Here is a 42533-nt window from a genome sequence, read left to right on the forward strand (position 1 = left end):
TGTGGGAACCGTATCATCCGGACTGGTATCTGATAAGATTTTCAAGGGCAACCGTTATTTGCCAGCCGTTATCTTCGGCTTACTGAATGCGTTGGCGCTCTGTCTGTTCCTGCTGATTCCGGGCCATCATCTCTGGGTTGATGCTACGGCGATGGTACTGTTCGGTTTGAGCATCGGCGTGTTGCTTTGCTTCCTCGGTGGTTTGATGGCGGTAGATATTGCGCCTAAGAATGCATCGGGTGCTGCTCTTGGCGTTGTCGGCGTAGCGAGTTATGTGGGTGCCGGCATCCAGGACATCATGAGCGGTCTGCTCATTGAGGGCAACAAGCATCTGGTAAATGGCGTAGAAACTTACGACTTTACCTACATCAATTATTTCTGGATTGGAGCAGCCCTGATGTCTGTCTTAATGACTTGCATCGTCTGGAAGGCGAAACCAAAGACTGTTTAAGAAATAAACGAAGCTATCATCAAAATACTCTTCACTCTTCACCTTTCGGCCGGAAACCCCTGTGTTTATCGGCATTCCGAGGGGTGAAGAGTTGTTTTTATCTCTTCACCCACTCTTCACCACTCTTCACCTTCAGAAACGGGAACAGAGGCGAAAGACTGATAGGTGGATTGCAAATCAGCCAGAACTGAAGGGTGAAGAGTGGTGAAGAGTAGGTGAAGAGTGCCCGAATACTCTTCACCCCTCGGAATGCCGATAAACACAGGGGATTCGGGGCTTTTGGTGAAGAGTGAAGAGTATTTGGCAGGAAGCCTATACGAAAATAAAATAAAGGAGGTTTCGATAACTGTTCCAGTAAAACAGCCGACTAGCGCAAGAGTCGCTAGTCGGCTGTTTGCAGTTTGCCAGTTGGCTGTTTATATTTTGCCAGTTGGCTATTTCCGGTTCTCGCATCAATCATCGCAAGTACCTGCATCAATCATCGTAAATACTTGCATCTATCATCGTAAGTACTTGCATCTGCCATCGTAAGCACTTGCATCTATCATCGTAAGTACCTGCATCAATCATCGTAAACAATTATTTAAACAAATCATCCATTGTAACGACACTTTGTACCCGACCGGCATATTCGTTGAACTTAAGCCCATAAGTAGTAACCAATGTAAGATGCAAGGAACTCCTGCATTTCGTTTCTTCAGCAAACGTACTCAGTTTATGGCGCAGATTCTTGTCATAAGCAGCATTAATGGAGAAATCATCCTCACAGAATTTCATTTCACAAACATTGATGATACGGTCGGCTCTGTCAATAATCATATCTATCTGCGCACCATCTTTCTCTTTTCTGCTTTTCCAGGGACTCGCCTCTGTCTGCACTCCACTAATACCGAGTGCCTGCTTGATTTGTGGCAGATGATAATAGCAAAGCGATTCAAAGGTAAAACCTCGCCATGCTGTCAGCTCAGGTGTCAGCAGGTTGTCTTGCCAGAAATGCGGATTGGTCGTCTTTCTGCCATCAATAAATGACAAATAGAATTTGCTGTAGAAATCTGTCAGACGGAAATATACCTCACGCTTGGGATAATCATACTTAACATACGATGTTATGAAATCACTCACTTCGAGTGATTTTAATGTAGCAGAAAGCCCCCCGCCATTAGGTATTTTTGTAAGCGAAACGATTTCTTTTCGCGTATATCCCTGTCTTTTTTGAGCCAGAAGACGCACGATAGTCATGCAATCCTCCGCATTAGTAAAGAGAGAAGAATAGAGGCGGTCGAACTCTAAACCGAGTTTGGCTGCAGGTTCGAAGAAAAGCCTGTCCATATTCTGAGCCAGACTTTTGCCTTTCTGCAGCATGGAAATATAATAAGGAATGCCACCTGTAGCCATATAACATTGTATCTGGTCGAACTTAGACATCACGATGTTGTTAGCCTGATAGTATTCTTCGCATTCGCCCAACGTAAACGGGCGCAACTTGATTTCATCAGTTGTGCGATCAAACAAACCGCCTTTGTTGTTTAATAGCTTGTCTGAAATCCATGACGTGGCAGAGCCGCAGACGATAAGCATGATATTCTGCTTTCCTGCAGCCCATCCATTCCAAAAATGCTCTAATGCTGTAACAAATCCCGAGCGGGGAGTGTCAAGCCATGGCAATTCATCTATGAATATCACCTGACGCTTGTCTGCATCTTGCTCTTCCAAGAGATTGATGAGTGCATCAAAAGCTTCGAGCCAAGAGGATGGCACCTTCTTACCCTTGCTGCCATAGCGAACAAGACTGGAGTAAAAGCTAGTCAACTGTTGCTCCATTATTTTTTGACCACTCAACTCGTAAGGAGATAAACCCGTATGGTAAAAGCTCATTTTATCCTGAAACAATTCTCTTACGAGAAAGGTTTTTCCGACCCTTCTTCTACCATATATTACTGCAAAAACAGGTTTATTTTCCTTGTAAAGATCCAGGAGTTCCTTAATCTCCTGCTTTCTTCCGATAATTTTCTGTGCCATAATCCTTTCGTTTATTTTGCTGCAAATATACAAAAAATATCGTTTCGAGCAAAATAAACGCACGCTATTTTGCTCGAAATGGGGTAAAAATACCATTTCGAGCAGAATTTACTTAGCATTTACGAACCGATACTTCACTTTCGCCATGGGACAAATATAGCTAAATTGATATTAGAGAACCAACAAATGGTAAAAGAATTGAGTTTCATTAGACGCAATGTCGAATTTGAACCTCATTCATGCTACGTATTGGTAGGTCTTCGCCGGGCAGGTAAGTCATATATGCTATATCAACGCATACATGACCTATTACAGCAAGGCCATTCCATTGAAGAAATTCTCTACTTCAACTTTGAAGATGACCGTTTAGCAGACATCCAACTCAGCGACCTCGACCTCATCAAACAAGCATACGAAGAATTATTTGCCCATAAGCCAATCTTCATGCTTGACGAGATTCAATTAGTGGATGGTTGGGAAAAATTTGCACGCCGACTTGCAGACCATAAATACCTTGTTTATATTACTGGAAGCAATGCAAAGATGTTGAGCAAAGAAATTTCCACAACTCTTGACGGACGTTATATAGTTCAAAATGTATTTCCATTTTCCTTCATGGAATTCCTCCAATCCAAGAACATCCAATTAGAAAAGCAGTGGGAATACCTTGACAACGCTCCTATCAAACGAACTTTCAATGAATATTTCCACTTTGGAGGATTACCAGAGTTAGTCATCCGAGAAGAATCATTCAAGCGTCAATGGTTAGGCAATCTATACAATAAGATATATTTTGGCGACTTAATCAGTAGATACAATATACGTAACACTACAGGATTAAAAGTATTAGTCAGGAAATTAGCTGAGAGCATCAAACAGCCACAAAGCTACAATCGTCTTGCAAATATCGTATCTACAGTAGCAGGAAAGGTCAAGCAAGAAACTATCGTAGATTACCTTGAATACATCAAGGAAACTTGCATGATTTTTTCTATAGAAAACATTGAAGCAAAATTGCAAGACAAGATTTCTAACAAGAAATACTATTTCATCGATAATGGAATTCTGAACCTCTTCCTGCTTGATCCTGAAACATCCCTATTGGAAAATATGGTTGCCATTTATCTCTATGAGACGTATGGTGAAGACCTATATTATTACAATGACAATATAGAAGTTGACTTTTGTCTATTTGAGCATGGTAAAGCCATCCAAGTATCCTATAGCATACAGGATGATAAGACTTATGAGCGAGAAACAAAAGCCCTCCTGGCTTACGCCAAACGCTTCGATTGCAAGGAGTTATTTATCATCACGATGGATGAAGAAAAAGAGATTAACCTCGATGGCAATATCATCCAAATTATACCACTTTGGAAGATGCTATTGAAAGGGGTATAAGGTATCCTCGTAAGCAGAATTTGAGCTTACGAGGATTTTTTATATAGAAAAGGCTTCTTTACTTGAAGTTGATATTACGCATCTCAATATAGTATTTATCCTCAAAAGGAATCTTGATATAGCTGAAGCCTGTAACATTAGCAGGAACATTCTGTATTGTAAAGGTTGCTTTTACTGGAATCTCAGGTTGAAGAGTTCGTGCTGCCAATTTCACTTCTGGAGTATAAGAATTTCCTTCCGCATCATAAGCTATATGGTTTCCGTATTCTATGTCTAGTCCTTTAGCTGAACTTGATAGATTTTTAAAAGCCATATTAACCGTTACGGTATTACCTATCCGAGTACAATTATTGTATTGAACATACAATGTAGGAAGCGAACAGTAAATGTTGCTAAGATTCGTATTCTGTGCAAAAGTAACAGGAAGATTTCTCACTTCCAATCTGAGCGACTTATTAATATCTGAAGAACCTTGACCATGTTCATCATTGCACGTAAACTTTAAAGACTGGATTGATGTATATTTCTTATCATAATCCTTAACCAACACATAGCCCTTAACAGGAATGCCTACAGGCAGACTCTTCACGAAATCAGCATTTTCACCATTAATATAACCCTCTATCTCGTGATTTTTTCCGTCAGGACTATAAGCTACACGATAGCTTTCCATATGTGGTCCAGTAGAACCAATGCCAAACTTCACATCAGAAGAAGTATTGTTAGTCAACAACAATCTTACGACAACATCATCTCCCCAATGTTCACAGCCTGTTACCTTCAAGTCAACTCCATAAACAGTAAAGCTAGCACCTATACCCGTCTTGTTACCAAGAGAATTATTAGATGAAGAACCAGATAAACTACTAGAGCTGCTATTCGTTGAACTATTACTTGTGTCAGTTGTCAACACTTTCTCTGCTACCTTTCCTAATGTTTTCCAAAAGCTCTGAGCAGCAACATCTTGAACACTCACAAGAGCCAAAACCATAGTTATGGCTACCACATTTTTCTTATTCATATTTTATTTTTTATTGATTAAACAATTTAAAATAGAGGCAGGTTTACTTCTTCTCCAGCATACCCTTAGTAACATAAGCCGTAAAGATGGTACCACCTCATTTACTACTTTTGCAAAGGCAAGAACATGGACTCCATATTTCTGTTTTTAATATCGCCCTTGCCACCAAGTGCAAGATTTTCCTTCTCCTCATTTTGCTCTGCATTCTGAACCACTCTATCAGCAAAAAGGGTATCTGCCACTTGCACACTGTCATTTGTAGCCAGTCCATCCACCTTATTACCAGTTTCCTTGCAAGCTACAACTGACATGAATGCAACAAAAATTATCAAACAATATAACTTTCTCATAATTACAAATTATTAATTTAAACTATTACCATACTACGATTTTCTTTCCTAAGATAATATACAAACCTGGGGCAATTGGAACTTTCTGCTCACCAGCATCCACCAAAACCTCTTTCATCTTTTGACCACCCAAATTATAAATGGTCATTTTTCTTTCTCGATCAGAAATAATTTTCAAACATCCTTTTCCTCCTAACACTTGAAAGTTTTCACTATGTGGCATCGAAATCATCGTAGAAGTTCCACCTACATACACAGGCAATTCATTACCAGACATACGATAAGCTAAAGAACTCCCCACAACATAAAGCTTATATTTCTCAACATCAGAACTTAATTTAACCCCTGCCACAGAACTAATGGTGATAGCTCCTATTATAAAACGACTGCCAACTTCATCAGGACTAACCTCTACTGTACAATTTTCTGTAGAATTAGCCTCCATCCATATTGTCTTTTCTACCTGTTTGCAACGATTATTTGGCTTACCCGTCATTGACACAACATATTTAAAACGAGCCTTAGAACCCTTATTTTTGAGAACAAAGTTAAACACAGCCTTATTATCTTGTGCTAAAGGAGCCTTAACTAACCCTTTACCTTCAACATAGCAAGCATGCTCTACATCATAAGCTCCCGGGGTCGCATTACTATAAGCATCTATTAAAACAATCGAAGGATTTTCATAAGCAACTGTTGGGATACATTTACCACACACAAGTTCTTCTCCTTCCTCATCTACCAACCAAAAATATACATTTTCAGAATTTGTCCTCAATTTAAACGCTCTCGTAATATCCCCTAACGCTGGCACAGACAGATTAAAATGTTCCTTTGGTGAATCAGGTTTTACATCGTTATCACTAACATACATATCAATCTTACCCATGTATTCCTCAAACATTTTGTTATGAAGTGAGAATTGAAAAACATTCTCATCTCCTTGGATAACTTCATCATTGGCAACAATATCTGCTGTCAAATCAAGACATTTCGAAACTCGAATATTCTGCTCTGTGGCTTTTACGTAAACTACTCCTCTACGCCACAAATCACTCATATGAAACACACCCTCATTCCATTTTCGACCATCATAACTATAAAAAACTGACAATTTAGAAACGCCAACAGGGAAAGCATACTCAAATGGAAGTTCAAAATCCCAACCTGAATAGCTAGAAGGCTTCCTTTTATTCAAATGAAGTTTCTTTTTATCCGAAACAATTATAACATTCCCATTACCTTGAGTAACTCCGACTGCCACATATCCATCAAAGTCTTTGTCTGATAAGTTACCAAATTCAAATGTCATCGTACCTTTGAAATTATCAGAACTACTCGTGCGAGTATCTTTTTGCCAAATTACTTTTGATGTTATCATTAAATTAATATGAGAAGTTGCATGTTCAAAAAGAGGACTATCTTTTACACCATTGTCAGGAGCAATTCCAATCAATATTCCTAAATCTTTTGTATAACCATCTTTTGAAGATACAGAGGCTGCGCCTTCATAATCTGGATTTAAGACCATCAGGTCAAAATAGCCGTTACGAGAACCATTCCATCCCCAATTTATATGATACAAACCAGATTCATCGACACCATCACAGACAAATTCATGCCCACCTGTTGAATCAAATCCACTAAAAATAATAGGACGTTCTGCTTGTAATTCTCTATTAATAAGCTCTACCCATTGAGATAATGTTACTTCACTACGATATACTTTATTCAGTAAGTCTGCATCATAACCAAAAAACTTAGCCAACTGGGATGGTTCTAAATTACCACCTGACAAAGGACCATATTGAACCTGAATAGCTGCCCCACAATGAAATAATAATTTTGCCACGGCATCTGCATTTGTATCCGTATAAGACACGTTATAATAAGTAGGCAGAATGTTAGCCCAATCATAAGCCTCTCCCTTTGATATAGAAGAAGTCATCTGACCCTTTCTGTAATCATAGCCAGGAATATCTGCCTGAAGTGTTTTTGGATACCTATAATACGCCATCACTTGCGCCATTGCCACAGGAACACATCCAGTAACAGCATGTAAAGAACCTCCATCATAAAGGGGGCACATCTTATTATAAGGATTATCCTGACCAAAAGCTATGTTTCCTAAAAGTGGTTCCACCTTTATCGCATTCAAACTTGAACGAATATTTTTTTCTACCTCCAAATTACGAATAGTCGTTTCATCATTCCCTAACACTTTATCTACAGTCGCTTGGTATGATTTCATAAAATACGTGAGGCCATCAGGAAGTTCATTTTCATTAAAAGTTCCCTCATCAGAATATCCTATAATTTCTGGAAATCTGTCATCTCCAGAAACGATAACAAATCCTTTGTCTTCACTATTAGCAAAAACATAGCAACTAACCGTCTGTGAATTTGTCTCGCCCCCAAAACTCTTAGCCTTGCAGGCTGGAGAACTATTTTCATCAATTTGTATTCCCAACTTAGCCGCTTGCTTTTCCGCAATAGCCTTTGCTTGAGCATAACTTCTTGGCCCTGCCAAGGAACTTATACACACAAAAGAGGAAAGCAATATAAGCAATATACTTTTGTTAATTCGAGTATAATTCTTCATAATTACATTTTTAATAATAAGAAATTATCCTATTTAAAACATTTATTAAACCAACATTACCAATTACCTTTCAGCTTCCAGGAATTTTGGCGCATCTAATGCCTTTACGATTTTAATTCTTGTAACCTTATCCATCTTTTTACAAAACTCTATATTCTTTTGAGTAGCACCATCTGGGTCTTTTAGTACACTTATTGGGGTTTTATAAGGGACAGCTATTTCCACATAACAAGACTGAAATCCAAAATTAGGCAACAAAACACATTCTTTACCATACAGACATTTACCATTTGCATCAAAAAACAAAATCCAAGGCATAAATTCTTTCTCATTTGCTCGCCCAAGATGAATAGTAAATTTAAAAGTTATATTAAAGAAAACATCAGCACCTATTATTGACACACGCTGGTTTTCTATAGGAAGTCCCAAGTCATTAATAATATGAAATCTCTTAATATCTGACATTTTCTGGATTTCCTTTACCCAACTTTCAAGATTATCCTTACCATAAGTTTCAACAATTTCCTCTGAAATAGAGTTAAGATAATCATTAAACTCTTGTCCTTTCACCACCTCTTCCTTATCTTTCGGATCATCAGAAGCTAACTTTGGATATTTCTCATTCATTTTATCCATTGCAGGTTTTACAATACTGGACATTCGCGCGGACATTTGTGGCAAAGCACCAAACACTCCTTCTCCATTAAAATCTGTCTCAGAATAAGTTGTACCCTTCTCTCCACATGAACAGAATGTCAACACAAACATCACCAACAAAAAAATATACTTTCTCATGAATCAAAATTTTATTATACAACAACATTTGAAAGTTACTCATGCAAGCAAAGGATAACACTCTCCAGCACAGCATTTGGTAGCACATCTTTAGGACTCAAATCAAGATATTCAAAACAACCATAAAGTTCTTCTATACGCTCTAAAGCTTCTCGTTTCAAGGTTTCTTCATCTGCAGGATATCCACCATATAGACCAAAATGAATAAATGGACCTATTTCTTCTGGAGTCCACGAAGCCTTAAAATCATCGCCAAATGTCTGAGCAACTTCGACCAACTTCATACCAGCCCTCAATGTCTTACCATTATCAAATTTCACATTTATCTTTGGAGAGCAAACAAATATTTTATAAATTTCCGCAGAACTTAAATCTGACTCAACATGCACAACAGTATCGGTTCCATTAAAGAATGTAAAATTCTTCGTATGAGAGAGTTTATCTATATTCCATCTATAATGAGTATAGAACCCCTTACATTTCGAAGGAAATTGATTTACCTTTTTCCCTAATACAATAGGTTCGCAACCTTTTTCAGAGAATTCTACTTTTGACAAATCATTGTCTTTCGCCTCCTCGTTTAAAGCCTTTTCTTCAGCCTCTCGCATTTTCGCTTGTGTTTTTTCAAAAGTCTCTTCATCCATTGCTACAATCTTAACAAAACGGTCTAAAATATGATTTCTTTGGAGCATTTCTTTGTAATTCTTATCATATTTTAAAGGATAAGAATAAGCACCAACAATACTCCCAAGATGCAACCAAAAACGACCAAGCGACTCATGGAAATTAAGAATATTACCATCCTTATCTACAGGCACACAAGCTTCTATACCTTTTTCACTCCATCCTGCATCATATCCAGCTGGTCCTTCAATACGTATTTTCATACAAGGCAGATAACCTCCCACAGATTTAACAACCTTGAATTTAAATCCTTTAATTTCTTCTATCTTACCACCTGTACTAATCTCAAAAGGCACTTCCTTACCATCAAGTTCTTCTGCGATTTTTTCAATATCAAATTCATTTTCTTTCGCAAAGTTCCTCTTTTCTAACACCCCCGCACCATTCAGATTTCGTTCTAAATTAGCTCGCTCCGAATCATAGTGAGCCATCATATAAGGAAAATTGCCCAAAAGACCATTACCAGTAAACTCTACTCCATCTATTTCTTGTGGAGTAGTTTGGGAATTGTCGCAAGATACCAACAACATTGTCACTGCTGCCAATATCACAAAAAAATAGTTTTTAATCATATAGAATTAAGTTTAATGATTGTTTATAGCGCAATAACTTTTAAAGGGCAATTGCATCTGAAAGATGTAAATCTATTGCCCTTAATTATTATTTTGCAGGATAATAAGTAATGGTTCTTGTCTCTACCCAAGAAGAGCCATTAGTTCTTCTGGCAAGTCTTTTTGTCCAATTACCTTTAGCATCCTTAGCTTGAACAGTATAAGAAACCTTTACCGTAGAAGTCTTCTCCGTATTATAGTCCTCTATCTTAGAAATCGTCGAACTTACATTACCATCAGTCCCATAAGCAAACGTTGTCACAATCGACATTCCAGCATCCTCATAAGTATGTTTTGTCAACTTATCTTTAGCGTTGTAAGTAAATGTATCTTCACCACTACCAGGATTATAATAAGCCGTGTAAAGTTCGCCACTTGTAATACGTCCCTTAGCATCCCTTGAACATTCGGAATAAAGAGCATCACCACCCATTTTGACAAAGGTTCCTCCATTCCACTTCAAACAACGACCGTTCTGAGCAAAAAGAAGCACTTCTTTATTGGCATCTTTCGAAAAGCCCTTATAAATGCAACCAGCCTTGTGGTTCACCCAGGTACACTGCTTTACTTTTCCTTTCAAATCAAAGGCTGCCAAATCTCCTTGCGCCTTCACCAAACTTGGCATCAACATAAAAATCAATGCCAACATTACATAAACAATACGTTTCATAAAACTAACTATTTAAAATGTTTATCAGAAAGCCCCCACGCCAATAGACGTAGGGGAACTATATTATTTTCTAAATTTAATTGTCTGAGACGAAGACTTCAGAACAAAGACACCAGAAGGCAATGTAGATAACAAATTACTCCATAAATCTGGCGAAGCTGCTAAAGTCCTAACAAGAATACCATTCATATCATATACCCTTACAGTCTCACCTTGTTTGAAGATGGAGCTGAAAGTTGAGATTTTGGCTATGCTTGTCGTACCATCATTAACCAATTCAAATTCAGCTATAGACTTATCTGAATTCAAAACATAAGAATATTCATTCCTACTCCAACCCCAATTATGATTAGCATAAAGGACACAAACACTATACTTGGAATTATCCGTAAGTTGAGGAGTTAGAGTATATGAGCATATCAATTTATTTGCAATAATCACATTAGTAACAGAATCCACAACAACTTCCTTAGATTTCTTATCAAAAAACAAAGCTTTGACAACAGCATATTTTGTTATAACAGCTCCCTTATCATAACTATCTAAAGAAATTCTTAAACCCAATTGTACCGAGGTGGTAAATTGACCAGTTCCTGCCATACGTTCTGACGCGGTACTAGTCTTTTTACTCCAAGAAACCAATTCGCAAGGATAAGAAACACCTTCTACATTATTTTCTATGTTATAATTATGATAAGGCTCCCGCTCATAATTTTCCGTTGGCATGAGGCTTGCACGTTCACCATCAGGAGTCAAATATTTGCACTTAAATTCGTAATTACCACTTAAAGGATAAGGCATTAATCCCAAAGGTCTTGTTTGTCCAGGAGTCCAATCCTTTAGAGAAGCCACTAAACGTTCCGCTCCATTATCCCTATTAATCATATAAACATTCACCGTTACAGGTTCCTTTACTTTATTAGCATACTGGAACTCCGGACGGACAGTTTCCAAGCATTCTGTATTCTCTAATGGGCTATAACCTAACGAGTACGTTTCGTCAGGATTATATCCAAAAAAATGACACCATGCCAAATCTATTCCATCCAAAATCGGATAACTTGGTTTTTCCTTCACGTCAATGTAGAAATCTTTGGCAAGAGAAATTCTTGTTTCTTCTTCAGGCAACATAACCAAATATCTACCTGCTGGCATCGTAAAACTATTCTCCACATTGATAGGAGAAAGCCCAACAGCTTTAACTGATGTATAATTATCATAGAGATGTTTAAATGAGAAAGAGCTCGTATTTGAAGTGCCATACACCTTACCTGTTTCTACATTTTTAAACTGCAAATACGAGTTGTTAGTAGATCCTTTAGCCTTGAGATAAAGATAGAACTTCGTACCAGCAAAAATTTCACTTGCAGGTTGAATATCCTCAATTGTCAGAGTTTTCACCAAGTCTTCACCTTCCAAACCATGAATAATCATACCAGTTCCTTTATTGACAATTTCCATGGTAGGAATAATCTGTTTTGGAGCAGGACATAATTGAATTCTGCCGTCAGCATCTTTGTAAGCCGTACGTATCTCATACACTCCATCCGCCACCTCTGTTGGTACTTTATTAAATCCTTGCGACAAGTTCCAACGATTGATACTTGGCCATCCGTTAAGCGTCTCGTTATAGTAACCACCAGGCAAATTCTTGACGATTTTACCATCCTTAGCTAAAACCGTCGTAAATTCAAACTTTTTATTTTCGTATGTACTACTAATCAACTGGAAAATCATTTTTTCCTTAGATGTAACAATACTCGAAACAGACCGTGTAGAAATACTTGATTTTTGCTTACTCTTTACAGCATCACCCCTTCCTGTCTGCCAGTCACATACAACAAAAGGTTGGCAAACTTCATCCGAATAGTAAGCGGTAGCACGAGGTTTGATGCCAATAATCATACTATGGTCACAACGATAACCTTGCTCATAATTAAAATTACCGCCTGGATTAAGAACTGCTACATCATAATAACCGTCAGCAATGCCCGTCCATCCCCAATTGACATGAACATAATTTTGAGAATCAATGCCATCTATCACAAAACAATGATTTGCAGCAGGCTTAACATACATACCAGAGCCACCAGGTAAATCGCTAGCGGAATAGATAATAGGACGACCTGCAGTCAACTCCTCCTGAATCATACTCATCCACTTATCCGTAGAAATATGGTAATCGCTTGAATATCCCCAACCTATAGAATAATGGCTTTCACGAGCTACATACATACACTCGTAGTTATAATATTTATTGAGGGCAACAAACGGCATATTGGCACTAGTTGAGGTATAGTCAAAATCAGCTTTACATGCAATACCACACTCCAACATCAATTTTCCTACTGCATCTTTCTGAGTCTGTGTAATATCAGGTTTGATATATGAATTAAGCATATTCTTCCAATCATAAGTAGTAGAAGAATAATCTATCTCATATTCTGTTTCAGAATCTACATGCGCATACTTTAGGCTACCTCCTCCTTTTTGATTTTGATGATAGTAGTTCAATACTTGTGCCAAAGCTACTGGTACACAACCAACTATAGCCGTTTGCTTTCCATCAGAAGGACATTTACAGTTATAAGGAGCACTCTGGCCCCATTGCGTTTTTATCAATGGAGCTACAGGAGTTACCGACGGTCCTTCCCAACCAGGCTCTTTTGTTGCCAAAGAACTTGAAGCCATGACTGCCTGATAACCAGTTAGCCAAGTTTTCATTGCCTCAGGCACATTGTCCACATCAAGACTCCCCGAGTCTGAATATCCTGCAACGGCAGTGTTTCCATTTCCTGTGCAAACCAAGGCAAAACCACCACCTTGCACATTAAAGGCGTAGACCTCACCAGTACTTTTCGTACTAGAACTTCCAACACTTTTTGCATTCGCTGAAGTTGTCCCTACATCAAGTTTCGATGAAGACAATTCCAACTTGGCATTTCCTTTCTTCTGCTTTAAGAAATCTAAAGCCGCATTTTTAGCATCTTCTTCCGTTTGCGCTATCGCTGGAAGAGAAGCAAGGAACATTCCCAACAAAAAAGTTAATTTAATTTTTCCCATAAGATTACAATTTATTTTGATTTTCATTAATATTCCAAACAAGAGCAAAACTGTCATTTATATTTTTTTCAACATACACTTAGGAATATAGGCTGTAAAGATGGTACCCACCCCATTTACAACTATGCCAATTCTTGACTGTCCTTTGATTCGGCATACATAACCTTCTAAGCCTGCAAACTTACCATCCACGATCTTTACGACATCGTTCTTGGCAAACTTTATTTTATCATCGGCAACAAAAAGTTTATTATCATCACTAATCTCATTCCACCTGATAAAACTTTCCATCTGACACGTTGGAATAACCAAGGGTTTTATGCCGTTCTTGCCTAAAGGCCGCCCTCTGTCATCCTTATGTGGAACATAATAATGATGGAAGAAATCAAGTTCTCCTTTCCCGATATACTGCTTCATCTCTTCCTCACTACTCTTCACAAACAAGAAATTGGGAATCAATGACACTTGGCGATGTTTCTTCTTACCTTTATATATATAGGTTTGTGTCTGCAAAGGCAAGAATGTTTTAATCCCTTTAGCCTCCAAAAAGTCTTTCGCTTTCTTTTCTTTCCCATAAGCAGCACGCATTAAAAACCAAACCGCCTCTTCCACATTTGCTGTAGAAGAGGCGGTTGGATTATTTTTATTAAGAATAGAATCTGTAGAGTTATCAGCACATGACTTAGATACATAGTCGGGGGACACTCCATTTTGTACACTACGGAGAGACATAATGTTTTTCAAAACACTACTGGAAGGAGAAGATTCTCCTGGACTTTGTCCTTTACTCAAAGAGACAGATTCGTTTTTATTAAGCATGAAGCACTCATGTTGTTAGACTATAAAAAAGAAAAAGCGGGGATCATGCCCGTCACCCGTTCCACAAACTGAGGCCCTGAGATTGCCCTTCCCCGTTGAACGAGCAACCACAGACCCCACGCCGATATGATTAATATACTAAATGATATTATCATACAACGTGGCATCTACCAGTTGCCATGTTCTTGACAGGGAATTGAAATTTCTCAGGTTTCAGTTTGTCATGAACAAGCGCTTAGCAAACGCCATTCCCAATTTACAGAATGTCCCACTTCCCTACTCGCCACAATCAGCACATTAGAATGCCTCTTACAGCCATCGGCATGGGATACATTTGCAAAAATATAATAAATTATCGGAACCACAAAATTTTTCATGTTATTTTTCTAAAAAACTTCATAATTCTTCTTATTATCAAGAAAAAGTACTAACTTTGCAAGCAGCTATATATAATAAGGAGAAAAAGTCAACAACATATTGCCCAAATTGTAGCTATCCGTTTGGGCACTCGTTGACCATCACGTGAGCAACGGTTGCCCGTCTCTTGTTCACCAGTTCCCCATCACGTGATCCCCGAGGGACCGCTTGAAGAGCATAGCTGGTATTGTAGTTTTCCTATATTTAGTTGACTACATACTGATTTCAGTAGACACTTTTTTACTTTATAAACTAAAAAGGTAGACACTATCAATTTCATAAAACTGAAATAGTAGACACTCTGACTTTTCCTGACAATTGATTGGAGCGAAGTAGAATAAACATAATATTTCCCTTATAAAGGAAAGATTTTATATAAAAGTTTCCTTTATAGAGGAAACTTTTTGGTATTTTTTCCCCTTATAAAGGAAATTTTGTATATTTGCACCCATATTTCAGACAGCAGATGAATATCAATTTCTAATCATAAATTATTTATCCAACACACTTAAATTCTGATAGAACCAGACGTTCATCTGATTGGCTCCACGATGATTCCAAGCATAGTAAGGAATCAGAGTCAACACATTGTTCTTGACAGACACGCCATTGGCACCCTCTTCCAGAATCTGGGCATCAGCCTTGATGGCCTTGACAGAGAAGGCTGGAGCACCCTTGGTCTCGGTGTTCTGAATGCTGTAGTTATCCACCACAGAGAAGGCAGGTTTCTTGGCCATGACGGCACGGAGCACTGGCTCGTTCTGATTATCCACAGCCTCAGCGCAATATACCAATGGTCCACGCTCTACGGCCACCTTGCCCTTATCATCAGCCACCTTACCGTTAGCTACAACTGTACGGATAGGCATATCAAAATGGATGCGGATTACATCGCCCTTCTTGATATTCTTGACAGGGAGATAACCCTTGTTGGCATCGAGATCAGCCTCTACAGCCTTGCCGTTTACGGTTACTGTGTAAGCAGGCTTCTCTGCATCGCTATACTTGTAAAGGTCGCTAGGTACTACCTGGTTGCGAACCCATCCAGGTATACGGACCAGGAGGTTGGCATTCTTCACACCGCTCTTCTTCACAGCAATCTTGATGTCGCCGTTCCAAGGATACTCGGTAGTCTCCTCCAGAACCACATCCTTGCCATTCACCTTGATGGTAGATGTATTACCGGCAAAGAGGTTTACATAGATGTTGTTATCCTTCACACCATAGAGATAACCCGGCACAGAAGGGATGAAGCGGCTCAGGTTACTTGGGCAGCAGGCACATCCGAACCAAGGCTGGCGGGTGGTGTTGCCATCGGCATTGAAGGCATACTTGCCGTCGCTTGACAATGGGTTAGGATAGAAGAAACGACCGCCATCCATGCTCATACCCGAGATGACACCATTATATAAGGTACGCTCCATACAGTCGATATACTTGCTCTCGCCGTGAAGGAGGAACATGCGTTCAAAGAGGTAAACCATAGAGATGGCTGCACAGGTTTCATTATAGGCAGTCATGTTTGGCAACTCATAGTTCTCGCCGAAAGCTTCACCTGCATGACGGGCACCTACACCACCTGTAAGGTAATACTTCTTGCCAACGATGTTCTCGAAAATACGGTCGATGACCTTCATATAGGCAGAATCCTTGGTCAGGGCAGCCACATCGGCAATACCGGCATACATATAGCCGGCACGAACCGCATGACCTACCGCCTCTTTCTGCTCCAGGATAGGAGCCTGACTCTGAGAATAAGGGTTGCGAATATGAGTCTTGCCACGATAGTCGAGCAGATACTTAGCCTCATCCAGATACTTCTTCTCACCGGTCAAGGTATAGAGACGAGCCAAAGCCATCTCTGCAATCTGATGTCCCGGAACGATGGTAGCCTGTCCTGGTTTAGGTCCCACCTCCTTTACCACGCAATCAGCATAACGCTTGGCGATATTCAGGAACTTGGTGCTACCCGTAGCCTGATAGTGAGCGCAGGCTGCATCTACCATGTGACCGAGGTTGTAAAGCTCGTGGCTCGCCTCCTCGTCCTTGACCCAACGCTTATTTCCCGACCACTGGTGTGGATGCTTTGGATTGATGGTACGGGCGGTATAGAGATAGCCATCTGGCTCCTGTGCCGCAGCTACCACATCGAGCACGCTGTCGATGTAAGCCTTCAACTTCTTGTTCGGATAAGTCTGGAGGATGTAGCTGGCACCTTCGATGGTCTTATAAACATCGGTATCATCGAAAGAGAATCCCATGAACTTGCTCACATCCCACTCCTTGGTATCCAAGCCCGGGTGGTTAGGATGCTGCAGGGTATAGGCAGCCATATCGAAATTCTTGTAACGGTGCTCGCTCTCGCACTTGCTGAAAGCCAATGGCACGGTTACTTCTCGGGCAGCCTTCAGTCGGGCACCCCAGAAAGTATTCTGTGAAATTTTCACACTGGTGAATGGTACTTGAGTAAATGGATAACCATTGCCCAATGTCTTTGCATTCTTCGCCATGGTTGGCACAACTACGGCTGCCGAAAGCAATACTGCTGAAATTAATCTCTTCATTTTCAAATAGGTTTTATTAATTTTATATTATTGTTTGTTATTTCGGTTGCAAAGATAAGAAAACTTTCCGACTATAGTGTATAATAAACAATAAAAAGCAGGTAATTATCAGTCAAACACCTATATTTATATCATATTTAACTCTTTTTTTTGTTACAATCGTTTTTTTATCTTACCTTTGCAGTCAAATTAGAAATACAATAATATATCAAATATGAATCATCTTCCATACCGTGCCATCGCCCTTGATCTGGATGGCACCCTGACCAACCACGACAAGGTGGTTACCCCGAAAACCCGCGAAGCGCTGCTCCAGGCAGAAGCCGAGGGTGTTGTTATCATCCTTGCTTCAGGCAGACCGACCTACGGCATCGAACCGGTGGCGGAATGTCTGGAACTGGATAAGCGAGGCGGATACATCCTATCTTATAATGGCGGCAACATCGTGAATGCCAAGACTGGCGAAAAACTCTTCGCCCAGTTCCTGCCTGATGAAGTGATACCTATATTATATAGGTACGCGAAGGAGAAGAATCATGCCCTGCTGGGATATGCCGGCAACGAGATTATCACCGAGATGCCCGACGACCAGTATGTGAAGGAAGAATCGCGTATCAACAAGATGAACATCCGAAAGGTAGAAAACCTGTTCGAAGCCCTGGAGCCTCACCCTACCAAGCTCCTCATGACAGGCGACCCGGCAGATATGCTCAAGGCAGAAAACGAGCTTTCAGAGATTCTGGGCGACAGGATGGACATCTTCCGCTCAGCCCCATTCTTCCTGGAACTGGTTCCTAAAGGCATCGACAAGGCTAAGTCCCTGCTCCGCCTTCTGTCGAAAATCAATCTCACCCCAGCCGATATGATTGCTTTCGGAGATGGTTACAACGACCTGAGCATGCTGAAACTGTCAGGCATGGGTGTAGCCATGCAGAATGCAGCACCAGAGGTTAGAGCCGAAGCCGACTACATCACGCTTTCCAACGAAGAAGATGGCGTAGCTGCTGCTTTGGAACATTTCTGTAAAAAGGATTTTTAAAAGTAAAAAGGTAAAAAAGTAAAAAGGTAAAAAGGCTTTTTAAAAGTAAAAAGGTAAAAAAGTAAAAAGGTAAAAAGAAACTAGGGAGATTATACCCCGCTAGGCTTTTTTTACCTTTTTACTTTTTTACCCTTTTACTTTTCAACAATCAGTCCACCCTTAGGCTGCATGACTACCTTCAGGTTTCCCTTCTTATCCACCTTTACGGTCTTCATCTGAGAAACAGGCCAGAGAGCCTTCTTGTCCTTGCTGGCAGTTTCATGATAATAGGTAACGCTCTTGCCGGCAAGCATTGGCAGATTCAGGGTGAGCTTCATCACCTGGTCGGTTCCGTTCAAACCAGCCACATACCATTTATCACCATGGCGACGGGCAACAACGGCATATTTTCCAGGATAACCGGCGATGAACTTGGTCTCATCCCAGGTAGTAGGAACGCTCTTCAGGAAATCAATCTCGTGCTGAGGAAGCTCAGAGAGATTGTTCGGATAGATGGCGATGCACTGGATAGCCGCCTGGTTCATGATAGCCGAAGCCATCTCGAAAACATCGGTGGTATAACGGCGATGACGACTCTTGTTATCCTTAGAGAGATACTTGTTCATGATGGTACCACCCCAATCCATCGCAGCCACGGCGTTGCGGCAGAATGGATGCATGGTCAGTTCGAAAGCCTCCTGCTTGGCATGATACTCAGAGAAGAATACATTCTCCGAAGCCAGTACAGCCTCGCTCGATACATAGTTAGGATACATGCGCTCCCAACCTCTTGGCAGGGTGCAACCATGGAAGATAACCTGAATGCCATAATCGTTGGCATCGCTCAGGATGTCTTCATACTGCTGCATGGTATGCTGCTTGTCGCCACCAAAGAAATCTACCTTGATACCCTTGATGCCGATGCTCTTCATCCAGGCCATCTCCTTCTTGCGGGCCACGATGTTATCCATGATGCCACGAGGACCCTGAGGTGCATCGTTGGCCACACCATTGGAATTATACCAGAGCATCAGACTCACATTCTTGCTCTGCGCATACTTGCTCAACTCTGCTATCTTGTTTCTACCAATCTGGGTATCCCAGAGCGCATCAACCAGCACATATTCATATCCCATGGTAGCAGCCAGGTCGATGAACTGCTTCTGGTCGTTATAGTTGCAGGATTCATCCTGCCAGATGAGCCAGCTCCAGGTATACTTGCCTGTTCCGTATTTCTGGGAAGCCTCGAATCTTGGCTCCACTACATCGTATGGAATGGTGGTCTCTACCAGAGGCTTCAAATCAGAACCCACGGTGATGGTGCGCCAAGGAGTGGAACCCGGAAGAATGAAAGCTGCCGATGTAGAACCGATGCCATCAGCCTCCTTCTCCATAGGGAAGGCTACCTGATAACCCTTTGCAGCATCATAATCGCTGATGTGACAACCCGGATAGTTGCCGTGAGTACCGGTCTCGCTGACCAAAACCCAGCCATCGCCGCCTACCTTGAAGAGGCATGGGAAGGTATAGCCATGACCATAACCCGACTTGGCTGTAAGAGGCTGATCCACCTTATAATCTTCTTCATAACTTGGTTTGGTTCGGGCAAAACCGATGAGCGGATCCGACTGTGGACAAAGGTAAGTGGTGGTTACCTTAGGAAGATTGAAGGCAGTCTTCTCCTCGTTTACGATGAGATGCTGAGCCTTCAGTTGATCAAAAGTATAACGGAAAGCCACATCGTTGTTGCTTACATTGAAAGTAACCGTCATTGGCTGCTTCTTACCGTTGATGTATGTCACGTTGAGCTGGTTGGCATGATAATCTACATGCGAAAACTTGGCGGTGCGGAGGTCATAGCTCTTCTCCACCTTTATCTCATTCTTGCCCTGATAGGTCAAGCCCTGACTGAAATCGCCTACATTGGCAAGGAGTCCGAGCTGTGATTCCTCCATCATTCGCTTGCCAGCATAGTCGATGGAATAATAGAGTTTGCCACCGCGGTCTTCTACCACGACATTCAACTTACCATCAGGAGAACTGACAGTATTCTTCTCTGCATATGCACCGATGCTTGCCATCAATGCCAGCGCTACTGCTAAAACATTTTTCTTCATTTCCAGATAAAAGTAATTAGTTTATTTGTTACTATGTTTTTATGCTTAATTCCACCGGCAAAATTACAAAAAAAAGAGAAGAATGACTGCATCTCTTTGTGATAATTTGTTCACGAATCATGAAAATGGAACAAAAGCCAAAGAAAATGTAACACAAAACAAAGAAATATTGCCCCCTAAAAGGTAGAAAATATATTATTATATGTTGCATTTAAAGGTTTTCGAATACGATTTATAGAAAATCGAATGCCAGGAAACGATAAAAAACTTATCTTTGCGGCGAAAAGTATTTAATACAGCGTTTTGCATCAAGTAGAAGATGATATCCCCATAATATGATACGGGGAGATTAGATGATATTAGGCAATCCATTTCATATGCGGAAGCCACTGAACTTACTTGGCGGGACTAGGTTTCATGAAAATGAATCTACTGGTAGTCACTCGGTGAAACACCGAACTGCTTCTTGAAAGCAACAGAGAAATGAGCTGCAGTACTGAAACCAGTCAACACAGCTACCTCTGAAATGCTATACTGACCATCATGCAGCATCTGAGCTGCCTTGTTGAGTTTGTATTTACGGAAGAAGATGCCAGGTGTCTCGCCAGTAAGTTCTTTAATCTTATAATTAAACTTCGACGGACTGATGAACATGTCGCGGCACATGCTGTTCACATTCAGGTCTTGCTGAGCCAAGAGCTTCTCCATCATTTCATATACCTCATCCATAAACTTTCTATCCTGCGGAGAAAGCGTATCAGCTACGTTTTCTGCCAACGAATCAGTCTTCGTACTCTCGCCGAGACGCTGACGGAGCGTCTGCATGTTCTGCAACTGCGACTTGACGAGCGCTTTCAGATAAGCCGGATCAAAAGGTTTGGTGATATAAGCCACAGCCCCCAGTTTCAAGCCATCAATCTGGTTGTGCATGCTCGCCATTGCTGTAATCAGGATTACCGGGATATGACTGAACGAAAGATTCCCCTTCAGCACCTTACAGAATTCAAATCCCGACATTTTTCCCATGATAATATCGCTCAGGATGATATCTGGCTTCACCTCTTCCAAATCAGCCAAAGCCTCTTCGGCAGAATAGCGGTTCACCACTTCGTAATCAGGTGCGAAGAGATGGTGGAGGTAATCAGCTACATCCACATCATCATCTACAATCAGGATTCTAGGCAGATTCTTACCGGAAGGAGAAGGATTTCCAGCAGAATCATCCTTTCCAGCAAGAGAATTCTTCACTCTTCCCTCTTCACTCTTCACTTCAAGAGCTCTTCCCTCTTCGTTATTCACTTCCAATGGAATCAGCATCACACGCTTCTCCTGAGCAACAATCTCCACCTTATTATATATAGACTTATCGGTAGGAAGACTGAAACAGAACTCCACACCATTCCTTAGCGAAGCCTCAGAAGAAGTCTCGCTGACCGCAGCAATATTTTTCACATAAATCTCTCCATGATGAAGTTCTACCAGGCGCTTCACATAATAGAGACCGATTCCGGTACCCCAGCCATACTGATGGGAATTCTGAGAATCAGACAGCTGGTAATAGCGCTTGAAAACATTCTGCATCTTATCTTCTTCCATCGGCTGCCCACTATTGAAGACCGAAACCTCCAACCTCTCTTCATCTGCCGAAGCCTGGATGCAGATGATGCCACCCGGAGCCGTATACTTGAGGGCATTGGTGAAAAGATTGCTCATGATTTTTTCCAGTTTGTCACAATCCAGCCATACATGGTAGTTGCCATTCTTTATAGTCAGTTCCAGTTTGATGCCTTTCACTCTGGCAGATTCTTTAAAAGAAGCCACCTGCTGGCGCAACTCTTCAGCAGCATCCACTTCCGAAACTCTCAGGCGCAGTTCATCGGTCTCCAGCTGGTTGAAGTCGAGCATCTGGTCTATCAGCCTCAACATTCTGTTCACACTCATACAAACATGAGTCAGGATGCGGTGTACCGACTCTGGCAATGCCTTATCAGCATTCAGCGACATCAGCGGTCCGGCTATGATGGTAAGCGGATTGCGGAATTCGTGAGCTATGTTGGCGAAGAATCGCATATTCATCTCCTTAGCCTGCTTTTCGCGTTCCAGTTCGCGCTGCTCCTGCAAAAGCAGAAGATGATTGGTGCGAGCCCTGAGATAGAACGTGTTGAGATAAAAGAGAATACCAAGAACGATGCTGAAATAGAGCAGCCATGCTGCTGATGACCACCAGGGAGCGTGCATAATCCTAATCTCTACCTTGCGCTCAGCCAAAGCCGGCTTGTCGGGAGATGATATGAGGCGCAGACGGAATGTATACGTTCCAGCCGGAAGATGGGCATAACGGGCCTCGCGACCATATGTAGGAACCTGCCAGTCTCTATCATAACCTTCCAACTTGTACTGGCACATCAATGCCGAGCGACGGCTGAAGTTGGGATAATAGAAATTGAACTTCAGATCGTTCTCATCGTGAGCAAAAGTATAGCTGTGCAGATGAGCCACCTCATCGGTAACGGCAAGCACCTTGCCATTATTCTTCGTCACTTCTACACCATAAACCGACAGCATCTCGCTGGCATGAATACCGGCTTGAGTGCGCAGAAAGTTGGTCTGCATAGCCTCAGGCGGCATGAACTTGCAACCATCAGAACTGCCCAGTACTACATCGCCCGAAGGTGAAATACAGGCAGAGTTGCTGAAATACTGCCAGTCGTCCTGATCCTGGCTGGCTGACAGGAGACTGTTCATCAGAAACTGTTTGCTCTCAAAGTTTTCAAAGAACACATCACGTATCGTAGTCACCCAAACCTGGCGCTTTGTATCTTCAACCAGAGCCTGAATATGTACATCATTCAGGATATTGACACGGTGCATGCGCGTTTTTTCCTTATTCATTAAATAAAGACCATCCCGTTGGGTTCCCAACCAGACATTTCCATACGAATCCTGTTTCGCAAAAGCCGGATCCAGACTGCCCTCCCGAGGCCTATCTGTTACTTTCATCTCTCGTATCTTTCCGGTATCAGGAGATAGAACCGCCAGATGCATGCCCCTCATAAAGAGCAGAATATTCCCATCGTTCAGTTTTGCCAGTTTGGTTTCATGATCAAAATATGGTCTTGGAATACGGATGAGTTCCGGTTGCGGTTTGCCAAATTCGAAACGCAAAAGGCATCCCTTCCCACTACTCACATACAGATGATTTTCCACCTTCAATCCCAGTCCCAAGCCCGACTTGAACAAAGGTGATTTTGCGAGCACTTCGATACGTTCGTTGTTAATACGGCAAGACAACACCTGCTGTTCACTCACCAGCCAGAGATGTTCATCATCATAGCCCACCATATTATTCAGGTTGATCTGACGGGGCTTTGGCAAAGAATCGAATAAATCCCTAAACAACGTCTGTTCCAACCGGCTATTCTTCTCATCATAAGCAAAAACACGAAGGGCTGTACCAGCCAGCACATGTCTGCCCACAGTAGCCATCGTGAGAATAGAGATGCCCTTGGTTTTATCAGATAAGGCATTGGCATTTGCTTTTTTATAAGCGATACGGTTTTGCGAAATAATCTGTACACCGGCGTTGCGGTAACCTACCCACAGATTGCCGCCCAAATCGCAGAATGTAGCCGTTACCACTTCCGCCGGTTTACGAAGGATGGAAAGATCGGCAGGCAGAGGAGCCTGCAGATTGTTGGGCTGGATAGAATGAGAGGAAGGCGTTATCTTTTCATCACCGCCGATGCGGTAAGTCTGATTGCCATCGCTCACCAATATCGCCAGGGAATCGTGTTTCTCAGGAGAATCTTCTATGGCGATGATGTTGTCATGATGAGCGGGAAGAGCTACACGATGAAAGCGGTAAGCCCCAACATACCGGGCAAGTCCGTTCTGCGTTCCTACCCACATTCTGCCCTTGCGGTCAAGATGAAGCACGTTGATATAATCATCGGGCAAGGCGGCAGTATCTTTCACATCATAACCAAACTGTATATAACTTTTCCCATCATATACATTAAGTCCTGCCGATGTACCGATCCACATCAGTTCCCGTCTGTCAGTGGCGATAGACGTAACGCTCTGCGAAGAGAGCATCATGTCTCTCACAGTCTGCTTACCTTTTTCCTGCAGCACCTTGAGGGTGGTTCTTCTGCCAGGGTTCAAGCAATAAATGGCAGCCAACAGGCAGAACATCGCTGCGAGTATGGTAATGACGGCTTTCTTCATGATGGGTTCTTTTGTTGATTTATATAAAGTTCATATTGCCCTTCATCAGACCAATATGTCGCAAAGATAATGCAAATGAGCGCAATGAAAGCTTGCTTTCAAATTGCCGAGTGCAGCTTATCTTATGCAAAGATAATGCAAATGAGCGCAATGAAAGCTTGCTTTCAAATTGCCGAGTGCAGCTTATCTTATGCAAAGATAAGCAATATTATCGAATAAACAAAAATTAAACCGAATTATTTTGTATTTTCTTCAAATAATCGTAACTTTGCACGAAATAAACTATACACATATCAGCAGTTATGTTACAACTTGACAATTTCTATAAGGCTCGCTTCGTGCTGAGCAAGGTAATAAGAAAGACTGAGCTGGTTCACACGCCAAGAATCAACCCAGAGAGTGATGTTTATTTGAAACCAGAGTGCCTGCAGAAGACCGGTTCGTTCAAGATTCGCGGTGCTTACTATAAGATTTCACAACTCACCGATGAAGAAAAGGCGAAGGGTGTGATAGCCTGTTCTGCGGGCAACCATGCACAGGGTGTAGCGCTGGGAGCTACAGCCATGGGCGTCAAGAGCCTCATCTGTCTGCCAGAAGGTGCTCCTATCTCTAAGGTAGAAGCAACCAAGCGACTGGGTGCTGAAGTCTGTCTGGTACCTGGCGTTTACGATGATGCCTACCAGAAGGCGCTGGAACTGAGAGATGAGCATGGCTACACCTTCGTTCATCCTTTCGATGATGAGAATGTCATCGCCGGGCAGGGCACCATCGGTCTGGAGATTCTCGACCAGTTGCCAGATGTAGAAGCTGTCGTCGTTCCTGTAGGTGGCGGCGGACTTATCTCTGGTGTAGCCTTTGCCATCAAGTCGCTGAATCCTAACGTCAAGGTATATGGCGTTCAGGCAGAAGGAGCAGCAAGTATGGTACAGAGTCTGCACGATCATAAACAGGAGAAGTTGCCTTCTGTAGCGACCGTAGCCGATGGTATTGCCGTAAAGGAACCGGGCAAGATTACCTTTGAGACTTGCTCCAACTATGTAGACGAAATCGTAACCGTGAGCGAGGATGAGATCTGTGCAGCCATCCTGAAACTCATAGAGAGTGAGAAGATGGTAGCCGAAGGTGCCGGTGCGGCCAGCGTGGCAGCAGTAATGTACAACAAGGTTCCGGTGAAGGGCAAGAAAACCATCTGCGTGGTAAGCGGCGGTAACATCGACGTAACCATTCTGAACCGCGTCATCACCCGTGGTCTTGCCAAGAGCGGCCGTCTCTGCACCATCGAGATGGAACTGGATGACAAACCGGGCGAATTGGTAGAGGTCTGCTCTGTCATCGCCGGATTGGGGGGCAACATCACCGGTGTTCACCACGACCGTTCTGCCAACCGCAACAAGGTGAATGCCTGCGTGCTCCGCCTCACCATGGAGACTCGCGACGAGGAACACGTAAAAGAAATCAAGGAGGCTTTGGAATCAAAGGGATTCCATCTCTGGATAGTATAATATTTAATGTTGAATGGTTAGTGTTCAATGTTTAGTATTAAGTGTTAAGTGTTAAATTATAAATTGTAAATTATAAATTGAAGATTATGAACGCAATTCACACAGACAATGCGCCTGCAGCTATCGGTCCATATAGCCAGGCTATCGAAGTAAATGGTTTTGTTTTTGCATCAGGTCAGATTCCTATCGACCCTGCAACAGGCAATTTCGTAGAAGGCGGCATCAAGGAGCAGACTCGCCAGAGCCTCACCAACGCCCAGAACATCCTGAAGGCAGCCGGAACAGACCTTTCTCATGTAGTTAAGACTACAGTTTATCTGAACAGCATGGACGATTTCGCAGCCATGAACGAGGTTTATGCCGAGTTCTTCAGCCAGCCATATCCAGCCCGTTCTGCCGTAGCTGTAGAGAAGTTGCCAAAGGGCGCCCTCGTAGAGGTTGAGGTTTTGGCAGCCAAGTAATTCTTCCTTTTTTCTATCAGGAAGTAAAGTTTCTAGGTGAAAATATTCTTTAGATGGTATCAAGCATTACATTAAAGAATCTGATTATAGGCTATCGTTTGAAGCACCAGCTCCGGGCGATAGCCTCACCTGTTCATGCCTCGCTCCAAGCCGGTGAACTGACCTGTCTCATCGGAGCCAACGGAGTGGGCAAATCTACCTTACTCAGAACTTTAGCCGGATTTCAGCCAGCACTTGATGGCGAAATCCTGATTCAGGACAAATCTCTTTCCGATTTCTCTGCCCAGGAACTCGCCAGAGAAATCAGCATCGTTCTCACATCGAAGACAGACCATGCCCAGCTCTCAGCAGAAGAGATTGTTGGCATAGGCCGTTCTCCCTATACCGGTTTCTGGGGCACATTATCTGCTGCCGACAAGCAGATTGTTGCTTCTGCTCTTCAGGAAACGGGCATTCAGCATCTTGCCCAGAGAAACATCAGCGAACTGAGCGATGGTGAGCGTCAGAAGGTAATGATAGCCAAAGCCTTGGCGCAGCAAACCCGCATCATCATCCTGGACGAGCCAACCGCCTTCCTAGATTTCCCCAGCAAGATAGAAACCCTACAGATGCTCCGCCGTCTGGCGCACGAACAGCATAAATCCATATTACTGTCAACCCATGATGTAGAGTTGGCGCTCCAGCTCTCCGACCGTCTCTGGCTGATGGAAGAAAGCCGTTTCTCTATCGGCACTTCTAAAGAGTTGGCTGCCGATGGTTCCTTATCCAGATTCATCAATCGTGACGGCATCCGATTCAACCAGGATTCCCTCCGCATCGAAATCAAATGAGTTTTCGTAATTGATTTTTTCTATGGTCGCACGCAAGCACATGAAGAAAAATTCTCAAGTGGCTCAGTTTGCTAACTCAAGTAGCTCAGTTTGCTAACTCAAGTAGCTCAATCTGCTAACTCAAGTAGTTCAGTCAGCGAGTTCAGACGTCTCAGTTAGTTGATGCAGACGTCTCGGTAAGCCTACGGATACGGCTCCGTTAGCCAACGCAGCCATATTCGTAACCCAACGCAGCCATATTCGTAACCCAACGCAGCCATATTCGTAACCCAACGCAGCCATATTCGTAACCCAACGCAGCCATATTCGTGAATAAGTTTTAGATAATTATCTATCATCCATCACGCTATACAGAAGAGATAATTACCTCATTATCAAACGTTTAAAGATTTAAAAAGAGAAAACGTGAGGGATGTGAGAGATAAAAAGAGGAAAAAACTATTTCCGTTTTTGCTGTTCTCTTATTATCCTAACCGTCAAATCGGCAAACTTTTTTATTGCTGCCTGAACCTGTCCTCGTCCGAAAGCCCAGAAGATGAGGGCGGCAGAGGCTGGTGCAGCATGTGTTCCTACATACTGGCGCATTTTAAGAACCGTGCAGTTTTCAATACCAAGTTCTTTCATGGCAGCGAATACTTGGGCAGCTGGTACTTCAAAATCGGCCTTAGTGCGCTGATCTCTAAGTACCAATGCGGTCTTGTTTACCTTAACTACCTTGTATTCCTTATTGGCGTTACTGCGATATGTCTTGATAGTCTTAATCTTTTGAATAAAGTTATCGAATGTCAATATATTAATATCTTCCGTCATAACTAATGGGGTTTAAATGTTGTGGTAATAAGCAAATCATTCCACCTCTTATTATAATTCTCCTCTATTATTATGCAAAAGTAAGCTTTTTCCGTGGATAAACCAAGAAAAAATGCATTTTTCTAGAGCATGTACAATATATTTTTTTTCAGGTATCTATTTACATCTTTTTAATTGCCAAAAACTTGCATGATTCAAAAATTAAGCGTATCTTTGCGGCTAAAGATAGGAATAGGAGAAATTGTTATGGCAAACAATGCATGCAGAAAGCTGCCGGTAGGCATACAGTCTTTCAATGTCATCAGAGAGGAAGGATACCTCTATGTTGACAAGACTGACATCATCTGGAATTTGGCGAACAACGGCAGGCAGTATAATTTTTTAATCCGCCCTCGCCGATTCGGAAAATCTGTGTTCGTGGATACGCTACAAAGTTACTTCGAGGGCAAGAAAGAACTCTTCGAAGGACTGAAAAATAATGGTGGTAAGAAGGCTGCCATCCAGCAGATACTGGATAACAAATACCTGGAGCCTTTCCAAGCAGACAATCGAAAGGTGATAGGCCTCGGCATAGAACTGGACGAGGAAGGAAAAGGGCTATTGGATTGGGGAATTACTGAAGAATAAAAACATAGAAGAAGAAGAGGGCGTGCAAAGACTATATCTTGCACACCCTCTTTTTTCCCCTATTCCTACAATATCTCCAACTGATCCTTTACCGCCTTATAACAGCGGCGGGAAACCGTGATTTCCTCATGGTCGAAAGGAGGAGAAAAGATGCAGCGGAGCGTATAATTCTCGATGCAGAGAAGATAATCGAGATTGATGATGCAATCCTGACGAACCTGAGCCAGAGAAGGCGACATGGAAAGGATGGTCTTTGCCGTGGCCTGCCTCTTCAATTTATAAACCTGCCCATTCGACAACTTCAACTGCCAAAGATGAGTAGCCTCATCAAAAGTGCAACTGAACACATCATCGGGCTTCAACATCAATAAACCCGAAATGGTCTGAATGGCAAGACGCTTGGCTGCTGTTCCCAGCATCCCATTCATTCCCGAAAAATCCTGAGCCTTCTGAGAAGCCAAGACTGATTCAGAAGAACAGGAAGAGGACTCTGGAACGGAAGAAGCATCTTCATCCACATCATCTCCATCTTTCATTTTCTGCCGGATTCGGTCTACCACCAGTTCAAACTCATCCTGCTGATAAGGTTTCAACAGGAAATCGAAGGCAGAGGCTCTGAGCGCATCAATCATATACTTATCGAAGGCGCTGTAAAATACTACGATAAGTTCCATCGGAATTTCATCTCTCAGAGATTGCAACACCTCAAAACCCGTCTGTCCAGGCATTTCAACATCGATGAACAGCACATCGGGCTGTATGCTCATCACCAGATTCTTTGCCGATACCGCCGAAGAGGATGTGGCAATCACCTCAAAATCTTCCAGAGTTGCCAAATCATCCTGCAACCTGTGGATGCTCTGTGGTTCATCGTCCACAATCACAACCTTAATTCTATCTTGCATGTTATTTCGTTTTAAATCCTTATGAAAAGTTTCTTACTTAAAGACATTATAATCGTAATTACATGGAACTCCGATACTTACACATATTCCTCTATTCCTGGTACCACCCTCCTCTTCTGATGCTCCTCTGTTGCTCTGCATCTTGAAAAACATCTTGCGTTCGTTGCTTGCATTAAGCATTTCGATGGTACTGTTCAGAATTCTCAATCCGGTTCCCGTACTGGCAGCACAATTTTTCTTTTTCTTGCCAACGGTACCCGAAACTCCACATCCGTTGTCTGTAACATCTATGCGGAGCATATCGTCCTCAACCCAGATGTTTACATCCAGCAAAGGCTTATCTTCCGTCTCTTTCATTCCCACAAAAGCATGTTTCAAAGCATTCTCTACAGGAATCTGGATAATCATAGACGGCAGCATGAGCTTCATATTCACATCCTTGGCAACATGGAACTGAGGCATCGGAAGGAACGGATTGGTTTCATGGCGAAGAGTAGAATAGCTCGTCACCATCTGCAGTTCCTCTTCCAAACTTACCGCCATCTTATCGCAAGAAAGCAAGTAGGCACGCAGTACCTGTATCAGGAGCTGAAGCGGTTTGACATTAACCCCCTTCGGAAGATTAGATACGAAGATATTGAGCACATTAAATACAAAATGAGGCGAGAAACGATTGCGCACATTCTCCATCTTCAGGGCCATCATCCGGTTCATCTCCTCATGATGCTGATGCTTGTTGCGCAACCATTTGTAACGGAGGAAAACGATGAGAGCCAACGCGCTCATTACCAGCAAGCCAATAATCAGGAGCAGGATGACTCTAAAGGATCTTACCTCTGCTTGCGTGGTGCTAAGGGATAAATCACGGCGAACGATGGCCGTATCCTGCTTGAATCTCAATTCATTCTCCTGAACATTCGAAACCATCGTAGCGTTACGGAGCGAATCGTCGTACTGATTCATCAGTTTCTGATATTGCAGAGCCTTGGCATATTGTCCCTTGCGCTCACAAAGAGCCGCCAGTCCCTTATGATAAAGGTAAAGATAATTAGGCGACATCTTGGAGAGATCGTATGGCTTGTTCAAAATCTCAGTAGCCTTCGCCAGACTATCCTGCTTCAGAGCCAGAGATGCATTCAACCCATCCACATAGAATTGTACATCGCTCTGCATGGAGGGCTGGGCAAAGAAGAATTTCGTGGTAAGAGTCAGATATTTCTGTGCAGAATCCAACCGGTTGAGCTCCAGATAAGTCTGTCCGAGATTAGCATCAACAATAGCCGTCGCCAGGGGCTGTTCCATCTGCCGTGTAGCCTTTTGAGCCTTCAGGAAGCATTTCAGAGCCTCAGCCGGTTTTTCCTGACTGCTGTACACATTTCCCCAACTGTTGTAAAAGAAATGAACATCTTTCGGATTCTTTGGCGGATACAGGCGTTCAGCCTTCTGGAAATAATGATGCGCCAGCTGATAGTTCTGCAAATCATTATAAACCTGTCCCAGTCCTGAGAGAATACTGTTCTGGGCTTCATGCTGATTCAGAGAATCTGCCAGGAAATAGGCACGGCGATACCAGGAAGAAGCATCCGCCAGCTTACCCATCTGTCTGGACGCATCGGCAATATTGATACATACATCAATCGCCTCGCCGCAACTGTCAAGGTTCATGATTTCATGATAAGCTTTCTCATAATAAATTAAAGCCTCCTTCCTCTTGCCGGAAACCAGCAAAAGTATGCCTTGCAGATTATCAGCATAAGAAAGAATTCTGTTGTCAGGAGTTTGTTTGCAATAAGCGTTAACCGAATCTATCAACGACTGGCATTGGGCATCAGCCCCCTTCATATAATAACATTTAGCTATTAATAATTTTTTCCATTGATCGCTTTTATCGGGATTACCTTCACATTTGAAATTTCTTATCAGCATGATCATCGAATCAGGATGACTCTGCATGAGAGATTGGTGACCGGACACAAATTCATCGATATCTTTATGCCACAACTCATCATCCTTCTGCCGATGAGAACAAGCGGCAAGCAACAGCATCAGAACGAATAGCCACAGAAGGCACAGTCCGTTCTTAATCTGCATCATCATTATCTTTCTATATACACTTACCATGATAGACTATTTAAATGAATTTATGTTTCAGTTGCGAAAGTACAACAAAAAATCCAAATAGACAAAAAAATAACTGAAAAACTCATTTTTTATATAAAATATGAACTAAAACGCGTTTAAATGTGTATCTTTGTAGCATGGAAATGCATTTATTCAAAAATATAGAACTAAATAATATACCTGAAAGGATGAACAATCCATTCAGCTACGAACCTCATCCGCTCTGCATCGAAGCATGCAGAGAGTTGCAGAATGAACTCTCACAGCGAAACGACTGGCGGGAGGAAATAGACCATGGAAAGATGTTCGGCGTACTTATCGTAGAAGCTGGGAATGGCAAGATTGGCTATCTGAGAGCTTATAGCGGACAGATTGGCGGCAGAAGCGACTGGGAAGGTTTTGTGCCAGCCGTTTTCGATTATCTTCAACCCGACGGATATTTCAAGGTACATGAGGCTGAGATTTCGGAAATGAACCAGCAAATCAGACAGTTTGAAGCCAACGAAACCCTGATAAAGGCGAAAAACCTGATTGATGATTTGCAGCAAAAGCGCCAGGAAGTTATCGCAAACTATCAGACAAAGATAAAAGAAGCAAAGGAAAAGCGAGATGCAAGGCGCCAGGAAGCCCTTTCGGCTGGAAAATCTCTGAGCCAGGAAGAGGAAGAGGCGATGAAAAAAGAGAGCCAGTTTATGAAGGCAGAACTGAAGAGGCTGAAAAAGTCGATAAACGAAAAGACGGCGTACGAAACGCTATATGAAAACTACGAAAAGGATTTGAAAAGTGCGAAACAGCTCCGCAAACAGTTATCTGAAGAACTTCAGCAATGGCTGTTTTCGAAATTCCAGATGCTGAATGCAGAAGGAGAAAGCAAGGATCTGCTGGAGATTTTCAAGGACGAGGCGGTTAAGATTCCACCTGCCGGAAGTGGAGAATGCTGCGAGCCGAAACTCCTGCAATACGCTTACCAGCATGGCTACAAGCCTCTGCAGATGGCGATGTTCTGGTGGGGAGAGAGTCCGAAAGAAGAAATCAGACATCATCTTCAGTTTTATCCTGCCTGCAACGGAAAATGCAAACCGATACTACATTGGATGCTGCCTAAAACAGTCTTTGAAACCCAACAGACCGAAACTACTATATATAATAAGGTGGAAACGCTCTACGAAGACCGTGAACTGGCAGTCATCTATAAGCCCGAAGGTTTACTCTCGGTTCCGGGGAAAGATGCAGCCCAGCCTTCCGTCTACGCTCTGATGCGCAGGAAATATCAGGAAGCTACCGGTCCGCTCATCGTCCATCGTCTGGACATGGCAACAAGCGGACTGATGATTATTGCCAAGACCGAGTTTGCCTATCATTGCCTGCAGAAGGAGTTTCTGAATCATCGGGTTCAGAAGAAGTACGTAGCCATCGTTTGCGGAAAAGACAAGGAATCGTGCAACCGGATTCTGAAAGAAGCTGAAGGCGGAAGAGGTTACATCTCGCTTCCTCTGATGGCAGATTTTCTAGACCGTCCACGACAGATGGTAAACCGCGAACAGGGCAAGGAAGCCATTACAGAATACGAGGTTCTAGAGCGTATTGACGATACCCATCTTCGCCTGGCGCTCTATCCTAAAACGGGCAGAACGCACCAGCTGAGAGTGCATTGTGCTCATCAGGAAGGTCTGAATGCCCCTATCATCGGCGATCCGCTCTACGGCAACGAGCCGGCAACAAGACTGCATCTTCATGCAGAGGAAATCACATTTGAGCACCCGATGACGGAAAAGAAGATGACTATAACAAGAAAGGCTGATTTCTAAAGTTTATACAAAGAACATCACGATAACCTGAGCTATCACCACTCTGATAAACATGCCGAGCGGATAAACCGTAGCATAACTGATACTTGGCGTATCGCCATCCAGCGTCTCGTTGGCGTAAGTAAGCGCCATCGGATTCGCCATACTTCCACAGAGGATTCCGCAGATACTGCCGAAGTCATACTTCTTGGTCTTCAGGATGATGAGACCTACGATAACCACAGGCACAACCGTGATAAGGAAACCGATGCCTACCCACATCAAACCTTCCGGACGGACTACCGTCTCGAAGAACTGTCCACCAGCCGCCAATCCCAGGCAACCGAGATAGAGGGCAAGACCCAGTTCTCGCAGCATCAGACCCGCACTTCGCGTCATGTAAGAGATGAAATGCACACGAGGCCCCAGCGCACCAATCAGAATACCCATCACGATAGGACCACCGGCAATACCCAGACGCACAGGAGCCGTCATTCCAGGAATATCCAGAGGAACGGTTCCTACGGCTAGACCGAGAATGATTCCGAGGAAGATAGCGCCGAGGTTCGGCTCGTTCAGGGTCTTTACGGCATTACCCAGAAACTGCTCTACATGGTCGATACTCGTAGGGTCGCCAACTACCGTCAGTCGGTCGCCGTACTGCAGACGGAGGTCATCTGTAGCAAGCAGACGGATATCACCACGAAGCACTCGGCTCACATTCACGCCATAGGAATTTCGCATCTGCAGACTGCCCAGGCGCTTGCCGTTCAGTCCCGGGCGGGTAACAACGATAATGCGGCTTTCTACCTTCGCATCAATCGCATTCCAGTCTACCTTATCATTATTCCACTCCTTATCCACCTTCTTTCCGAAGAGAATCTGCATCGCCGAGACCTCGTCCTTATTGGTAACCACGAGCACATTATCATTCGTATGAAGAACCGTATCAGCCTGAGGAACTATCACCTGTTCGCCTCTCCACACACGGGAGATGATGAACTTGCGATGGGTCATCATCGTAATCTCTGCGATGGTATTGCCATTCAGGGCAGGATTCACGATTACGTATTGTCCGATAGACGTATGGTCGTCATCATCATTATTGCGAATCTCCAGATCTTCCGGTTTCACAAAGAGTTTGCGCAAGAGCATCATCGCCAGGATAACGCCCACAACACCCAAAGGATAAGTAACGGCACAGCCCAGAGCCGCACCTTCGCTAGGCAAGCCCAACTGCTGCAACGCCTGCTGGGCAGCACCAAGGGCAGGCGTATTGGTTGTGGCGCCACACAGGATGCCCATCATATCAGGCAGACTGATTGGCAAAATCCAGCACAAGCCGAGCGAGAACAAGGTTCCCACCAGGATGACTGCCAGACTCCAGAGATTGAGCGAAATGCCTTCGTGACGCATCGAACCGAAGAAGTTAGGACCCACATAAAGACCCAGCACATACACAAACATGGTAAGGCCGAAGCTTTCTGCAAACTCCAGCATATTCTGGTCAATAGAGATCCCTAGATGACCCGCTATAATACCCACGAAGAATACGAAGGCTATGCCAAGGGAGATTCCTTTGACATGAATCTTGCCGAGGGCAAGACCCAAAGTACAAATCAAAGACAGGATGACGATACCTTGCACCGCCGAATGCACGTTGATTAAATTATCAAACCACATAATGTTTCTTTATATCTATTCTAGATAATATTAAAAAAATTGCTTTTTCTCGATGCAAAGGTACATTAAAATGCGAACAAAACAAAATAATTCCCATTTTTTTTTGTATTATTCTCGATTTGCAGTACCTTTGCATCCGCAAAATGTAATAAAAATGAAAGATATTTGTTGTATTGGGCACGTAACAAAGGATAAAATCGTGACCCCGAGCAGTACGGTTTACATGGCTGGTGGCACCTCTTTTTATTTTGCCTACGCCATCAACCAATTGCCAAAGGATGTAAGTTTCTCGCTCATTACGGCGATGGATCCTACCGAGAAGGAACCGGTTGAAAAGATGCTCAAGGCAGGAATAGACGTCACCTTGAACCCATCGCGCAATACGGTTTTCTTCGAGAATATTTATGGCGATAATCCTAACGACCGTAAGCAGCGTGTGCTTGCCAAGGCAGATCCTTTCACCATCCAGCAGCTGGAGCATGTAGAGGCGAAGGTCTTCCACCTGGGCAGTCTGCTGAGCGATGATTTCTCGCCAGAAGTGGTTGCCTTTCTTGCCAAGAAGGGAAAAGTTTCCATCGATGTGCAGGGATATCTGCGCGAGGTGAGAGACGAGAAAGTTTACGCCATCGACTGGAAGGACAAGCTCGATGTGCTCAAGAACACCTATTATCTGAAGGTGAATGAGACCGAAATGGAGACCATTACCGGACTGAAGGACCCGAAGGAAGCCGCCAAGCTGATTCATGCCTGGGGCGTAGCCGAGGTTATCATCACCCTGGGTAGTGAGGGTTCTCTGGTTTATGTAGATGATACGTTCTACGACATTCCAGCCTATCCTCCTCATGAAGTAGTAGATGCTACCGGATGCGGCGATACCTATTCGGCAGGCTATCTCTACAAGCGCCTGCAGGGAGCCAATCCGGTAGAAGCCGGCAAGTTTGCGGCAGCCATGTGTACCATCAAACTGGAGCACAACGGACCATTCAACCGCACCATCGAAGATGTAGAACGCGTCATGAAATAAATTTTAGATAATTTATCCTATTATCTTCTTATTTTTGCCTGAATTGGTGTAACTTTGCATCCAATTATGGAACAGATTTCACCAATTCAGGCATTATTGCAGCAACGCACCCTGCTCCAGCTGGAGTATTATACCGAGAAAGAAGCCTTCCGCAAGCTTACCGAACAGATGGGAATGCAGCGGAAGGTGAAACGAGGTGATGCCTGGTTCCCGCTACAGGTGGGAAAGAGCTTTTATAATTCGCTGAACCAGACAGCCATAGAGGTTTTCCGAACCTCTGACCAGGATATCGAGCACAATTTTGAGTTCGGTCGCCCCGTCATGTTCTTTATGGTCAAGAAGATGGGCAAGAATGAGAACCAGGGCAACACAGCCCTTCAGCAGCCAGAAAACGCTTCAGACGCTAATCATAAAGTTCAAAATTCAAATCTCAAAGGTCAAAGTATTAAATATTTCTCCTTCACCGGAACCGTGAGTTATGTGGATGGCGACAGAATGGTGGTTACCGTACCCGATTCTGCCCCTCTGCTCGAACTTCAGCAGTCAACCGATCCTATCGGCGTACAGCTATCCTTTGACGAAACCAGCTACAAACTGATGTTCGAGGCCTTAGACCGCGTGATGAAGGCGAAGAACAACCGTCTGGCTTATCTCCGCGATTTATTCTATTCCCATCAGAAGGCAGGAAGATTCTCCTTCGAACCGATGAAGTTCCCTTGGCTCAATCCTACCCAGGAAAGGGCTGTAAACGAGGTGCTTTGGGCGAAGGATGTGGCCATCGTTCACGGACCTCCGGGAACCGGAAAGACCACAACCCTGGTGGAAGCCATCAACGAAACCCTGATGCGTGAGAGCCAGGTTCTGGTGTGTGCACAGAGCAATATGGCGGTAGACTGGATTTCAGAAAAACTGGTGGATAGAGGCATCAACGTGCTCCGTATCGGAAACCCGACCCGCGTGAACGACAAGATGCTGGGCTTCACCTACGAGCGTCGTTTCGAGAGTCATGCTGATTACCCTCAACTTTGGGCGATTCGCAAGGCAATCAGGGAATTAAGAAAGAACAGGAAGAAGGGTAGCGAAAACTATCATCAGAAGATGGACAGGCTGAAGAGCCGTGCTGCCGAGATAGAACTCCGCATCAACGCAGAACTCTTTGGCGAGGCGCGTGTCATCGCCTGTACCCTCGTAGGCTCAGCCCATCATCTGCTGGAAGGCATGAAGTTCGGTACCCTCTTTATCGACGAGGCTGCGCAGGCTTTGGAAGCTGCCTGCTGGATTCCGATGAAGAGAGCCAGCCGGGTGATTCTGGCAGGCGACCATTGTCAGCTGCCGCCTACCGTAAAGAGTATTGCGGCATTAAGAGCCGGACTGGGCAAGACCCTGATGGAACGCATCGCCGAAAACAAGCCGGAAGTAGTAACCCTGCTGAAGATTCAGTACCGCATGAACGATGAAATCATGCGATTCTCCAGCGACTGGTTCTACGGGGGCAAGGTGGAGAGTGCGCCTCAGATTAAATACCGGAGCGTATTGGATTATGACCATCCGATAACGTGGATTGACACTTCGAACGAGGAGAATCAGATAACGATAGAAGGAGAAGATGCTCCTGAGGATTCTGCTTCCACATCATCTTCTGTATCTGCAGCCAATCAGAATTCTGATTTGAACTTCAAGGAACAGTTTGTGGGTGAGAGTTTCGGGCGTATCAACAAGGCAGAAGCCGAACTTACCCTGCTCACCCTGGCGGAATACTTCACCAAGATAGGCAAGCAGCGCGTTTTGGAGGAAAGAATCGATGTAGGCATCATTTCGCCTTACCGTGCCCAGGTACAATATCTCAAGAAGCTCATCAAGAAGTATGAGTTCTTCAAGCCTTACCGCCGTCTGATCAGCGTGAATACGGTGGATGGTTTCCAGGGGCAGGAAAGAGACGTGATCCTCATCTCCCTGGTACGCTCCAACGACGAGGGACAGATCGGATTCCTGAAAGACCTCCGCCGCATGAACGTGGCGATGACGAGAGCCCGAATGAAGCTCATCATCCTGAGCAACAAGGACACGATGACGAAACATCCTTTCTACAAGAAACTGTGGGAGTATGTGGAAGCAATCAATAATTATGAATAAGCTGTTGTCATGAACGTAATACGAGGAAAGTTCGTGTAAAAAAGTGTATGCATACGATGAAAGTTCGTGTAAAAAAGTGTTGTAAACATTTGGGAGATCGTGTAAAAAAGTGTATCTTTGCAACCGACAGAGCTGTTTAAACATCATAACAGCAAGTTATTAACATCATTAACAACTTCAAAATGTATGTAAGGATGAAAAGAACGATCATAGAACAATTAAAAGCATGGAAAGAGAGCCTTTACAGAAAGCCCTTAATCTTATCAGGAGCAAGACAAGTAGGCAAGACTTATATCCTCCAGGAGTTTGGGAAACAGGAATATGACCACGTTGCCTACATCAACTGTGATGGAAACTCTGAGATTGCCAACATATTTGCAGAAGATTATGATATGAAGCGAGTCCTAATGGTTATCGGAGCCATTAGCAAACAGCCTATAATCCCTGGCAAAACGCTTATTATTCTGGATGAAATACAAGAACTTCACAAGGGACTTTCCTCGCTGAAGTATTTCTGTGAAAACGCACCAGAATACCATGTGGCTGTAGCAGGTTCACTTTTAGGCGTTGCCATGCACCAAGGAGAATCCGCCCCAGTGGGAAAGGTTGATATCATTCGACTCTACCCTATGTCTTTCGAAGAGTTTCTTATGGCAAAAGACGAAGAACAGTTGCTGAACATATTGAAAAGTAAAGACTGGAAGACCATCACATTACTTCATGATAAACTCATCAAGATATTAAGAGAATATTATTTTGTAGGGGGAATGCCTGAGGCTGTGAAAACTTATCTTGCAACTAACGATGCAAATCTCGTCAGACAGGTTCAGAACAACATTCTCACCATTTATCGTAGTGACATGTCGAAGCATGTCAGCCCAAATGAAGCCACTCGCATCAGCATGGTTTGGCAATCCATCCCTTCCCAGCTTGCTAAGGAAAACAAGAAGTTCATCTATGGAGCGGTGAGAAGCGGAGCACGAGCCAAGGATTTTGAGATGGCAATACAATGGCTGGTGGATGCAGGTCTCACCTATCGCATTTCCCGAGTAAGAGAAGTTGGAATGCCTTTGAAGTTTTACGAAGACCTCAATGCCTTCAAGCTGTTTCTCCTGGATGTCGGCCTCCTGGGTGCGCTGAGCGAGATGGAACCTGCCCAAATGCTCATCTCCAACAAAGCCATGACGGAGAGCAAGGGGGCGTTCACGGAAAACTACGTCCTTACCCAGCTATTATGTCAACAGGACATTTACACCTATTATTATAGTAGGGAAGACGCTCGCTTGGAGATAGACTTCCTTGCCCAGCGCCAAGGGGTGATAACTCCGATAGAGGTAAAAGCGGAAGAGAACCTGCGTTCCAAGTCACTTCGCGCCTTCTTTGACGCCCATCCCGACTTGCGAGCCATCCGCTTCTCCATGTCGCCATACAAGGAGCAAGAGTGGATGAAGAATGTTCCATTGTACGGGGTAGAGGAGAGTTTCTAGGAACTCTTCTCACAATACTCCCTGAACTTTGCCTTAGTCATGGCAATACCAATGAGTCTATTAGATAACGCAACAATAACAACAAAATAAAAAAATATGCTACAACGTGACTACATACAGCGACTGATTCGCGAGTTTATGGCGGCACTCGAAAGAATGCTCGAAAAGAAAGAGGTGGAAGTGAGACGTGAGAAAATCAAGGAGCTCTACAATCAATACGTAGGCCCTTACGCCTTCTACAGCATCGCCACCATCGAGGACGTGATGAAGGCAATGGCAGGAATCGACGACGAGGAGAAGCGACTCTCCAAGATGGATATGCTTGCCGAACTCTACTATCACGAGGCAGATACCGTGGGGCAGCCTACAAGAGATGAACTCCTGAACAAGGCGTTCATGCTCTTCGATTATGTGGAAGCCCACGGAGATACGTTCTCTATCGAGCGCCGCAATAAAATGGCACAAATCAAACAGAAAGTGGGAAATGAACTCTACTAACGACATGACTGTAGGTTCGCCTTTGCGAGCCATCATCAAATTTGCGATTCCACTAATCCTGGGTTACATCCTTCAGCAGATGTATCTCATTATCGATGCCGCCATCGTGGGAAGATGGATTGGCGTGGGAGCTCTTGCGGCAGTTGGCGCATCCAGCTCCATCATGTTTCTCATCATGGGCTTCTGCAACGGCTCCTGTGCCGGTTTTGCCATCCCTGTCGCCCAGGCTTTCGGCGCCAGGGATTACGCCAAGATGCGGACTTACGTAAGCAACAGCATCCGCATCGCCGTGGTGTTTGCCGTGGTCATCACCTTCCTTTCCTGCATCTTCTGCGGAAAGATTCTGCACCTGGTGAATACGCCGAAGGAGGTGTTCGATGATGCCTACATCTTCCTGATGCTGCAGTTTGCGGCGATTCCTTTCACTATCGCCTACAATCTGCTCTCCGGTCAGATCCGTGCTCTGGGCAACTCGAAACAGCCTTTCTATTTCCTCATCACAGCTTCCGTTATCAACATTATTCTAGATGGCATTCTGATTCTCGGTATGGGGTTAGGTGTAGAGGGAGCAGGTATTGCCACTTGGCTTTCACAGGGAATTTCCGTGCTGCTCTGTATCTGGTTTATCAAGAAGAAGATGCAGATTCTGATTCCGAAGGGTGAGGAAAGGAAATTTGATAATAAAAAGGTAAGCATTCTGCTGAACAACGGCGTTCCGATGGGTCTGCAGTTCTCCATTACTGCCATCGGTCTCATCATGCTGCAGAGTGCCAACAACGCTCTGGGAACGGTTTATGTGGCTGCATTTACTGCCTCTATGCGCATCAAATATCTCTTTACCTGCGTTTTCGAGAACATCGGAGTGGCGATGGCTACCTATTGCGGTCAGAACCTGGGAGCCAGGAAGTTGGATAGAATCGGTCAGGGCGTAAGAGCTGCCATCAGGATGATGCTGGTTTATTTCGTCTTTACCTTCCTGCTCATCTATCCGTTTGCCGATGAGATGATGATGCTCTTCGTGGATAAGGGCGAGGCTGAGGTGGTGACTTATGCTGCCCAGTTTATGCGCATAGCCAACTATTTCTATCCTTGTCTGGGCTTGCTCACCATCCTGCGCTACAGCATCCAGGGCTTGGGCTACAGCAATCTCTCGATGCTGAGTGGCGTAATGGAAATGATAGCGAGATGCGGTGTGAGTCTCTGGCTGGTGCCTGCCATGGCGTGGACGGGAGTCTGCTTCGGCGACCCTGTAGCGTGGGTCATGGCAGATCTTTTCCTCATTCCCGCCTTCCTGTGGCTTTATAAGCATCTGAAGAAAGAGCAAGTCCATACACCTTGAAAATCTATTCATTGCAGCAGCATACCCTGAAAATCAATTCATTGCAGCAGCACGCCCTGAAAGGGCAGAAGCTCCTAGCCCAGGGCAACGCCCTGGGTTGTTAGGGTCGCAAAACTGTCGCCCTGTAAGGGCAAAAGCTTTAAAATTTGCATTAAAAAATATTCTGCTAAGGGTTAGGAAAATGAAAATTCGATTGTAATATAGGCAAAAGAAAAGAAATAAAGTAATGCAAATAAACAAAGAAACGATAGAACAGCTCTTCCGGCAGCATTATCTGAGGATGTACCAATTGGCCAGGGTACTTCTGAAGGATGATGCAGCCAGCAAAGATGTGGTAAGCGAAGTCTTTGCCGATGTGCTCGACGGAAAGACCCAACTGGGTCTTGATAACGAGACAATAGCCAGCAATTCGTCCCTGCCTTCCGCCAACGCCGGGAGCTACCTTCTGGTGTGTGTGCGCCATAAATGCCTCAACCTGTTGAGCCGACAGAAGATGA

29 protein-coding genes and 2 pseudogenes (1 of these 31 running past the window's edge) are annotated in these 42533 nt (G+C 43.6%); 14 read left to right on the forward strand and 17 right to left on the reverse strand.

Going from position 1 to position 42533, the window contains the following annotated elements; translation table 11 throughout:
* Positions 1–451, forward strand: the end of a protein-coding gene (locus tag F7D47_RS08460; protein WP_117727346.1) for an MFS transporter. It extends 890 nt beyond the left edge of the window; only the last 451 of its 1341 coding nucleotides appear in the window; its start codon lies beyond the left edge, outside the window; its stop codon occupies positions 449–451.
* Between the two features lie 97 nt (positions 452–548).
* Here the strand turns inward: F7D47_RS08460 and F7D47_RS14780 are convergent, their stop codons facing one another.
* Both F7D47_RS14780 and F7D47_RS08465 read right to left on the reverse strand, forming a co-directional pair.
* Positions 549–692, reverse strand: coding sequence for a hypothetical protein (locus F7D47_RS14780; protein WP_006848025.1), 144 nt, complete (start codon positions 690–692; stop codon positions 549–551).
* Between the two features lie 338 nt (positions 693–1030).
* A complete protein-coding gene (locus tag F7D47_RS08465) occupies positions 1031–2470 on the reverse strand; it encodes an AAA family ATPase (RefSeq protein ID WP_194252622.1) in 1440 nt (479 codons plus the stop codon).
* Positions 2471–2656: 186 nt separating this feature from the next.
* On the opposite strand from F7D47_RS08465, the gene F7D47_RS08470 reads away from it, so the two are divergent.
* Entirely contained in the window at positions 2657–3871 is a 1215-nt protein-coding gene (locus F7D47_RS08470; protein ID WP_153086218.1) for an ATP-binding protein, read from the forward strand.
* A 58-nt stretch (positions 3872–3929) separates the two neighbouring features.
* Here F7D47_RS08470 and F7D47_RS08475 read toward each other — a convergent pair whose 3' ends face one another.
* The 9 genes from F7D47_RS08475 to F7D47_RS08515 form a co-directional block, all read right to left on the reverse strand.
* Positions 3930–4892, reverse strand: a complete 963-nt coding sequence (locus tag F7D47_RS08475; protein ID WP_119229443.1) for a hypothetical protein — start codon at positions 4890–4892, stop codon at positions 3930–3932.
* Positions 4893–4996: 104 nt separating this feature from the next.
* Positions 4997–5224 carry a hypothetical protein gene (locus tag F7D47_RS08480; RefSeq protein WP_151202053.1) on the reverse strand — a complete coding sequence of 76 codons (228 nt, stop codon included), beginning with the start codon at positions 5222–5224 and terminating at the stop codon, positions 4997–4999.
* 43 nt (positions 5225–5267) lie between these two features.
* Complete coding sequence (locus F7D47_RS08485) at positions 5268–7844, reverse strand: C10 family peptidase (RefSeq protein WP_153086219.1); 2577 nt, start codon at positions 7842–7844, stop codon at positions 5268–5270.
* 63 nt (positions 7845–7907) lie between these two features.
* Positions 7908–8639, reverse strand: a complete 732-nt coding sequence (locus F7D47_RS08490; protein ID WP_153086220.1) for a hypothetical protein — start codon at positions 8637–8639, stop codon at positions 7908–7910.
* Positions 8640–8674: 35 nt separating this feature from the next.
* The gene (locus F7D47_RS08495; RefSeq protein ID WP_153086221.1) at positions 8675–9895 is read right to left on the reverse strand and encodes a hypothetical protein; all 1221 of its coding nucleotides are present in this window, start codon (positions 9893–9895) and stop codon (positions 8675–8677) included.
* An 88-nt stretch (positions 9896–9983) separates the two neighbouring features.
* Positions 9984–10604, reverse strand: a complete 621-nt coding sequence (locus F7D47_RS08500; RefSeq protein ID WP_153086222.1) for a hypothetical protein — start codon at positions 10602–10604, stop codon at positions 9984–9986.
* 63 nt (positions 10605–10667) lie between these two features.
* The gene (locus F7D47_RS08505; protein ID WP_194252623.1) at positions 10668–13667 is read right to left on the reverse strand and encodes a C10 family peptidase; all 3000 of its coding nucleotides are present in this window, start codon (positions 13665–13667) and stop codon (positions 10668–10670) included.
* Positions 13668–13724: 57 nt separating this feature from the next.
* Entirely contained in the window at positions 13725–14486 is a 762-nt protein-coding gene (locus F7D47_RS08510; RefSeq protein ID WP_153086224.1) for a UpxY family transcription antiterminator, read from the reverse strand.
* Positions 14487–15394: 908 nt separating this feature from the next.
* A complete protein-coding gene (locus F7D47_RS08515; protein WP_153086225.1) occupies positions 15395–17467 on the reverse strand; it encodes a glycoside hydrolase family 127 protein in 2073 nt (690 codons plus the stop codon).
* Between the two features lie 214 nt (positions 17468–17681).
* On the opposite strand from F7D47_RS08515, the gene F7D47_RS08520 reads away from it, so the two are divergent.
* Positions 17682–18506, forward strand: coding sequence for a Cof-type HAD-IIB family hydrolase (locus tag F7D47_RS08520; protein WP_153081796.1), 825 nt, complete (start codon positions 17682–17684; stop codon positions 18504–18506).
* A gap of 134 nt (positions 18507–18640) precedes the next feature.
* Here F7D47_RS08520 and F7D47_RS08525 read toward each other — a convergent pair whose 3' ends face one another.
* Both F7D47_RS08525 and F7D47_RS08530 read right to left on the reverse strand, forming a co-directional pair.
* The gene (locus F7D47_RS08525) at positions 18641–20602 is read right to left on the reverse strand and encodes a glycoside hydrolase family 97 protein (protein ID WP_153086226.1); all 1962 of its coding nucleotides are present in this window, start codon (positions 20600–20602) and stop codon (positions 18641–18643) included.
* 429 nt (positions 20603–21031) lie between these two features.
* Positions 21032–24829, reverse strand: coding sequence for a hybrid sensor histidine kinase/response regulator transcription factor (locus F7D47_RS08530; RefSeq protein WP_153086227.1), 3798 nt, complete (start codon positions 24827–24829; stop codon positions 21032–21034).
* Positions 24830–25131: 302 nt separating this feature from the next.
* Between F7D47_RS08530 and ilvA the strand changes: the two genes are divergently transcribed.
* The 3 genes from ilvA (at position 25132) to F7D47_RS08545 (ending at position 27622) form a co-directional block, all read left to right on the forward strand.
* Complete coding sequence (gene ilvA / locus F7D47_RS08535) at positions 25132–26331, forward strand: threonine ammonia-lyase (RefSeq protein WP_022120251.1); 1200 nt, start codon at positions 25132–25134, stop codon at positions 26329–26331.
* Positions 26332–26417: 86 nt separating this feature from the next.
* On the forward strand, positions 26418–26792 hold the full coding sequence (locus tag F7D47_RS08540; protein WP_006848032.1) for a RidA family protein: 375 nt from the start codon (positions 26418–26420) through the stop codon (positions 26790–26792).
* A 53-nt stretch (positions 26793–26845) separates the two neighbouring features.
* On the forward strand, positions 26846–27622 hold the full coding sequence (locus F7D47_RS08545; RefSeq protein WP_153086228.1) for an ABC transporter ATP-binding protein: 777 nt from the start codon (positions 26846–26848) through the stop codon (positions 27620–27622).
* Between the two features lie 438 nt (positions 27623–28060).
* On the opposite strand, the gene F7D47_RS08550 is transcribed toward F7D47_RS08545, so the two are convergent.
* Positions 28061–28432: a hypothetical protein gene (locus F7D47_RS08550; RefSeq protein WP_117587039.1), complete on the reverse strand. Its 372-nt coding sequence runs from the start codon at positions 28430–28432 to the stop codon at positions 28061–28063.
* Positions 28433–28678: 246 nt separating this feature from the next.
* Between F7D47_RS08550 and F7D47_RS14940 the strand changes: the two are divergent.
* Positions 28679–28903 (forward strand): annotated as a pseudogene (locus F7D47_RS14940) (AAA family ATPase); the annotation flags it as partial.
* Positions 28904–29124: 221 nt separating this feature from the next.
* On the opposite strand, the gene F7D47_RS08560 reads toward F7D47_RS14940, so the two are convergent.
* Together F7D47_RS08560 and F7D47_RS08565 are read right to left on the reverse strand one after the other, a co-directional pair.
* Positions 29125–29964, reverse strand: a complete 840-nt coding sequence (locus F7D47_RS08560; protein ID WP_119238193.1) for a LytR/AlgR family response regulator transcription factor — start codon at positions 29962–29964, stop codon at positions 29125–29127.
* A gap of 33 nt (positions 29965–29997) precedes the next feature.
* On the reverse strand, positions 29998–32061 hold the full coding sequence (locus F7D47_RS08565) for a tetratricopeptide repeat protein (protein WP_194252625.1): 2064 nt from the start codon (positions 32059–32061) through the stop codon (positions 29998–30000).
* Positions 32062–32273: 212 nt separating this feature from the next.
* Between F7D47_RS08565 and F7D47_RS08570 the strand changes: the two genes are divergently transcribed.
* Entirely contained in the window at positions 32274–33893 is a 1620-nt protein-coding gene (locus tag F7D47_RS08570; protein WP_228113406.1) for an RluA family pseudouridine synthase, read from the forward strand.
* A 3-nt stretch (positions 33894–33896) separates the two neighbouring features.
* Here F7D47_RS08570 and F7D47_RS08575 read toward each other — a convergent pair whose 3' ends face one another.
* Positions 33897–35555 carry a putative transporter gene (locus tag F7D47_RS08575; RefSeq protein ID WP_153086232.1) on the reverse strand — a complete coding sequence of 553 codons (1659 nt, stop codon included), beginning with the start codon at positions 35553–35555 and terminating at the stop codon, positions 33897–33899.
* 154 nt (positions 35556–35709) lie between these two features.
* Between F7D47_RS08575 and F7D47_RS08580 the strand changes: the two genes are divergently transcribed.
* From F7D47_RS08580 to F7D47_RS08605, 6 genes and pseudogenes are all read left to right on the forward strand, one after another.
* Positions 35710–36579: a PfkB family carbohydrate kinase gene (locus F7D47_RS08580; protein WP_153086233.1), complete on the forward strand. Its 870-nt coding sequence runs from the start codon at positions 35710–35712 to the stop codon at positions 36577–36579.
* Between the two features lie 66 nt (positions 36580–36645).
* Entirely contained in the window at positions 36646–38712 is a 2067-nt protein-coding gene (locus F7D47_RS08585) for an AAA domain-containing protein (protein WP_153086234.1), read from the forward strand.
* Positions 38713–38906: 194 nt separating this feature from the next.
* A complete protein-coding gene (locus F7D47_RS08590) occupies positions 38907–40199 on the forward strand; it encodes an ATP-binding protein (RefSeq protein WP_119238073.1) in 1293 nt (430 codons plus the stop codon).
* 96 nt (positions 40200–40295) lie between these two features.
* Positions 40296–40697, forward strand: coding sequence for a hypothetical protein (locus tag F7D47_RS08595; RefSeq protein ID WP_153086235.1), 402 nt, complete (start codon positions 40296–40298; stop codon positions 40695–40697).
* On the forward strand, positions 40684–42036 hold the full coding sequence (locus F7D47_RS08600) for an MATE family efflux transporter (RefSeq protein WP_153086236.1): 1353 nt from the start codon (positions 40684–40686) through the stop codon (positions 42034–42036). Before F7D47_RS08595 ends, F7D47_RS08600 begins: the two co-directional genes overlap by 14 nt.
* A 226-nt stretch (positions 42037–42262) precedes the next feature.
* Positions 42263–42533: pseudogene (locus tag F7D47_RS08605) on the forward strand (hypothetical protein); the annotation flags it as partial.

The sequence above is a fragment of the Segatella copri genome (assembly GCF_009494835.1).
GTDB lineage: Bacteria > Bacteroidota > Bacteroidia > Bacteroidales > Bacteroidaceae > Prevotella > Prevotella copri_F.

What these genes read in the sequence shown, in the direction of transcription:
- F7D47_RS08465 (WP_194252622.1), bottom strand. Translation starts at nt 2,470, where the DNA reads ATGGCACAGAAAATTATCGGAAGAAAGCAGGAGATTAAGGAACTCCTG.
- F7D47_RS08470 (WP_153086218.1), top strand. Translation starts at nt 2,657, where the DNA reads ATGGTAAAAGAATTGAGTTTCATTAGACGCAATGTCGAATTTGAACCT.
- F7D47_RS08475 (WP_119229443.1), bottom strand. Translation starts at nt 4,892, where the DNA reads ATGAATAAGAAAAATGTGGTAGCCATAACTATGGTTTTGGCTCTTGTG.
- F7D47_RS08485 (WP_153086219.1), bottom strand. Translation starts at nt 7,844, where the DNA reads ATGAAGAATTATACTCGAATTAACAAAAGTATATTGCTTATATTGCTT.
- F7D47_RS08490 (WP_153086220.1), bottom strand. Translation starts at nt 8,639, where the DNA reads ATGAGAAAGTATATTTTTTTGTTGGTGATGTTTGTGTTGACATTCTGT.
- F7D47_RS08495 (WP_153086221.1), bottom strand. Translation starts at nt 9,895, where the DNA reads ATGATTAAAAACTATTTTTTTGTGATATTGGCAGCAGTGACAATGTTG.
- F7D47_RS08500 (WP_153086222.1), bottom strand. Translation starts at nt 10,604, where the DNA reads ATGAAACGTATTGTTTATGTAATGTTGGCATTGATTTTTATGTTGATG.
- F7D47_RS08505 (WP_194252623.1), bottom strand. Translation starts at nt 13,667, where the DNA reads ATGGGAAAAATTAAATTAACTTTTTTGTTGGGAATGTTCCTTGCTTCT.
- F7D47_RS08510 (WP_153086224.1), bottom strand. Translation starts at nt 14,486, where the DNA reads ATGCTTAATAAAAACGAATCTGTCTCTTTGAGTAAAGGACAAAGTCCA.
- F7D47_RS08515 (WP_153086225.1), bottom strand. Translation starts at nt 17,467, where the DNA reads ATGAAGAGATTAATTTCAGCAGTATTGCTTTCGGCAGCCGTAGTTGTG.
- F7D47_RS08520 (WP_153081796.1), top strand. Translation starts at nt 17,682, where the DNA reads ATGAATCATCTTCCATACCGTGCCATCGCCCTTGATCTGGATGGCACC.
- F7D47_RS08525 (WP_153086226.1), bottom strand. Translation starts at nt 20,602, where the DNA reads ATGAAGAAAAATGTTTTAGCAGTAGCGCTGGCATTGATGGCAAGCATC.
- F7D47_RS08530 (WP_153086227.1), bottom strand. Translation starts at nt 24,829, where the DNA reads ATGAAGAAAGCCGTCATTACCATACTCGCAGCGATGTTCTGCCTGTTG.
- ilvA (WP_022120251.1), top strand. Translation starts at nt 25,132, where the DNA reads ATGTTACAACTTGACAATTTCTATAAGGCTCGCTTCGTGCTGAGCAAG.
- F7D47_RS08540 (WP_006848032.1), top strand. Translation starts at nt 26,418, where the DNA reads ATGAACGCAATTCACACAGACAATGCGCCTGCAGCTATCGGTCCATAT.
- F7D47_RS08545 (WP_153086228.1), top strand. Translation starts at nt 26,846, where the DNA reads ATGGTATCAAGCATTACATTAAAGAATCTGATTATAGGCTATCGTTTG.
- F7D47_RS08550 (WP_117587039.1), bottom strand. Translation starts at nt 28,432, where the DNA reads ATGACGGAAGATATTAATATATTGACATTCGATAACTTTATTCAAAAG.
- F7D47_RS08560 (WP_119238193.1), bottom strand. Translation starts at nt 29,964, where the DNA reads ATGCAAGATAGAATTAAGGTTGTGATTGTGGACGATGAACCACAGAGC.
- F7D47_RS08565 (WP_194252625.1), bottom strand. Translation starts at nt 32,061, where the DNA reads ATGATGATGCAGATTAAGAACGGACTGTGCCTTCTGTGGCTATTCGTT.
- F7D47_RS08570 (WP_228113406.1), top strand. Translation starts at nt 32,274, where the DNA reads ATGAACAATCCATTCAGCTACGAACCTCATCCGCTCTGCATCGAAGCA.
- F7D47_RS08575 (WP_153086232.1), bottom strand. Translation starts at nt 35,555, where the DNA reads ATGTGGTTTGATAATTTAATCAACGTGCATTCGGCGGTGCAAGGTATC.
- F7D47_RS08580 (WP_153086233.1), top strand. Translation starts at nt 35,710, where the DNA reads ATGAAAGATATTTGTTGTATTGGGCACGTAACAAAGGATAAAATCGTG.
- F7D47_RS08585 (WP_153086234.1), top strand. Translation starts at nt 36,646, where the DNA reads ATGGAACAGATTTCACCAATTCAGGCATTATTGCAGCAACGCACCCTG.
- F7D47_RS08590 (WP_119238073.1), top strand. Translation starts at nt 38,907, where the DNA reads ATGAAAAGAACGATCATAGAACAATTAAAAGCATGGAAAGAGAGCCTT.
- F7D47_RS08595 (WP_153086235.1), top strand. Translation starts at nt 40,296, where the DNA reads ATGCTACAACGTGACTACATACAGCGACTGATTCGCGAGTTTATGGCG.
- F7D47_RS08600 (WP_153086236.1), top strand. Translation starts at nt 40,684, where the DNA reads ATGAACTCTACTAACGACATGACTGTAGGTTCGCCTTTGCGAGCCATC.